Origin of the sequence: Marinomonas foliarum (assembly GCF_003337275.1) — a bacterium.
In the GTDB taxonomy this organism is placed as follows: domain Bacteria; phylum Pseudomonadota; class Gammaproteobacteria; order Pseudomonadales; family Marinomonadaceae; genus Marinomonas; species Marinomonas foliarum.
The window spans coordinates 1-57,671 of the sequence record NZ_QPJQ01000031.1 but is presented as its reverse complement, the minus strand read 5'-3'; the positions used below and the strand labels follow the sequence as shown (position 1 = coordinate 57,671).

At 44.1% G+C, this 57,671-nt stretch carries 60 protein-coding genes and 2 tRNA genes (1 of these 62 running past the window's edge); 19 read left to right on the top strand and 43 right to left on the bottom strand.

All coding sequences use genetic code 11. The features are described from left to right. Both DFP77_RS14980 and hxpB read left to right on the top strand, forming a co-directional pair. On the top strand, window positions 1–614 hold the 3' portion of the coding sequence (locus tag DFP77_RS14980; protein ID WP_114413040.1) for a GlxA family transcriptional regulator. It extends 448 nt beyond the left edge of the window; 614 of the gene's 1,062 nt are visible here — the last part of the coding sequence; its start codon lies off the left edge, out of view; it ends in the stop codon at window positions 612–614. A 37-nt stretch (window positions 615–651) separates the two neighbouring features. Continuing rightward, a complete protein-coding gene (gene hxpB / locus DFP77_RS14975) occupies window positions 652–1,314 on the top strand; it encodes a hexitol phosphatase HxpB (protein ID WP_114413039.1) in 663 nt (220 codons plus the stop codon). A 27-nt stretch (window positions 1,315–1,341) separates the two neighbouring features. Here the strand turns inward: hxpB and DFP77_RS14970 are convergent, their stop codons facing one another. Continuing rightward, entirely contained in the window at window positions 1,342–2,265 is a 924-nt protein-coding gene (locus DFP77_RS14970) for a histone deacetylase family protein (RefSeq protein ID WP_114413038.1), read from the bottom strand. Between the two features lie 163 nt (window positions 2,266–2,428). On the opposite strand from DFP77_RS14970, the gene DFP77_RS14965 reads away from it, so the two are divergent. Then, window positions 2,429–4,822, top strand: a complete 2,394-nt coding sequence (locus DFP77_RS14965) for a bifunctional acetate--CoA ligase family protein/GNAT family N-acetyltransferase (RefSeq protein WP_114413037.1) — start codon at window positions 2,429–2,431, stop codon at window positions 4,820–4,822. Here DFP77_RS14965 and DFP77_RS14960 read toward each other — a convergent pair. After that, entirely contained in the window at window positions 4,819–5,202 is a 384-nt protein-coding gene (locus DFP77_RS14960) for a septal ring lytic transglycosylase RlpA family protein (protein ID WP_114413036.1), read from the bottom strand. The two genes, DFP77_RS14965 and DFP77_RS14960, sit on opposite strands and share 4 nt — an antisense overlap. Window positions 5,203–5,464: 262 nt before the next feature. Between DFP77_RS14960 and DFP77_RS14955 the strand changes: the two genes are divergently transcribed. Next, window positions 5,465–6,544: an AbrB family transcriptional regulator gene (locus DFP77_RS14955; protein ID WP_114413035.1), complete on the top strand. Its 1,080-nt coding sequence runs from the start codon at window positions 5,465–5,467 to the stop codon at window positions 6,542–6,544. Window positions 6,545–6,590: 46 nt separating this feature from the next. On the opposite strand, the gene DFP77_RS14950 is transcribed toward DFP77_RS14955, so the two are convergent. The 9 genes from DFP77_RS14950 to radC form a co-directional block, all read right to left on the bottom strand. Continuing rightward, complete coding sequence (locus DFP77_RS14950) at window positions 6,591–7,007, bottom strand: cytidine deaminase (protein ID WP_114413034.1); 417 nt, start codon at window positions 7,005–7,007, stop codon at window positions 6,591–6,593. A 1-nt stretch (window position 7,008) separates the two neighbouring features. Beyond that, window positions 7,009–7,977, bottom strand: coding sequence for an ABC transporter permease (locus DFP77_RS14945; RefSeq protein WP_114413033.1), 969 nt, complete (start codon window positions 7,975–7,977; stop codon window positions 7,009–7,011). Between the two features lie 9 nt (window positions 7,978–7,986). Then, on the bottom strand, window positions 7,987–9,084 hold the full coding sequence (locus tag DFP77_RS14940) for an ABC transporter permease (RefSeq protein WP_114413032.1): 1,098 nt from the start codon (window positions 9,082–9,084) through the stop codon (window positions 7,987–7,989). After that, window positions 9,081–10,634, bottom strand: coding sequence for an ABC transporter ATP-binding protein (locus DFP77_RS14935; protein WP_114413031.1), 1,554 nt, complete (start codon window positions 10,632–10,634; stop codon window positions 9,081–9,083). The genes DFP77_RS14940 and DFP77_RS14935 overlap by 4 nt, the downstream gene beginning before the upstream one ends. 93 nt (window positions 10,635–10,727) lie before the next feature. Beyond that, complete coding sequence (locus DFP77_RS14930) at window positions 10,728–11,720, bottom strand: BMP family lipoprotein (protein WP_114413030.1); 993 nt, start codon at window positions 11,718–11,720, stop codon at window positions 10,728–10,730. Between the two features lie 237 nt (window positions 11,721–11,957). Next, entirely contained in the window at window positions 11,958–12,776 is an 819-nt protein-coding gene (mutM, locus tag DFP77_RS14925; RefSeq protein WP_114413029.1) for a bifunctional DNA-formamidopyrimidine glycosylase/DNA-(apurinic or apyrimidinic site) lyase, read from the bottom strand. Between the two features lie 164 nt (window positions 12,777–12,940). Continuing rightward, a complete protein-coding gene (gene rpmG, locus DFP77_RS14920; RefSeq protein WP_011978459.1) occupies window positions 12,941–13,111 on the bottom strand; it encodes a 50S ribosomal protein L33 in 171 nt (56 codons plus the stop codon). An 11-nt stretch (window positions 13,112–13,122) separates the two neighbouring features. After that, window positions 13,123–13,359, bottom strand: a complete 237-nt coding sequence (rpmB, locus tag DFP77_RS14915; protein WP_072838851.1) for a 50S ribosomal protein L28 — start codon at window positions 13,357–13,359, stop codon at window positions 13,123–13,125. 270 nt (window positions 13,360–13,629) lie between these two features. Further along, window positions 13,630–14,304: a RadC family protein gene (radC, locus tag DFP77_RS14910; RefSeq protein WP_114413028.1), complete on the bottom strand. Its 675-nt coding sequence runs from the start codon at window positions 14,302–14,304 to the stop codon at window positions 13,630–13,632. Window positions 14,305–14,440: 136 nt separating this feature from the next. On the opposite strand from radC, the gene coaBC reads away from it, so the two are divergent. The 4 genes from coaBC to slmA all read left to right on the top strand — a co-directional run bounded on the left by coaBC (window position 14,441) and on the right by slmA (window position 18,048). After that, complete coding sequence (coaBC, locus tag DFP77_RS14905) at window positions 14,441–15,664, top strand: bifunctional phosphopantothenoylcysteine decarboxylase/phosphopantothenate--cysteine ligase CoaBC (RefSeq protein ID WP_114413027.1); 1,224 nt, start codon at window positions 14,441–14,443, stop codon at window positions 15,662–15,664. A gap of 36 nt (window positions 15,665–15,700) precedes the next feature. Then, a complete protein-coding gene (dut, locus tag DFP77_RS14900) occupies window positions 15,701–16,159 on the top strand; it encodes a dUTP diphosphatase (protein WP_011978451.1) in 459 nt (152 codons plus the stop codon). Window positions 16,160–16,483: 324 nt separating this feature from the next. Continuing rightward, window positions 16,484–17,392, top strand: coding sequence for an acetylglutamate kinase (gene argB, locus DFP77_RS14895; protein WP_114413026.1), 909 nt, complete (start codon window positions 16,484–16,486; stop codon window positions 17,390–17,392). A gap of 62 nt (window positions 17,393–17,454) precedes the next feature. Then, a complete protein-coding gene (slmA, locus tag DFP77_RS14890) occupies window positions 17,455–18,048 on the top strand; it encodes a nucleoid occlusion factor SlmA (protein WP_114413024.1) in 594 nt (197 codons plus the stop codon). A 42-nt stretch (window positions 18,049–18,090) separates the two neighbouring features. On the opposite strand, the gene pyrE is transcribed toward slmA, so the two are convergent. Beyond that, the gene (gene pyrE, locus DFP77_RS14885; RefSeq protein ID WP_114413023.1) at window positions 18,091–18,738 is read right to left on the bottom strand and encodes an orotate phosphoribosyltransferase; all 648 of its coding nucleotides are present in this window, start codon (window positions 18,736–18,738) and stop codon (window positions 18,091–18,093) included. Window positions 18,739–18,856: 118 nt separating this feature from the next. On the opposite strand from pyrE, the gene DFP77_RS14880 reads away from it, so the two are divergent. Next, a complete protein-coding gene (locus tag DFP77_RS14880; RefSeq protein ID WP_114413022.1) occupies window positions 18,857–19,633 on the top strand; it encodes an exodeoxyribonuclease III in 777 nt (258 codons plus the stop codon). 111 nt (window positions 19,634–19,744) lie between these two features. Here the strand turns inward: DFP77_RS14880 and DFP77_RS14875 are convergent, their stop codons facing one another. Then, window positions 19,745–20,665, bottom strand: coding sequence for a D-hexose-6-phosphate mutarotase (locus DFP77_RS14875; protein ID WP_114413021.1), 921 nt, complete (start codon window positions 20,663–20,665; stop codon window positions 19,745–19,747). A gap of 225 nt (window positions 20,666–20,890) precedes the next feature. On the opposite strand from DFP77_RS14875, the gene DFP77_RS14870 reads away from it, so the two are divergent. Beyond that, complete coding sequence (locus DFP77_RS14870) at window positions 20,891–21,382, top strand: ATP-dependent zinc protease family protein (protein WP_114413019.1); 492 nt, start codon at window positions 20,891–20,893, stop codon at window positions 21,380–21,382. Between the two features lie 43 nt (window positions 21,383–21,425). Here the strand turns inward: DFP77_RS14870 and DFP77_RS14865 are convergent, their stop codons facing one another. From DFP77_RS14865 to DFP77_RS14855, 3 genes are all read right to left on the bottom strand, one after another. After that, complete coding sequence (locus tag DFP77_RS14865; RefSeq protein WP_114413017.1) at window positions 21,426–21,911, bottom strand: transcriptional regulator; 486 nt, start codon at window positions 21,909–21,911, stop codon at window positions 21,426–21,428. Continuing rightward, on the bottom strand, window positions 21,908–22,930 hold the full coding sequence (locus DFP77_RS14860; protein ID WP_181858569.1) for a response regulator: 1,023 nt from the start codon (window positions 22,928–22,930) through the stop codon (window positions 21,908–21,910). Before DFP77_RS14860 ends, DFP77_RS14865 begins: the two co-directional genes overlap by 4 nt. 164 nt (window positions 22,931–23,094) lie before the next feature. Continuing rightward, window positions 23,095–24,279 (bottom strand): GAK system CofD-like protein, encoded by a 1,185-nt coding sequence (locus tag DFP77_RS14855; RefSeq protein ID WP_114413016.1) that lies wholly within the window; start codon window positions 24,277–24,279, stop codon window positions 23,095–23,097. 256 nt (window positions 24,280–24,535) lie between these two features. Between DFP77_RS14855 and DFP77_RS14850 the strand changes: the two genes are divergently transcribed. Then, window positions 24,536–25,456 (top strand): DUF808 domain-containing protein, encoded by a 921-nt coding sequence (locus DFP77_RS14850; protein ID WP_114413014.1) that lies wholly within the window; start codon window positions 24,536–24,538, stop codon window positions 25,454–25,456. On the opposite strand, the gene DFP77_RS14845 is transcribed toward DFP77_RS14850, so the two are convergent. From DFP77_RS14845 to DFP77_RS14795, 11 genes are all read right to left on the bottom strand, one after another. Then, complete coding sequence (locus DFP77_RS14845) at window positions 25,443–26,261, bottom strand: HAD family hydrolase (RefSeq protein ID WP_114413012.1); 819 nt, start codon at window positions 26,259–26,261, stop codon at window positions 25,443–25,445. The two genes, DFP77_RS14850 and DFP77_RS14845, sit on opposite strands and share 14 nt — an antisense overlap. A gap of 7 nt (window positions 26,262–26,268) precedes the next feature. Continuing rightward, complete coding sequence (locus tag DFP77_RS14840; RefSeq protein ID WP_114413010.1) at window positions 26,269–27,027, bottom strand: DeoR/GlpR family DNA-binding transcription regulator; 759 nt, start codon at window positions 27,025–27,027, stop codon at window positions 26,269–26,271. A 14-nt stretch (window positions 27,028–27,041) separates the two neighbouring features. Beyond that, entirely contained in the window at window positions 27,042–27,818 is a 777-nt protein-coding gene (locus DFP77_RS14835; RefSeq protein ID WP_114413009.1) for a glycerophosphoryl diester phosphodiesterase, read from the bottom strand. Between the two features lie 7 nt (window positions 27,819–27,825). Continuing rightward, window positions 27,826–28,893, bottom strand: coding sequence for a sn-glycerol-3-phosphate import ATP-binding protein UgpC (locus DFP77_RS14830; RefSeq protein ID WP_114413007.1), 1,068 nt, complete (start codon window positions 28,891–28,893; stop codon window positions 27,826–27,828). Between the two features lie 2 nt (window positions 28,894–28,895). After that, entirely contained in the window at window positions 28,896–29,744 is an 849-nt protein-coding gene (gene ugpE, locus DFP77_RS14825; protein WP_114413005.1) for a sn-glycerol-3-phosphate ABC transporter permease UgpE, read from the bottom strand. Beyond that, window positions 29,741–30,619, bottom strand: coding sequence for a sn-glycerol-3-phosphate ABC transporter permease UgpA (gene ugpA / locus DFP77_RS14820; protein ID WP_110574922.1), 879 nt, complete (start codon window positions 30,617–30,619; stop codon window positions 29,741–29,743). Before ugpA ends, ugpE begins: the two co-directional genes overlap by 4 nt. A gap of 98 nt (window positions 30,620–30,717) precedes the next feature. After that, the gene (gene ugpB, locus DFP77_RS14815) at window positions 30,718–32,019 is read right to left on the bottom strand and encodes a sn-glycerol-3-phosphate ABC transporter substrate-binding protein UgpB (protein ID WP_114413003.1); all 1,302 of its coding nucleotides are present in this window, start codon (window positions 32,017–32,019) and stop codon (window positions 30,718–30,720) included. 220 nt (window positions 32,020–32,239) lie between these two features. After that, window positions 32,240–32,587, bottom strand: coding sequence for an Hpt domain-containing protein (locus tag DFP77_RS14810; RefSeq protein ID WP_114413002.1), 348 nt, complete (start codon window positions 32,585–32,587; stop codon window positions 32,240–32,242). Window positions 32,588–32,630: 43 nt separating this feature from the next. Continuing rightward, the gene (locus tag DFP77_RS14805) at window positions 32,631–35,831 is read right to left on the bottom strand and encodes an ATP-binding protein (protein ID WP_258861183.1); all 3,201 of its coding nucleotides are present in this window, start codon (window positions 35,829–35,831) and stop codon (window positions 32,631–32,633) included. Window positions 35,832–36,041: 210 nt separating this feature from the next. Next, a tRNA-Phe gene (locus DFP77_RS14800) sits at window positions 36,042–36,117 on the bottom strand. An 84-nt stretch (window positions 36,118–36,201) separates the two neighbouring features. Next, window positions 36,202–36,277: transfer RNA gene (locus tag DFP77_RS14795), tRNA-Phe, on the bottom strand. A 119-nt stretch (window positions 36,278–36,396) separates the two neighbouring features. Here DFP77_RS14795 and trmL point away from each other — a divergent pair. Genes trmL through DFP77_RS19875 form a run of 3 tightly spaced genes read left to right on the top strand, consistent with a single transcriptional unit; the run spans window position 36,397 to window position 37,978 of the window. Continuing rightward, window positions 36,397–36,870 (top strand): tRNA (uridine(34)/cytosine(34)/5-carboxymethylaminomethyluridine(34)-2'-O)-methyltransferase TrmL, encoded by a 474-nt coding sequence (gene trmL / locus DFP77_RS14790; RefSeq protein WP_114412998.1) that lies wholly within the window; start codon window positions 36,397–36,399, stop codon window positions 36,868–36,870. Window positions 36,871–36,884: 14 nt separating this feature from the next. Beyond that, the gene (locus tag DFP77_RS19880; protein WP_258861182.1) at window positions 36,885–37,367 is read left to right on the top strand and encodes a potassium channel family protein; all 483 of its coding nucleotides are present in this window, start codon (window positions 36,885–36,887) and stop codon (window positions 37,365–37,367) included. Between the two features lie 26 nt (window positions 37,368–37,393). Next, window positions 37,394–37,978 (top strand): NAD-binding protein, encoded by a 585-nt coding sequence (locus DFP77_RS19875; RefSeq protein ID WP_258861181.1) that lies wholly within the window; start codon window positions 37,394–37,396, stop codon window positions 37,976–37,978. Window positions 37,979–37,990: 12 nt separating this feature from the next. Here the strand turns inward: DFP77_RS19875 and DFP77_RS14780 are convergent, their stop codons facing one another. The 12 genes from DFP77_RS14780 to DFP77_RS14725 all read right to left on the bottom strand — a co-directional run bounded on the left by DFP77_RS14780 (window position 37,991) and on the right by DFP77_RS14725 (window position 48,380). Then, on the bottom strand, window positions 37,991–39,709 hold the full coding sequence (locus tag DFP77_RS14780) for a potassium/proton antiporter (RefSeq protein ID WP_258861184.1): 1,719 nt from the start codon (window positions 39,707–39,709) through the stop codon (window positions 37,991–37,993). 38 nt (window positions 39,710–39,747) lie between these two features. Further along, window positions 39,748–39,999 carry a YfhL family 4Fe-4S dicluster ferredoxin gene (locus tag DFP77_RS14775; RefSeq protein WP_113917485.1) on the bottom strand — a complete coding sequence of 84 codons (252 nt, stop codon included), beginning with the start codon at window positions 39,997–39,999 and terminating at the stop codon, window positions 39,748–39,750. A 66-nt stretch (window positions 40,000–40,065) separates the two neighbouring features. Next, on the bottom strand, window positions 40,066–40,560 hold the full coding sequence (gene coaD, locus DFP77_RS14770; RefSeq protein WP_374058258.1) for a pantetheine-phosphate adenylyltransferase: 495 nt from the start codon (window positions 40,558–40,560) through the stop codon (window positions 40,066–40,068). 159 nt (window positions 40,561–40,719) lie between these two features. Continuing rightward, a complete protein-coding gene (locus tag DFP77_RS14765) occupies window positions 40,720–41,262 on the bottom strand; it encodes a YggT family protein (protein ID WP_114412993.1) in 543 nt (180 codons plus the stop codon). Between the two features lie 18 nt (window positions 41,263–41,280). After that, the gene (gene proC / locus DFP77_RS14760) at window positions 41,281–42,108 is read right to left on the bottom strand and encodes a pyrroline-5-carboxylate reductase (protein WP_114412991.1); all 828 of its coding nucleotides are present in this window, start codon (window positions 42,106–42,108) and stop codon (window positions 41,281–41,283) included. A 77-nt stretch (window positions 42,109–42,185) separates the two neighbouring features. After that, the gene (locus DFP77_RS14755; RefSeq protein ID WP_114412990.1) at window positions 42,186–42,914 is read right to left on the bottom strand and encodes a YggS family pyridoxal phosphate-dependent enzyme; all 729 of its coding nucleotides are present in this window, start codon (window positions 42,912–42,914) and stop codon (window positions 42,186–42,188) included. A gap of 122 nt (window positions 42,915–43,036) precedes the next feature. Continuing rightward, on the bottom strand, window positions 43,037–44,143 hold the full coding sequence (locus DFP77_RS14750) for a GGDEF domain-containing protein (RefSeq protein WP_258861180.1): 1,107 nt from the start codon (window positions 44,141–44,143) through the stop codon (window positions 43,037–43,039). A 120-nt stretch (window positions 44,144–44,263) separates the two neighbouring features. Continuing rightward, the gene (locus DFP77_RS14745) at window positions 44,264–45,541 is read right to left on the bottom strand and encodes a dihydroorotase (RefSeq protein WP_114412988.1); all 1,278 of its coding nucleotides are present in this window, start codon (window positions 45,539–45,541) and stop codon (window positions 44,264–44,266) included. Between the two features lies 1 nt (window position 45,542). Next, window positions 45,543–46,547: an aspartate carbamoyltransferase catalytic subunit gene (locus tag DFP77_RS14740; RefSeq protein WP_114412987.1), complete on the bottom strand. Its 1,005-nt coding sequence runs from the start codon at window positions 46,545–46,547 to the stop codon at window positions 45,543–45,545. A gap of 237 nt (window positions 46,548–46,784) precedes the next feature. Beyond that, window positions 46,785–47,282: a bifunctional pyr operon transcriptional regulator/uracil phosphoribosyltransferase PyrR gene (pyrR, locus tag DFP77_RS14735; RefSeq protein WP_114412985.1), complete on the bottom strand. Its 498-nt coding sequence runs from the start codon at window positions 47,280–47,282 to the stop codon at window positions 46,785–46,787. A gap of 55 nt (window positions 47,283–47,337) precedes the next feature. Continuing rightward, complete coding sequence (gene ruvX / locus DFP77_RS14730) at window positions 47,338–47,808, bottom strand: Holliday junction resolvase RuvX (protein ID WP_114412983.1); 471 nt, start codon at window positions 47,806–47,808, stop codon at window positions 47,338–47,340. Continuing rightward, window positions 47,808–48,380 carry a YqgE/AlgH family protein gene (locus DFP77_RS14725; RefSeq protein ID WP_258861179.1) on the bottom strand — a complete coding sequence of 191 codons (573 nt, stop codon included), beginning with the start codon at window positions 48,378–48,380 and terminating at the stop codon, window positions 47,808–47,810. The genes ruvX and DFP77_RS14725 overlap by 1 nt, the downstream gene beginning before the upstream one ends. Window positions 48,381–48,678: 298 nt before the next feature. Between DFP77_RS14725 and DFP77_RS19565 the strand changes: the two genes are divergently transcribed. Beyond that, complete coding sequence (locus tag DFP77_RS19565) at window positions 48,679–48,834, top strand: hypothetical protein (protein WP_181858568.1); 156 nt, start codon at window positions 48,679–48,681, stop codon at window positions 48,832–48,834. 97 nt (window positions 48,835–48,931) lie between these two features. Further along, on the top strand, window positions 48,932–49,777 hold the full coding sequence (locus DFP77_RS14720; protein WP_114412982.1) for an isopenicillin N synthase family dioxygenase: 846 nt from the start codon (window positions 48,932–48,934) through the stop codon (window positions 49,775–49,777). Between the two features lie 79 nt (window positions 49,778–49,856). On the opposite strand, the gene DFP77_RS14715 is transcribed toward DFP77_RS14720, so the two are convergent. From DFP77_RS14715 to DFP77_RS14700, 4 genes are all read right to left on the bottom strand, one after another. Then, on the bottom strand, window positions 49,857–50,798 hold the full coding sequence (locus DFP77_RS14715; protein WP_114412980.1) for an AEC family transporter: 942 nt from the start codon (window positions 50,796–50,798) through the stop codon (window positions 49,857–49,859). Between the two features lie 112 nt (window positions 50,799–50,910). Continuing rightward, on the bottom strand, window positions 50,911–52,497 hold the full coding sequence (locus tag DFP77_RS14710) for an aldehyde dehydrogenase (NADP(+)) (RefSeq protein WP_114412979.1): 1,587 nt from the start codon (window positions 52,495–52,497) through the stop codon (window positions 50,911–50,913). A 160-nt stretch (window positions 52,498–52,657) separates the two neighbouring features. Further along, window positions 52,658–53,404 carry a FadR/GntR family transcriptional regulator gene (locus DFP77_RS14705; protein WP_258861178.1) on the bottom strand — a complete coding sequence of 249 codons (747 nt, stop codon included), beginning with the start codon at window positions 53,402–53,404 and terminating at the stop codon, window positions 52,658–52,660. A 165-nt stretch (window positions 53,405–53,569) separates the two neighbouring features. Continuing rightward, entirely contained in the window at window positions 53,570–54,481 is a 912-nt protein-coding gene (locus DFP77_RS14700; RefSeq protein WP_114412976.1) for a 5-dehydro-4-deoxyglucarate dehydratase, read from the bottom strand. A 583-nt stretch (window positions 54,482–55,064) separates the two neighbouring features. Here DFP77_RS14700 and DFP77_RS14695 point away from each other — a divergent pair. From DFP77_RS14695 to DFP77_RS14685, 3 genes are read left to right on the top strand one after another with little or no spacing between them, the layout of a single operon-like run. Then, complete coding sequence (locus DFP77_RS14695; RefSeq protein WP_114412974.1) at window positions 55,065–56,036, top strand: Bug family tripartite tricarboxylate transporter substrate binding protein; 972 nt, start codon at window positions 55,065–55,067, stop codon at window positions 56,034–56,036. 48 nt (window positions 56,037–56,084) lie between these two features. Further along, on the top strand, window positions 56,085–56,543 hold the full coding sequence (locus DFP77_RS14690; protein WP_114412973.1) for a tripartite tricarboxylate transporter TctB family protein: 459 nt from the start codon (window positions 56,085–56,087) through the stop codon (window positions 56,541–56,543). A 2-nt stretch (window positions 56,544–56,545) separates the two neighbouring features. Beyond that, window positions 56,546–57,619, top strand: coding sequence for a tripartite tricarboxylate transporter permease (locus tag DFP77_RS14685; protein WP_114412971.1), 1,074 nt, complete (start codon window positions 56,546–56,548; stop codon window positions 57,617–57,619). The last annotated feature ends 52 nt before the right edge of the window (window positions 57,620–57,671 follow it).

Sequence of the window (57,671 nt, the reverse complement as noted above, 5' to 3'; positions counted from 1 at the left end):
CCGACAGTAAAATCAAACTAGGTGAATCCATCTCTATCCACCAAGACAATAAAGCCATTATGAGAGAGCGTTTCCCATCGCTGAACTTGTCTACCTCTTCTTTTACCGAAGACAGCGGACTATTCACGTGTTGCGGCCCGAACACAGCACTGGATATGATGCTTCATTTTATAAAAGGCTCTTATGGGCCAGATTGCTCCCAAGCCGTAGCAGAAGTGATTGGTTCGGATCGAACAAGCAACGCTGACACCAAAACAATTAACCGTTTTTTGCGATCCGAAACGCATACACCAGATTGTATTAAAGAAGCCATCCAATTAATGGAAAATAACATTGAAGACCCATTAAGTATTGATGAACTTACTAAGCTAGTTGGCATTTCTCGTCGACAAATAGAAAGATTGTTTAAAATTAACGTCGGCGTCACACCAGCTCGATATTATATGGAGTACCGCTTAACCCGCGCACGTCAGCTAATACAACAGTCGAACTTAAGTATTTTTGAAATCTCTGTTGCTTGCGGCTTTGTCAGCTCAGCTCATTTCAGCCGTACATATCATCGATTCTTTGGCCACCCACCAACAGACACCCGACGCACTTTTCAAGACACGTAAACTTAAGATTCACCACCTAACGAAGCAGCAGAAAATTATGCAAGCAGTGATTTTTGACATGGATGGATTACTCATTGACTCGGAGCCGTTCTGGCAACAAGCAGAGTTCGATGTATTCTCATCTGTTGGTGTTGAAGTTACCGCGGATTTAACAAAGCTAACTGCAGCAATGACAACAAGAGAAGTCACCGAGTTTTGGTACGCTAAGCAGCCATGGCAAAGTACTTCTCTTGAAGAAGTCGAAAATCGTGTCATTGAGCGAGTCAAATATTTGATTGAAACCCAAGGACAGGCCCTGCAAGGTGTCCATGAACTACTCGGCTCACTACACCATGCGAAAGTAAAAATTGGGCTTGCGACTAACTCGCCACAAGATATTATACCCAGTGTGTTACGGCGCCTTAATATTGCTGAGTACTTTACCGCTTACACTTCCGCTGATGAAGTACAGCAAGGCAAACCCGCTCCCGATGTTTACCAACTAACATTACGAAAGCTGAACACTGAAGCTCATCAATGCATTGCTTTCGAAGATTCTCTCGGTGGTATAACAGCCGCCTTAGCAGCAGGTATTAAAGCCATTGCCGTGCCTCATGCAGACGAATTCGACGATGAAAAATTTGACCTCGCACCATACAAAATCAGAAGTTTAACCGAGTTTAATCATAAGATAGGCAAAGCTATTTTGACCTGCTCTTAAAGCTATAAGCTGACTCCAGAAATAACTTTAGATCTTCATCAAACTACGAATATGGCAAAACGCAGCGCGACCTAGAGCGTCTATGTTGTAGCCGCCCTCTAGGACAGACACAATTTTCCCACCGCAATGGCGATCTGCCACATCCACCAAAAGATCGGTAATCCACGTAAAGTCTGACTCGCTCAGTCTAAGTTGCCCCATTGGGTCTTCTTTATGAGCATCAAACCCTGCTGAAATCATAATCAATTGAGGTTTAAAGGCCTCCAGAGCTGGCAGTAATTGTTCAGAAATAATCGCTTGAAAGGCCTCACTACCAGAACCCGCTTCCAGAGGCATATGTAAAATATTATCGTGTGAAGCGCCTGGGTCACTGTAGGGATAAAATGGATGTTGATAGCTGGAGCCATAAAGCACTTTGGGGTCAGATTTGAAAATATCTTCTGTGCCGTTGCCGTGATGAACGTCAAAATCCACAATCGCCACACGATCTAAACCATATTGTTCAATGGCGTAGCGAGTTCCAACGGCGATATTATTAAACAAGCAGAAGCCCATGGCTTTGTCATATTCCGCATGATGACCCGGCGGACGAATGGCGCAAAACGCATTGTTCATCTCACCCGTCATGACTAGGTCTACCGCTTTAATCACTGAACCAGCAGCATACAGAGCCGCATCCAAAGTATGCGGCATCATCAAGGTTTCAGGCTCTAATTCCACATGGCCTTCTTCTGGCGAGCGCGCAAAAATAGAGTCCACATAGGCTTGGTCATGAGCTAGGACAACTTGTTCTCGGGTCGCCGGGCCAGATTCCATTCGACGTAGAAAATCCATCAACTGCCCCATGATCAGGCGATTTTGAATCGCCCCAAGCCGCAACGGAGACTCAGGGTGATCAGCGCCCATATTATGCTTATCGCAATAAGTGTGTGTGATGTAAGCCGTTGTCATTAGGTGTCTCTACATTATTATTTTTTCTGTCTTTGGCATTTTCGTGTCTTGTATCAAACCACAAAAGCACCAAAACAATCTATCCTACCATGGTCTATCATTGCGACAGATGAAGACTGTGCTACTGTCATAAGATGTACATTGAGTTTATGGAGAAGATCAAGTGAGCCAACACGCATTACAATCTCTACTCGCCCCTAAGTCTATGGTGGTACTCACTGGCGACGATGCGAACGATCCGCTTATGCTAGCTCTATTAAACTCATTATCTACTGCTCAAAAATCTTGTCCTGTGTATTTAGCGGGTGTTCAACCTGCTCAGACTGTCCTCTTTCCGTTGGTAGCAAGTTTAACGGAATTAACCACCAGCCCAGACATCGCCGTATTAGTTGGCAGCCATAGCACTCAATCAATGGAAGATATTATTGCTGACTGTGGCGCAGCGGGCATTGGTTCTTTGCTGATGTTATCGTGGACGGGGGACAGCCAAGAATCACTGGTTGAAGCACTGCGCAAGAACAATGTGCGTTTACTTGGCCCTAACAGCTTTGGTATTTGTCGCCCAAAACAAGGCGTTTTTGCTTGGCTTGGTTTAACGCAACCGCTAGCGGGCCGCTTAGCCTTGATGTCTCAATCTGGTACAGTCGCCAGCGCCCTTGTGGACTGGGCAACTTGGCAAGGTATTGGATTTTCTCAAGTCGTATCCATGGGGACGCCCGTTGATGTGATGCCGTCACAAGTCTTGGATTATTTATCCAATGATTTCGACAGTCAGGCGATTTTAATGTATTTGCAAAAAATTGGTCGCCCAACTCGCTTCCTCAGCAGCCTGCGTGCTACAGGGCGCAGCAAACCTGTTGCCGTTGTGACAGAACATTCTATTGGCGCAGATGAACGTGTGTTAGACGCCGCGCTGAGCCGAACCGGTGCGGTACGTGGTCGACGTTTGAATGATTTAATCGCGGCCGCTTCGGTAATGACCAATGCTCGTCGAGTCAAAGATGGATCTTTATTGGTCATAGGAAATGGGGCAGGACCAGGTGAGCTAGCAGCACAACGTGCCACAGAACTTGGCATAGACTTACTTACACCAGAAGGCGAACTGCGCATTAAACTGGAATCCACCATGGCAGGCCGTGGCGGCATTGGCCCGGTGACAACCGTTTGGGCAAGCTGTGCGACGGATCTATTTATCGATCTCGCTGCCGATGCACTAAGCAGTTCAGATTGCGGTGCTGTATTGTTAACGTTGAGCCCTACAGCTCTTATCGATATCGACTCCTTATACGATCTCATCATCAAGTTACATCGCACTCAGAAAAAGCTCGTCATGGTCTGTTTGCTCGGCGGTGGCAATATGACCAATATGCGCACACGCATTAACGAAGCAGGCATTCCAACCTTCCGCACACCAGAAACCGCCATAGAAGGCTTTCAATTTTTGGTGCAATTCCAGCGCAACCAATTACTCGCCAAGCAATCGCCAGACAGCCATGCATTCCGCTTTAAAATCGATGTCTCAGAAGCCACAAACAAACTCAATCTACTTTACAAACAAGGTGATAAAACGCCAACAGCGGATGCTTTACGAGATATTTTTGAGCTGTTTCACATTCGATTAATTACTCGTCGTCAGTCTTCAAATCAGTTATCCGCTCCCATCCATTTACGCGTCTTTCAAGATGTGGTGTTTGGCCCAGCCATCGGACTGTCATTAGAAGGCGCTCAACAACATAAGCAAGCGGAGGCCGTTGCCTTACCGCCGCTAAATACCATTTTGGCGAAAGATTTAATTCAGCGCGCCTTTCCCGGCGAAGAATCTTTTGAATTGGAAAGCTTACTGCACAATTTATCCACCATGGTGTGTGAATTACCCGAAATTGAAAACTTAGAACTGTCCGATGTGAGACTTCACGACAGTGGCAGTGTTTACGCAGATGTCACAGCGAATCTTAGACTATGTAAAAACTGGCGGCGCTATGAGCATCTTGCCATTCACCCTTACCCGAGACAATGGGTATCGGAGCGAGCATTGAAAAATGACGAGATCGCCACCGTTAGACCTGTTTTACCAAGAGATTCTGGCATCTTAGCGGACTTTGTTCGCAGCATGTCCCACGAGACTCGCTACTTTCGCTTTATATCCAATATCGAAGAATTAACACCACGCATGCTCGCCAGTCTTTCCCACATCGACTATGACCGCGAGATGGCGCTGCTTGCCGTGATTCAACGAGATGGTCAAGATGTATTAATAGGCACTGCTAGATATATAGATAACTTCGATGATCAAAGCTGCGAATTTGCTGTCGTATTAGGAGACGAATTCCAAGGCTTGGGCTTAGCGTCTTATCTGATGCGAAGACTGATGCAAGTCGCGGCCGACAAAGGCATTCGAGTGATGAAAGGCATCGTTTTAACTGAAAACAAACACATGATCGACTTCTGCCGCCATTTAGGGTTCACCATCCAACGTGATCCAGACGATTTTGGCCAAATGGTAGCGAGTATAAAACTCACACCAAGCATGCTGGAAAAATGTCGAGATGCTTGCTAGTTCAAGACCTTAATATCAACCTCAACCACTCCATCGCGTGTATTAGCAATGCGTTGAAAAGCCGACTTACTAAGATCAATAATCCGACCACGAACGAATGGCCCACGGTCATTGACTCGCACCACCACACTTTTACCATTGGCGACATTGGTCACTTTCACTTTAGAGCCAAAAGGTAGACGTTTATGGGCGGCCGTCATGGCCTTTTGATCAAATAATTCCCCACTGGCGGTTTTTCGGCCTTGGTATTTCATGGCGTAATAACTGGCTCCGCCGCTTTCTTCGAACCCTACTGAACCTGAACGACTGATTGGACCACTGGCGCAAGCGGTTAAAACGAGAGAAGAGATGACCCAACATAAGATGTTAATTGTTCGCATGGTTTTTCTTTTCCTTTAAGCCACTTTGATTTTCAGCGCTATAGTAGCAGATAGATAAACATAACAAGTTCAGCACTTCGAAACTTCCGTCAGCGTCTTGTCAGTTTTCAGGTATATCTTTTCATGATTACTCTACACACGCCTAATAATAATGAATATAAATTCGAGACATGATTAACATCACTTACGACACCAATAATATTGGCTTAATTAAGGTATGCTTCACGCCATCGAACACCACTGCTTTTTTCGAAAGATAGACATGACTTCTCGTTTTTTATTGCTTTGTAAAACCCCTACTCGTTGGCCTACAATTTGGCGATTATCCGTCTTATTAGCCGTGTCTTTTGTTTTAGTGGTGTGCTTTGAATACGCCAACTTGCCCGCAGCTCTCTTACTTGGCCCTATGATTACAGCCATTATCTTAGCGGTCAGCGAGGCAGGCATGACAATGCCCAAACCACTGTTTTTAATGGCTCAAGGCATTTTGGGCATGATGATAGCAAACAGCCTTCCGCTGACCGTCTTTGCAAAGATTTCTATGGAATGGCCGTTGTTTCTAATTGGCACTGTCTCAACGATTGTCGCGTCTAGCTTTTTAGGTTGGCTGCTTAGTCGTAGCGGTTTACTACCTGGCACCACAGCCATTTGGGGATCGTCTCCCGGTGCCGCCTCGGCAATGACCATTATGTCCGAATCCTATGGAGCGGATATGCGATTGGTTGCCTTCATGCAATATTTGCGTGTGGCGTGTTGCGCTATCGCGGCAACCGTTGTTGCGGCGGTATTTCACGTTGATGGTGTTACTACTGAGTCGATTGATTGGCTCGGCGTGCCTTCATGGTCAGGTTTCGCCATCACATTATCGGTCATCTTGGTGGTGAGCATTATTGGCGTAAAGCTTCGCCTTCCAAGCGGGCCTTTGCTGCTTTCTCTCGCGATAGGGCTGGTGATTAAGTTCACCGGTGTTTTACCTATCGTTCTACCCCATTGGTGCTTAGCGATCAGCTTTGCCATATTAGGTTGGGGTATTGGTTTTCGCTTCACTCGGCAAGTATTACAACACGCATGGCATGTCTTCCCGCACGTGTTAGGCGCGATTCTAGCGCTCATTGCCATTAACGCTTGCTTAGCCATGCTTTTGATCACTTTTGCCGATATCGACCCACTCACAGCCTTTCTCGCCACAAGTCCTGGCGGTGCTGACTCTGTTGCCATTATTGCCGCATCAACCAGCGCCGATGTGTCTTTTGTCATGGCTATGCAGGTGGCAAGGTTTTTATTGGTACTGATTGCTGGGCCAATGCTGGCGCGCTGGCTTTCAAGGAACCAAGACGACTAAACGAAAAAACCACCCGAAGGTGGTTTTGTAAACTAACAATTAAATACTAGCTAGCTTGTTCGAGATTCTCTGGGCCAAACGAGAAAGGCAATAGCTCGTTCATCGTGAGGGATTTTCTCACGCCTTCTGCGCCACAAATATGAATCATGGTATCCACAGAAGAGAACTCACGAATTTTTTGACGGCAGCCGCCACAAGGTGTTACTAATTCACTGCCTTTGCCAATCACATAGATGTCTTTGATCTGCGTATCTCCGCCAAGCACCATAGAAGCAATTGCACCCGCTTCGGCGCATGTGCCTTCGGGATAAGCCGCATTTTCTACATTACAGCCAGAATATAGTTTGCCGCCAGTGGTTAAAATCGCTGCACCAACAGGAAACTTAGAATAAGGCACATAGGCTTTATTCATCGCGTCTTTAGCAAGTTCAAACAGCTCTGCATTCTGTTTCATATCAGACATGCTAGGCTCGCTCTTTCACGTAAGGGCGACCAATGGCTTTAGGACCGATCGCTTTGCCAATGAAACCTGCAAGCAACAAGACAGTTAATACGTATGGTAAAACTTCAATTGCCTGAACTGGCACTTGGCCAATACCTGGAATCTCAACACCCTGCATGCGAACCGCCACAGCATCCAAGAAACCAAACAACAAACAAGCCAGCAATACTGGAACAGGACGCCACTTCCCAAAGATAAGCGCAGCCAATGCCATGTAACCTTTACCCGCACTCATGTCTTTCAAGAAACCAGCGTTATGAGCTGTAGACAAATACGCGCCAGCAAGACCACATAAAATGCCACAAATGATCAAGGCGCGATAACGAATGAAAGAGACCGAAATACCCGCCGTATCTACCGCATGAGGGTTCTCACCCACTGCACGCAGACGCAAACCGAAACGAGTTTTATAAATCGCCCAATAAGTAATAGGCACCATTAAAAATGCCAAATAAACCAAAATATTATGGCCACTTAGCAAATTCGAATAAATAGATCCGATCACAGGCACACTTTCCAACGCATCTGCAAATGGGAAGGTAATGTCTAAGAAGCGCGCATCACCAGTTAGTGCAGGTGTTTGACCTCCCATACCAAACCAATGCATTGATAAAGTAACGGTTAAACCAGCTACTATCGTGTTAATCGCTACACCAGAAACAATGTGATCACCGCGGTGTGTGATACAAGCAAAGCCGTGAATCATGGCTAAGCCAACCGAGGCCATTATACCAAAGCACAAGCCAATCCAAGCTGAGCCAAAAACAGATGCTGCCGCTGCTGCCGCAAAGGCACTGCCCAGAATTTTACCTTCTAAACCGATATCAACAATGCCCGCGCGCTCAGAATATAAGCCCGCTAGTGCAGCGAAAATAAGCGGAGTAGAAACGCGCATTGTCGCGTCTAACATGAGTATCAATGTTTCAAACATAATCTTCCCCTACGCGACCGCTCTGCGAATAAAAAAGCCTTCGATACGATCCTTGAACATATGCTCAAGCGCACCAGAGAACAAAATCACCAAACCCTGAATTACCACAACGATTTCAGGCGTAATGGTTGGAATTTCAAATGCCAACTCAGCACCACCTTGGTACAAGGCACCAAACAAAATCGCCGCCAAGATAATACCAATCGGGTTGTTACGTCCCATCAAGGCCACCGCGATACCCGCAAAACCATAACCCGCCGTGAAGTTGAGCAATAAGTTATGGTTCACACCCATGATTTCATTCAGACCAACAAAGCCAGCCAAGCCACCAGAAATCAGCATCGCCCAGATGGTTACTTTAGCGGTATCAATACCGGCATAACGCGCCGCTGTTGGGTTTGTACCCAGCGTTCGCAGCTGGTAACCCCAACGGGTATGCCAAACCAATCCCCAAACAAACACACAGCACAACAAAGCCCAAATGAAAGACAAGTTCAGTGGAGAGTCACCGATTTCGATGCCAAGTGGTGAAAAAACTTCATGCAAATAAGGTAACCAAGCATTTTCTTCAAATGTTCGGCTATTTGGTGCCATACGGCCATCTTGTTTTAACCAGTTCACGATTAAGTAAACCATCAACGAAGAGGCAATAAAGTTAAACATGATGGTAGTGATAACAATGTGACTACCACGGCGGGCTTGCAAGTACGCAGGAATATAGCCCCATGCTGCGCCAAATACCGCTGCACCAATTACCGCCAAAGGCGCAATTACATAAAACGGCATAGTGTGATCAAGAGACAAACAGATCAACCCCACACCCAAACCACCAATATAGGCTTGCCCTTCACCGCCTATGTTGAACAAGCCACCTTTAAAGGCAACCGATACCGCTAAGCCTGTAAAGATCAAGTTTGTCGCGTAATACAGCGTATAACCCATACCTTCATCGTAACCAAAAGCGCCATAGATCAAATAACCAGCGGCCTCAATCGGGTTTTCACCAATAGCAAGAATTACCAAGCCAGATACCAGAAATGCCAACAAAATATTCAGCACTGGAATAAGGGCAACATTTACCCAAGCAGGAACTTTCGCCTGACTCATGCCGATACCCCTTCTTCTTCGTTAAAAGCGTTAGCCATCATCAAGCCAAGGGTTCGTTCGTTCGCATCTTTTGCATCAAGCTCGCCAACAACCGCACCATCAAACATCACAATAATGCGATCACTTAGCGCCATAATTTCATCCAATTCAACGGACACAAGTAAAATGGCTTTACCTGAGTCTCTTAGTTTTACGATTTGTTCGTGAATGTTTTCGATCGCACCAATATCAACACCGCGAGTTGGCTGACCAATCAATAACACTTCAGGGTTTTGTTCAACTTCACGGGCAATAACGATTTTTTGCTGATTACCACCAGAGAAATTTGCTGTTTTCAAGTGAGGGTTTGGTGGGCGCACATCCCAAGCCGCCATGCGATCATTACATTCATCGAGCATCGCCTTGCGGTTCATTAGGATTTTACCGTTATAAACTGGCGAGTTATGGTAACCCAACACAGCCGCTTCATAAGCTTCAAAACCCGTTACTAAGCCCATTTTATGGCGATCTTCCGGCACATGAGCCATCTTTAAATCGCGCATTTGTGCGGCATTTTTCGGTGCTTTTGCGTTAATCACTTGGCCTGCAAAGTGGATTTCACCTTCATCCATCGGCGTAATGCCTGAAAGAACACTTAATAACTCGCTTTGACCATTACCAGACACGCCAGCAATACCTAGGATTTCACCAGCACGCAGCTCTAAACTTACGTCCTTTAAGCGCTTCACGCCTTGACTATCAAACTGAGATAAGTTTTTCGCAGACAGCAAAACATCACTCGGTTGAGCTTCATCTTTATCAACAGTAAGGCGGACTTTTTTGCCAACCATCAACTCAGCAAGATCTTCCTTGCTCGTATTGACTGTTTCTCGGTGCGCTACCATTTCACCTTGGCGCATCACCGATACATTGTCGGTGGAAGCCATGATTTCACGGAGCTTATGGGTAATGAGCAAAACAGTAACGCCTTGTTCTTTTAAGGCTTTTAGAATACGAAACAGGTGGTCAGCTTCCTGTGGCGTCAGTACACCAGTCGGCTCATCCAATATAAGAATACGTGCGCCACGATATAAGGCCTTTAAGATCTCAACGCGTTGCTGTAAACCAACCGGAAGTTCCTCTACGATTGCGTCTACATCAATGTCTAAACTGTATTCATGAGCCAAGCGTTGCAATTCTACGCGCGCTGCACCGATACCATTTTTAAGTACCGCGCCGCCTTCTGCGCCTAAAATAACATTCTCAAGAACACTAAAATTTTCCACTAACATGAAGTGTTGATGCACCATGCCGATGCCGGCATTGATCGCATCTTGAGAACTACGAATATCAACACGCTTGCCATCTACTTCAATATGGCCCGTGTCGGCTTCATAAAAGCCATAAATGATACTCATCAGGGTAGATTTACCCGCACCGTTTTCACCGATGATGCCGTGAATCGTACCTGCTGGAACTTGTAAGCAAATGTCTTTATTGGCCTGAACGGCACCAAAACGTTTACTGATGTCTCGCAACTCAATTGCGTATGGCATTGTTTTATTCGTCATATCTAAAAGTAATTCATCTGCTTAAGAATCAAACACACTAGAACAAAAAAAACAGTTACTCACATGACGCAAGTAACTGTTTTCTTTGGCAAGTTAGTAGTTACACGTGTTGTCAGACATGTAATCGTGAACTGCAATGTCACCACTAATAATTTTTGCACGAATATCATTGATCTTCGCTTTCATATCAGCAGTGATTAGCTTGGCATTATTATCATCCAACGCCCAATCAACACCGTCTTCAGCAAGACCCAATACAACTAGGCCTGGTTTCCAAGTACCTGCAGCAGAATCTGTATAGGTTTTGAAAGCGGCTTCATCAACACGCTTAACCATAGACGTCAACATTGTGCCTGGTTGGATATGGTTTTGGTTTGAGTCAACACCGATCGCCAACTTACCTTCGTCTTTTGCTGCTTGGTAAACACCGATACCCGTACCGCCGGCTGCAGCAAACACAACATCTGCGCCTTTAGAGAATTGACTTTTAGCTAATTCAGATCCTTTCGTTGGGTCATTGAACGCTGCACCAGTAGAACCCGTCATGTTTTGCAAGACAGTGGCGTTAGGAGATTCATATTTAACACCCTGTTCATAACCACAGCCAAACTTACGAACAAGAGGAATGTCCATACCGCCAACAAAACCTACTGTATCGGTTTTAGACGCCATAGCTGCCAAAGCACCCACTAAGAAAGAACCTTCTTGCTCTTTAAAAACAACAGACTGAACGTTTGGAAGGTCGATCACACCATCAATGATAGTGAAGTTAATTTCAGGAAAATCTTTCGCGACTTTCTCAACCGCAGACGTCATGTTAAAGCCAACCGTAACGATTGGAGAATAACCGCGTTTTGCTAAACGACGTAGGCCTTGCTCTACTTGCGCTTCGTTTTTAGGTTCAAATTCACGAACCTGAATGCCCGTTTCAGCCGTGTATTTTTTAACGCCGTTATAAACACCTTCGTTAAAAGATTTATCGAATTTACCCGCTTGATCATAAACAACTGCAGGTTCTGATGCAGCTTGGGCTAAACTTGATGAGATAGCCAATGCTGTTACTGACGCAAGAAAGACAGCTTTCATTCCAATTCCTCTTATTTATGTAATATGTTCTAGGCAACTATAGAATCTTGCCTAACTGGTCAAAAATAAACCGATTAACTCCATACCGCAACGATATATGCACATTTTAAGCAATATTCTTACTTATATGGCAAAAAGCCAATCCAGAAAACACTTTTTTCTAGGTAACAACAATTACCCATTATAGCTGAACAGCAATTCTTATGCCGCCAATCTCATGCAGACATAAACAAATGGTCAAGATTGGCAATTAACGCAAAAAACCGTGCTACGTTGAGCCTGACGAATTTCTTTTAAGGGAGCATTGCATGAGATACATGGTTTGTCTGCTCGACCATAAACCGCTAATTCTTGTTTAAAGTAGCCCGGTTTGCCATCACCACCAACAAAGTCTTTTAGCGTGGTTCCGCCCTGTTTAATGGCAGCGGCCAGCACCACTTTAATGCATTCTACCAAACGCGCCAGACGCACTTTACTAATTTTACCCGCCAAACGATCTGGACGGATTCCCGCTTTAAATAGCGCTTCATTCGCATAAATATTACCAACTCCCACCACGATCTTGCTGTCCATGATAAAAGTCTTAATAGGAACTTTGCGCCCCTTCGCTCTAGCGTACAGCATGTCAGCATTAAAAAGCTCTGAGAGCGGCTCTGGGCCTAAATGTGCGATTAGTTCATGCTCTTTCCAATCTTTCGTTGTCCACAGAATTGCCCCGAAACGTCTCGGATCCGTATATCTCAACCATACATCGTCATCGGCAAAGCAAAAATCCACATGATCATGAAACAACGGCGGCGTCTCGGCAGGCACAAAATACAAACTACCAGTCATACCAAGATGAACAATCAAGGTGCCTTTTGACGTATGAATACCAATGTATTTACCACGACGGGAAAGATGAGTAATTTCCTCACCTACCATTTCTGAGCTTAGCTCAGGCGTGATTAACCAGCGCAGCTTTGGCTGACGAATATCCACTCTAGCAAGAGTGCGTCCAACTAATTTGGGCTCGATGCCACGTAAGGTGGTTTCTACTTCTGGTAACTCAGGCATAGTTAACCTCAATGATGACTAGACACACAGACAATACTGAGTAAACAAATAAAGTGCAGCTACTAATTGCCACAGGAAAAATATTGACCAAATGAACAAGGTGTTTCTATTAGATACAAAAAAACCGACTCACTGAGTCGGTTCCTTTTGACAAAGACCGAAAATTATTTAATTTTCGCTTCTTTGTACATAACGTGCTTACGTACAACAGGATCAAACTTTTTCATTTCAAGTTTGTCCGGAGTATTTCGCTTGTTCTTGTCAGTTGTGTAAAAGTGACCAGTACCAGCAGAAGATACCATGCGAATTAGATCGCGAGCGCCTTTAGAAGCCATGATTCAGATCCTTATACTTTTTCGCCGTTAGCGCGCATTTCAACAAGAACTGTTTCAATGCCCTTTTTATCGATAATACGCATACCTTTAGAAGATACACGTAAACGGATGTAACGGTTTTCACCTTCGACCCAAAAACGGTGCCAATGAAGGTTAGGAAGAAAACGACGTTTAGTACGGCGTTTTGAGTGAGAAACGTTGTTACCTGTAACAGGACGCTTCCCAGTAACTTGACATACGCGAGACATAATTAAATACCTTTTGCTATCCAGAAAGATTATTGGAAGTGTTTCACTTCCTCAGGCGGAGCATGATTCCTTATGAATCAAAAAAATCCCATACCGAGGATATAGCGGCGCGCATTTTCCCATAAGCCAACCCATTGAGCAATTCTTTTGTTAAAAAAATGATCAATTGGCGCGTTCGAACAAAAAGCACCAACGAAACATATAGTCGCACTTCTTATTGAAACTAGCGTTTACCTCTACAGAGCATCACTATCTTCATTGTAAAACCGCCTATACCAGTCCCCTCTCAGCCAAGGACACTGGCGAGCCATCGCCGACCACAAAGTGATCCAACAGCCGCACATCGACGAGATCAAGAGCCCGTTTGATTTTCTCGGTAATACTGATATCCGCTTGGCTCGGTTCGGCTACGCCACTTGGATGATTATGGGCGAGGATTACCGCGGCGGCATTGTATTGCAGTGCTGCTTTAACGACCTCACGAGGGTAAACCGCGGCAGCATCGATGGTGCCCATAAAAAGCTCTTGGTAACGAATTAATCGGTGCTGAGTATCTAAGAAGAGCACCGCGAAGACTTCTCGCTGCGAATGGCGTAACTGGGAAGAAAGATAAGTTCGGACGTGTTCTGCACTGGTGAACACAGTTTCGCGCATTAGCTGCTCTTGCAGATGGCGCTTGGACATTTCCAGTACAGCTTGCAGCTGAGTGTATTTTGCATCCCCTAAGCCAAAGCCTTGACAAAACTCCTCTCGGCTCGCCGACATTAATGCTCGCAAACCACCAAACTGAGACAATACTTGCCGAGCAAGCTCGACCGCGCTGATGCCTTGCGTTCCAGTACGAAGGAAAATAGCTAAAAGTTCAGAGTCACTTAAGGCGCCTGCACCTTGGTGAATTAGTTTCTCACGCGGCCTTTCCTGCTCAGGCCAATGTTTAATACTCATGATCTACTCCTTGATACATGATAATCTTGCTTTAACTTAGACAAGCAAAGTTAGCGGTAACGTAAAAATACTCGCAAAAGGCATCCTGCCTTATTTGCTAACCTTATCTATCACAGATCGAATTGAGAAGTTTTTTATGTCAAGTCTCGCTCAAAAACGCATTCTATTAGGTATTACTGGTGGCATCGCTGCTTATAAAAGCATCGAGTTAATTCGTTTGTTAACTAAGGCTGACGCTGAGGTTCAAGTCGTTTTAACAGAAGGTGCAAAAGCTTTTGTCACTGAGATGACCCTACAAGCTATCTCTGGCAACCCTGTTCGCAGTACCTTATTAGACCCAAATGCCGAAGCGGGAATGGGACATATAGAGCTAGCAAAATGGGCTGACTTAATCGTCATTGCACCCGCTTCTGCTGACTTCATGGCGCGCTATGCTCAAGGCATGGCAAACGACTTATTAAGCACCCTATGTTTAGCCACCGAATCCCCTGTTTTGATTGCTCCTGCTATGAACCAAGCCATGTGGCGCCATCCTGCAACACAAGCCAATGCAAAACTACTAGCCGAACGAGGCGTATTAAACATCGGACCTGCTGATGGCGCGCAAGCTTGCGGTGATATTGGGCCTGGGCGCATGAGTGAGCCGAATGATATTTTTAATGCTGTTATCGCGCATTTCCAAGGCTCTCTAATCGAGCAAGATCTAACTGGCCAACACTGGGTTATTACCGCAGGTCCAACCATGGAATCTATCGACCCAGTTCGTTACATCAGTAATCACAGCTCAGGTAAAATGGGTTACGCCCTCGCCAGTGCAGCCATTGCCCGTGGCGCGAGAGTCACCTTGGTTAGTGGCCCAGTACAATTAACACCGCCCACTGGAGCGAATATTATTGCAGTAAAAAGCGCTGATGAAATGCTAGCTGCGTGCGAGCAGAGCATGAGCACTCAAGCTGATGTATTCATTGGTGCCGCAGCCGTTGCCGACTTCAAAATGAAAGCCGCCAGCGATCAAAAGATGAAGAAACAATCCGACACGGATGAAATGACTCTGACGCTGGTTAAAAACCCAGACATAATAGCGACACTTGTCCTACAAAAACGCGCCAAAACCATAGTGGGCTTCGCGGCTGAAACACAAAATGTGATCGAATACGCGAAAAGCAAGCTAGAACGCAAAGGTCTGGACATCATTATCGCCAATGACGTATCTCGTGCGGATATTGGTTTTAACCAAGATGAAAACCAAGTCACAGTGATTACCAAAGACAAAATTTGGTCACCTGACAAAGCCGCAAAAAGCAACCTAGCAAACCAACTCGTTGAGTTTATTCAGCAACACATTAAGTCTGCGCCTTAAACCTCATCATGCATTAAGAGAAAAGAGAAGATAACCATGAAACAAGCGATTCAATTAAAAATCCTGAGCGACAAAATCGGCAAAGAAATCCCATTACCAACTTATGCGACAGAAGGTTCTGCTGGTTTGGATTTGCGCGCTTGCCTTGATCAGGCAATCGACCTTGCACCAGGTGAAACAACGCTACTACCAACAGGCTTGTCTATTTACATCCAAGACCCAAATTTAGCAGCAACTATTTTGCCACGCTCTGGATTAGGCCATAAACATGGCATTGTATTGGGCAACCTAGTAGGTTTAATCGATTCAGATTACCAAGGTGAGCTAATGGTGTCTTGTTGGAACCGTGGCAATACAACATTCACCATTGAACCTGGCGAACGTGTCGCTCAATTAGTTTTGCTTCCTGTTGTTCAAGCAGAATTTAATATTGTCACGGAATTCGAAAGCACCGAACGTGGTGAAGGCGGCTTTGGTCACACAGGCACCAAGTAAGCACAGAATACTTAGAAAGGGTGAGAATAATTCACCTTTTCTAAGTGCCTTAATACATTCACTCACCCTTCCCACGCCAGTCTGATAATATTAAGTTTCATAAGTCAAAACTTCGTCAATTTCGTATAAATTTCTATAGTTAATCCTTCAATATCACGCTATTATTTCAAACCTAAGTGGTTGCTTACACTCTTTACTGGCCTTGTCTGTCATCGTTTTATCAAACTGACTCGGTAAAATTGTTATTTTTTTAAATAAGTAACACCAGCATATTGTATCTATTTTTCATGCAACCCATTCTTTGTTTACAGGAGTACATAAATCGTGGCTTTTTCTCGTGAGTCTGCTTTAGATGTGGCTAAGGTTTTAAGCGAATCGCTTCCTTACATCCAACGCTTTGCTGGTAAGACGCTGGTTATCAAATACGGCGGCAACGCAATGACAGATGAAAATTTACAAGCAGGCTTTGCACGAGATATCGTTTTGATGAAAGCCATTGGCATTAACCCTATCGTTGTTCACGGTGGCGGGCCTCAAATCGGCGACATGCTAACGAAGCTGAACATCGAATCAAAATTCATCAATGGTATGCGCGTAACCGATACTGCCACCATGGATGTTGTTGAGATGGTACTAGGTGGTCAAGTAAACAAAGAGATCGTTAATTTGATTTGTGAAGCAGGTGGTAAAGCCATTGGTATCACAGGCAAAGATAGCCGCTTTATTAAAGCGAAAAAATTGTTCGTTAAGCACCAAGCCGAAGGCATGTCTACTCCAGAACAAGTGGATATTGGCCATGTAGGTGAAGTAGCAAGCATAGATACTAGCTTTCTAAAATTGTTTGAAAACAGTGACCTTATTCCTGTCATCGCGCCAATTGGCGTGGACGATCAAGGTAACTCTTACAACATCAATGCTGACCTTGTTGCTGGCAAAGTGGCGGAAGCTGTTGGTGCAGAAAAACTCATGTTGCTCACCAATATTTCTGGCGTACAAGACAAGCAAGGTAATGTCTTAACAGGATTAAGCACAGCTCAAGTAGACGCGCTGATCGCTGACGGTACGATTTACGGCGGCATGCTACCAAAAATCAGCTGCGCATTGTCTGCAGTAAACGCCGGCGTCACAAGCGCACATATTATTGATGGTCGTGTACCGCACGCGACTTTATTAGAAATATTTACCGACACAGGTGTTGGTACGCTAATTTCCAATACCAAAGTAGGCGAATAAGCCTAGGTAAAAGCAATCAGTACAAGCAATAAATAACACTGGCAGAAAACTGGACTCGACACATGAGCAATAAAAAAAACGATCGCCGCACTCAAATACTGCAATCTCTAGCACAAATGCTAGAAAGCAGCCCAGGAGCACGTATAACTACGTCTGCTCTGGCAAAACAAGTTGGTGTATCGGAAGCTGCTCTGTATCGTCATTTCCCCAGTAAAGCGAAAATGTTTGAAGGCTTAATCGAGTTTATTGAGGAAAGCCTTTTTACTCGCATCAATTTGATCATCCAAGAAGAGTCGAATGTGGTTTCTCGTATAGAAGTCATCATGAAGCTGATTCTTGGTTTTGCCGAACAAAATCCAGGCATGTGCCGTTTATTAACTGCAGATGCGCTAGCTGGTGAGACGGAACGACTTAGAGTTCGTATTGCACAAGTATTTGACCGTATCGAAACCCAGTTAAAGCAGATCATTCGTGAAGCAGACTTAAAGCAAGGCCTACGACCAACGATGGGGGTTGCGCCATGTGCGAATTTTCTGATTGCAATTATCGAAGGTAAGATCCGCCATTACGTTCGCAGCGAATTTAAAGTTAAGCCAATGGACATTTGGCAAGAGCAATGGACAGTATTGGCACAGAACTTGATGCTAAATCGTTAAGGTTTTAGATTATTATCTAAAACCTTAACGAAATGTTTTGCATCAAATACCGTATTGATGACGGTATTCTTTAACCGCATTAAGATGTTGCGCAAACTCAGGAGAATCCTGTTCTGCTAAATACATCATGATGTCGTTTAAAGAGACAATGCTAATAACTGGCATTCCGAAGTCACGTTCGACTTCTTGAATGGCAGACAATTCACCCTGGCCTCGTTCTTGACGATCTAGGGCGATAAGAACACCAGCGGGAGTGGCATTAGCATCTTTAATAATAGCCATAACCTCTCGAATGGCTGTTCCTGCGGTAATAACGTCATCAATAATCATGACATTACCTGCTAAAGGAGCACCAACTAGAGAGCCGCCTTCACCGTGAGTTTTTGCTTCTTTACGGTTGAAAACGTATGGTGTGTCTACATTATGATGGTCATACAGGGCAACTGCTGTTGTTGTTGCTAATGGAATACCTTTATAGGCTGGACCAAACAGAACATCAAATGGAACATTTGCTTCCATTAATGAGGTTGCGTAAAAGCGCCCTAACTTCGCAAGTGCTTGGCCTGAACTAAATAAGCCGGCATTAAAAAAGTAAGGACTTACGCGTCCTGATTTAAGCGTGAATTCGCCAAAACGTAGCACATTTTGCTCAATAGCGAATTCGATAAAGTCTCTTTGGTAAGGTTTCATGCCAACTCCAGAAAGATAAAAATAATACACAACACAGCACCGCCAAGAACGAGCGAAGCCATGCCAACATTGGATAGGTGCTAATATAACACACGGCTAGGAATTGTAGGGACCAGAAATGAAGGTCATCAGCCTTAATGTAAACGGTATAAGACAAGCAGCAGAACGCGGCTTTTTTGAATGGATGGTTCGTCAGGACCCAGATGTTGTATGTCTACAAGACATACAGGCAGACGAACGTACGTTAAATGACAGTGTGTTTTTCCCGCCTGGGTACAACACATACTTCTTTGACTCCATGGAAAACCCTGAGCAAGCTGGGGTTGCGATCTATTGCAAAACCATGCCTAAAGCCATTATGACAGGAATGGGATTCCCTGAATGCGACTTTGAAGGGCGCTTTATTCAAGCAGACTTCGATAAAGTAAGCATAGGTGCTTTCTTAACGCCTCATGGCTCCAATCATGAAGAAGCATTGCAAGAACATAAATATCGCTTCATGGAAGGCTTTAAAAACCACTTAATTAAAACTCGTCGCAAGCGTCGTGAATTTATTTTTTGTGGTACGGCCAACGTGGCGCGTTCACCGATTGATGTGAGCAGCTGGTTCGTTAACCAACGCAACTCTGGCTTCTTACCAGAAGAGCGCAAATGGATTAACGAAATCTTCAATGAGTTGGAATACATAGATGCGTTCCGCCAAGTGAATAAGCAAGACAAACAATACACTTGGTGGCCAGACTATGAGCGTGCTTGGAAGCTGGATGAAGGCGGTCGTTTAGATTATCAAATCGCCACGCCTGGTATCAAAAACCTAATTCAAGGTGGCACGATTTATAAAGGTCAGCGTTTTTCTGACCACGCGCCATTAATCGTAGAATACAATATTGACTAAGAGTTCTTAAACACAAAAATTCTTGAGCGCCCTCATAGTCAAAGAAAAGCCCGCTAGGATCACTCCTAGCGGGCTTTTTACTTTATGGCACTCAATGAGCCAATAATAACACTATTCATTCACCAGCGGCTTGTGCCTCACTTTTAGTTTCAGCTGATGGATGCCACCGGGAGGAATATCGTATTCGTCAGTAAGAGCATTAGCGGCTTCCACACAAACAAAACGTCGGTAATCTTCGTCTTCCATATCAACGCGCTGTCTCGCCAATTCAGCACCTGGGTTCCACAACACAGTGCTATTGCTACCTTCGGTACTGATTACTAATTTTCTTTGCAAGCCTGGATCATGGATTTCGCACACATCTGGTGCAGATACATAGACGCGATCCATATGATCACACGGCGTCACAGCACCTTGTTGAAGGTGACGACTACCGTTATCAAATTTGTCAACGTAAGTGACTTGCTCTAGACCATGCACTTCTGCGGTTTGGTTGTCCGATATATTGAAGTAAGTATGCAGCGCTTCACTTACTGGCATAGCTTTATCAGATAGATTAGCTGCCGAGAAATTAATCCGGAAGCCTTTGTTTGAGAAACGAAACACTTGGCGCAATTCAAAAGCGTACGGCCACATTTCTTCAACCAAAGGATGATTTTCAGACGCCAAACGAATCACAATTTTCACGTCGCCATTTTTAAAACGTCCCGCTTCGATAAATTCCCAGCGAAAATAACGCGCTACTCCATGTGCAGGATAGTCATCATGGACATAATTGGCTCCAAACCACGGCCAACATACAGGAACACCAAAATGGCGGCGACCGAAGCGCCCTTCTCCACCTTGGTTTACGGATTGAAAAAGAAGGTCCTCTTGACCAGCAGGAATAAAGCTTTCTAAATGACCGCCCCACAACGCGATGGATGCGCTGAAGCCCGGTTGCTCGATAATGATTTGATCACATTTTCTAAAGCTTGACGGGCGAATTTCACCACCCAGCTCTTCCAACTCTTGAATCAGTCGGCCATTCATCTATAACTCCATAAAAGTGTTTTAATACGCCCATATTAACTGCAGCCAATATGATTACAATAGTTTGAAGTTATACTAACAATTCAGCAGAGTAGATAAGCAATCAGAACAGCAATTAAAACTTAACCTCACCACGCTTTTAAGCTATAAAACACAACAACCTAGCAGGTATTTCCCTGATATATAGAGTGTTCTATTTTTCTTTCCAGAGGCGCTGAATTTTTTATGAATCAACAAAGTGATCCTAAAATAGTAATTGGTTGCGAGGAGTGGTGTGCGTTTCCCTCTCTAAACATCCCAGCTATTAAAGCAAGAGTAGATTCAGGGGCAAAAACCTCTTCGATGCATGCGATTAACATCAAGCGCTTTACCCACAATGATGAACACTGGGTACGTTTTGAGGTTCATCCCCTACAAAAGAATCGTAAGGCAACCGTTCATTGTGAAGCTCAGCTTGTTGATCAAAGAGTTATTAAAAGCTCGAGCGGAGACAAAGAAAGCCGCCCTGTCATTCGTGTACCTCTGACACTTGGTAATAAAACTTGGGAAGCAGAAGTCACGCTAACCAATAGAGATACCATGGGCTACAGAATGTTACTTGGTCGTGAAGCAATGAATGGGCGCGTTCTCATCGACCCTGAGGGGCTATGCTTACAGGGTGACAAGCAAGAAGAAACATTGGTGGAACTTTATAAAATCCCAGCCAAGAAAAAATAGCAGAAAACACCTTCCTTTTCCAAAAACACACAAAAGGAAGGCACTATTTAGAAAGAGCTTGGCTCAGGCGTCGTAATTTATGGTTAGCAGCAGATAATGCCATTTTATTGGTTGCGATATCTGTAACATCATAGACAACCAAACATATATTCTTGATTGACCCATCAGGACTGGAGATTGGACGTATTGCTACATTCTGATACATCTTATTTGCCATACCTGTAATGGGACGATAACTTTTAAATGGAAAGAAATGCGGTCGCTGCTCCCAAGATATAAAAATCGGCGTTTTCAAAGCAAAGACATTATCCAACTTCTGGTGCAACCACCCTGTATCTAATTCTGGATAAAGCGTCAGCAAAGATTGCTCCTTCGCTATCGATGAACTCACACCACTATGATTTTCCATGAAGTTGTTCCATAGCTTTACTCGATACTTCGAATCCAACACCACAAGCCCAACATCAATATGATGAAGCATATCAAACATCCAATGAAGATCTGCCATTCCATCCGCTTCATTACTCATTCGTCTTCCTCAACCAAAAAGGACAATAAATTTTCTAGCGTTGGCACAGAATCTTCAGTGAAAAGCATAATTAAATCGCAACTAATCTGATAGTTTTCCACTTCATAGACAATTTCAACCGCTAACGTTCTTTTCCACGTCGCTTTCTTTTCATTAATCAAGTCGGCAATTTTAACATGTTGCCCCAGTAACAGCGGATGGCTATGACTAAAATCGATATTAAGTTGCTTCCCAATGGCAGCCATAAAAGGGCCAACCAAAACAGAAGAGACATCCATCAAAAGCTCTGTTTCTAACTCTCTCGTAATGGTATCCGTCACGCCTAAAAGTTTCGCCATATTTGGAAAGCTGGAATCACTAAAGATGAGCAGAGTTTCAAACGCAATACCAGAGCCGACATAACCTTGCGACACTGCTGAGCAACTGTCTTTTTTAACGCTATAGTCCAACGCCATTTGCAGTTCACTGACTTCCAAAATATTCACAGTCGGCACAGGTAACTTAATAAATACATTCAGCATTTCTGCTAATACGCTAGCGGCACGACCCATAGCAATGTTCGAAATTTCTTGTAAGCATTCATTGAGAGTAAATTGCTCTGCAGCCGTCTGCTGCTCAGCAACAACCTTACTCTGCAGATCATCACTATCGACAGAAAAAAGTTTTAGCGAAATCAATAAACTACGCAGCTCTTCAGCGGATGCGGGTTTTTTATGAAAGGCTATTGCTCCCATATCCCTTACCCGCTGGATAGCCTTCGGCTGAACATCACCAGAGACCACTATTACTGCTGGCGCCTGCTCAAAGGACTGTAACGCTTCGAGCGTTTCATAGCCGTCTTTCACCGGCATATTTAAGTCTAAAAACAGAATATCAAAATCTGAAGATGACAAGATATCCATTGCCTCTTGACCGTCTTCAGCAAACTCGACTTCGACATCCCAGTCTGTCGGCAATATTCTAGCCAATTGCTTGCGGGCAATCTTTGAATCATCACAAATCAGTACTCGTGTACTCATTATTACTCTCTTTTTGATACGTGCCATATTTAATGCGTTAGACATTAAAGACGATGCTCTAAAAATACAAATAGGTCGTTTGCATCTAATCAGTATATATCTAGACTAAAAACCTGCTTTGCATAAGAGCAGCATATACTTTTTTTGTAGCTCGAATAGACCCTTTATACAAAAGATAACAAAGCTCTAGCAACCAAATGCTCATCGTATTTGTATTGTTTATCGGTGATCAAAGGCGTTTTGATAACAGTCACCTTCAGATCATTCAAGAACACACTGTCTATTTCGCCATAATCATAGACATCGTCTAATAACAAATAATCCAATGAAGAGTATGGCCCTACATTCTTCGTATCGGCCGATATGGTGGATATCAAACGTGTCACACGCTCCATCAGAGATAAACCTTGCTGCTCGGGATCCACGCCCAAATTAGGCAGGTAGACTTTGGGGTTAGGATTTGCACAAATAGAGCGCCCAACCCCTTCAGGCATAAGGTTTGCTAACAGACTGCTATAAAAGCTGCCTGGGGGATAGCAAATCAAATCAGCCGTTTTAATTGCATCAACACGATCATTAGCAATATGGAGATTAGTCGGCATAACATGGCGCAAACCTTTATTCAGCCACATGCGCTTTATTGGACTGGGCAATATGTCGGTTTCTTTTCCCGTTATCCGATGTTGGCCTAGAACATACTCCCCATTTTCAAGCTCCACACCTAAATGAAGGCTAGCATTTAATGTCGTCTTTACCTCACCTAAAGCTTTAACTAAACGAGAGAATAAAAAAACAATGGGATCTAACTGGTGCTGATTACTTAAATAGCCTCCAGCCATAATCAAATTACCAATACTCGCCCCACGCAAATCAAAACTATCATTAATGTGTGATTGGGTGACAGCAAGTTGATTCTGGATTAACGCTTTCATCGGATTGGGAATGGTTTCGATAAGCGGATGCTCGCCCATCACCAGCTGCTGCAGTTGATACTTTAATGCTAGAGGATCGGCGTTTTGCTCAAGCCGGTGAGTAAATAGTGCATACACTTCCGGCTGCCCCATGACGGTTTCATCCGCCAAAGCCATTAAACGACTGCGCAAATCTCCCACGGCAGGAATATCAAACTCGGCACGCAAACGCGCGGAACTACCACCAGAATCAAACGGTGTCACTAAATGTACAGAGTGGTGTGTGTATTTTTTAAAAACTCGGCTAATTTTATTGAGTGCCGAGCCACCACTAAAAAAGAGCACTTTAGGACCCTGTTCAGGCAAACTCTGATAACGATGCACACGAATAAGATCTGGTACCTCCATACGACGCCAAATGCGTAAAGAGTTCGTCATAAAAAACCTCTTATTAAGACCATAAGGAGAGCGATAGCCAAGAGTGCCGACTCACCAAACAATACTCCATCATAAATTACAGAACAAAAACTCGAACATACAAACGACTCAAACAATAGCACGTATGTAGACGATAAATGTCATGAAAATCAACTAACATCTATCTATAATATTCAAAAAGCGACACTCTATACCAAGTACATTAATTCCTTGTGTTTACCCGTAAATTTTTTATTTACCATTAGAGCAAACCATCATGGCAATGACAGGCTTATTGGCACTTCTTGATGACATCACCACCTTATTAGATGATGTTGCCGTTTTTTCTAAAGTCGCGGCGAAAAAAACCGCAGGAGTGTTAGGCGATGACCTTGCCTTAAACGCAGAGCAAGTATCCGGCATCAAAGCCGATCGAGAATTACCAGTCGTTTGGGCTGTTGCCAAAGGCTCGTTTTTAAACAAACTTATTTTAGTGCCATTGGCATTGACCATCAGTGCTTTTATTCCGTGGCTCATTCAACCATTACTCATGGCTGGCGGATTATATCTGTGTTTTGAAGGCACAGAAAAACTCCTTCATACCTTTAAAGACAACCATGAAGAAAAAGAAACACTTAGACAAAATATCAAACAAGCAAAATCCGCCGCAGAGCTAGTCACTTTAGAAAAGAGCAAAGTAAAAGGCGCCATTCGAACTGATTTCGTTTTGTCAGCAGAAATCATTGTTATCGCTTTAGGGACCGTCGCAGAGCAAAGCTTATTAACACAAGCTCTAGTGGTGAGCCTGATTGCTTTTGCTGTCACCGTGGGCGTGTACTTATTGGTAGGATTAATCGTTCGCCTTGACGATATTGGCCTACACCTTAATCAATCAAAAAACGCCTTCGTTCAACCTCTGGGACTAGTCATATTGAAAGGCGCGCCCATGCTGATCCGGCTTCTAACCATTGTCGGAACTATTGCCATGTTCCTTGTTGGCGGCGGCATTTTTGTTCATGGTTTACCAGCTTTGCATCATCTTGCTGAACTAGCCATTTCTGGTGATATTGCTCACCTGCCGTTGATGACCAGCTTAATAAACACAGGCATTAGCTTCTCGGTCGGCTTGATTTTCGGTGGCGTTGCCGTCGGCATTGCCACACTCATATCGAAACGAAGACAGCTTAAGAAAGCCTAGCGGACAATACAAAATCTGCCAGCTCAGCAAAACCCAAACCACCCGGTTGCGTCGTCTGATAACGAGGTCGGTGGCGCATCATAGGCAAATGCTGGGCAATATTGGCAACACCAACACTCAGTGGAAAGCGCGCAAACATACTTTCATCGTTGGGCGCATCGCCAACATAAAGCACCTGTTCTTGCTGCTGCGCATCACTCAGTCCATACACATTACTCAATACTCTCTGCGCCATTGAAAACTTGTCATAGCCTTGCGAGCAAACGTTTATATGTATCGAACTGGCTTTCGCGTTTAATCCCATTTCAATGAGAGCCGCCAAACAAGCATCTTTATCGGCCACCGCTGCGGGTTTGACATCTTGCGCATAATCAATAGCCACATCAGTCAAACGATAAGCCTGATCTCTTGCCAAATGTAAACGCGGAAACTGAGTGAGCACTTCATTCACTTGAGCAAGAATAGCCGCTTGCTCGGCACGCATTTCTGACTCATCGCGCCAGAAAGAATACGTCAGATGGCGGTCAGCCGTTCGGCCAATAAAACACGCACCACCTTCAGTAATCACACCATCAACAGGCAGTGCTCTAGCAATCATATCGGACCAGCCAGCACAACCTCCTGTCACTGGAATCACCTTGATGCCTTTTGCTTCAAGTTGCGCCAACGCCTGTAAAGTTTCCACAGGCAACTGGCCTTCCCATGTTAGCGTGTCATCAAAATCCGTTAGAATAAATCGTAAGTTTTGGCAAATCTGGCTTTCTAAAGAAGAAAGCGACAACGCAGAAGGCACAGATATCGACATAATTGTCCTAAGCACAAAGTTTAATTTGAACACCATGAGCGGTGAGTAAATGAGTTTGCGACTCTGTCAGTACATCACTAAAAAGCCAATCTACTGCAGAAAAAGGCTGTACTCGCGCCATGGCCTTGCGCGCCCATTTGTGTTGATCAGCAACCAACAAACTATGACGACTTTGCTCGACCAAAACACGGCTCACCGCCGCTTCTTCAGGATCAAAATCCAATATTCCTTGATCTTCATCCAGACCACCACAGCCTAATACGCCGTAATCAAAATAATATTGTCGCAATCCAGACAAGGTTTCTTCACCCACTAAATCATGATGCTGATGACGTAACTTTCCAGCCAAAACGCGCACTCGTATCTCAGGGTAATTACCCAAGATGCTCGCCACTGTTAAATTATTGGTAAATACTTGTAGGTCACGATGAGACACCAAGGCTTTCGCCACATATTCCACTGTGGTGCCAATCCCTAGAAACACGGAGGCGCCGTCGGGTATCACCTGAGCAACATCAGCGGCAATCGCCTCTTTCGCGTCACTGTTCAAAAACTGGCGATGGTCGAACGGTAAATTTTCCGCACTAGACACTGGCGCAATACCACCATGAGTTCGACGCACAAGATGACGTTCTGCTAGTTGATTAATGTCTTTACGTATGGTCTGTGATGACACATTAAAGCGTGCCACCATCTCTTCAACCAATAGGGCGTCTTCTTGCTGCACCCAGTTTAATATCTGGTTTTGCCTTTCATTTAATCCCACACAACGCCCTTAATTTATTCTGCCAACAGTGATGAGAACTGAGTCGGATCATCGGTAATTACCGCATCCATTCCCCACTCCCAATGTGCTTCCACTTTTTTAGGGTCATTGGCGGTATAACACAGCAACTTATAACCTGCCGCTTTGATAGCTCGCGCTTGTGTTTCGGTTAATCGCGAATAATCACAATTCAAGCTGTACGCTTTAATAGCCTTAAGCTGCTCCAGCCAATTTTCAGGAATGTCTTCATACAAGGGCGCAAGATGGCGCTGAGCATCAATCTCATAACATAGCTCTAACGCCGCAAGATTGAAGCTGGAAATCATCAGTTTGTCATTGTCTTGCCAATGATCACGTAACATAGCTAATACAGAAGGCACAATATTTTCTACATCGGTGCTATCGTGTTTAATCTCTAGATTCAGGCCCAGATTTAACGACTGAACGCATTCCAATGCCTCCAATAAAGTGGGCACTTTCTCACCAGTGAACTTGTCCGAGAACCAAGACCCGGCGTCCAATTCTGCCATATCCATTGGTCTTGCATCACGCGTTAAACCCGAACCATCAGTGCAACGATCAAGTGTGTCATCATGAAAAATAACCAAGCCACCTTCAGCAATTAAATACACGTCGATTTCCACCCACGTTGCACCCACATCAGCAGCCGCTCGGATAGACGCCAAGGTATTTTCTGGTGCCAATAGTGCAGCACCACGGTGCCCCATTACTTTTGTATCCAACACCTTGTCTTTCAAAATATAACCTTTTGAAACATCATTATTTTGCATTTTGTTCTCACAGTCTCTGTTGAGTTTTCTCGTCAAACAAATGCCAGTGTTGTGCTGGCGCCATTAACCACATAAGACTATTCACATCCGGCAAATGCGGTCCAGACAAACGCACCACCAAGGGTTCTCCATCACCTGATGCTGTCTCTATTTTGCCGTGAATTAAGGTCTCCGCTCCCAGTGATTCTACCGCTTGGATACGCAAAGCGAAATCGGCATTGCGCTCATCACTCACTTCTAGATGCTCTGGGCGAATCCCCCAAACAATGCTTCCACGATGTTGATGGGACAAAGGCAGTGTTAAGGCGTCAGAAATTTTAATACCTTGCTCAGTCAAATTCGCATTGATCAAATTCATCGATGGCGAGCCAATAAACGCCGCCACAAAAGGCGTTGCCGGTTTATTGTATAAATCCATCGGCGTACCAATTTGCTCCGCCTTGCCTTTGTTTAAAACCACCAAGCGATCTGCCAAGGTCATCGCCTCAACTTGATCATGGGTCACATACAAGGTCGTGGTGCCTAATTTACGCTGCAACTGACGAATTTCGACACGCATCTGCACACGTAATTTTGCATCCAAGTTAGACAAGGGTTCATCAAACAAGAACACTTTCGGGTCACGAACCATGGCTCGCCCCATAGCAACACGTTGGCGCTGACCTCCAGACAATTGACGCGGCTTACGTTGCAGCAATTCCGTTAAGCCCAGCATCTGTGCTACATCACTGACTTTTTCTGCAATTTGATCCTTTGGCATGCCGCGGTTTTTCAGGCCGTAAGCCATGTTGTCGTACACCGACATATGCGGGTACAAGGCGTAATTCTGAAACACCATGGCGATGTCACGCTCTGCGGGTTCCTTCTCATTCATGCGCTCGCCACGGATACGCAGTTCACCAGTAGAAATACTTTCCAGACCTGCCACCATGCGCAACAAGGTGGATTTACCACAACCAGAAGGGCCGACCAGAACAATAAATTCGCCTTCTTCAATCGTTAAATCGACGCTTGGAATGGCATGATAACCATTAGGGTAAGTCTTACCCACTTTTTCTAAAATAACGTCCGTCATTACTACTTCTCCGAATCCACTAAGCCTTTAACAAACAGCTTCTGCATGCCTATCACCACCGCAACCGGTGGCAACATCGCTAATAAGGTGGTTGCCATAATTTGGTTCCATGCGATATCACCATCGGTCACCGACAGCATGCGCTTAATACTCATCACCAAGGTGTAATAAGCGTCGTCCGTGGTGATCAACAAAGGCCATAAATATTGATTCCAACCATAAATAAACAAGATCACAAACAAGGCCGCGATATTAGTTCGAGACAGAGGCAACAAGATGTCAAAGAAGAAACGCCATGGCCCAGCACCGTCTATTCGCGCGGCTTCCACCAGCTCCCCCGGAATACTCAAGAAGCATTGGCGAAACAAAAAAGTCGCTGTTGCGCTGGCGATCAAAGGCAGAGTTAACCCCGTATAGCTATTGAGAAGATCCAGATTCGCTACCACTTCATAGGTGGGAACAATCCGCACCTCAACTGGCAGCATCAAGGTCATAAAAATGATCCAAAAACACAAGTTACGAAACGGGAATCGAAAAAACACAATGGCGTAAGCCGATAACAAAGAAATGACGATTTTGCCGAAGGTAATGCCCAGTGCCATGATCAGAGAATTCAGCATCATAAACCAGACAGGCGTGTCCACACCGTTGCCCGCCTCTTCAAACAACACGGTTCCCCATGTTTCTACACCAGCATCACCAAACCACAGAGGGATATGCCCGACACCAAATGCCGAAGCAGGATGCGTCGACGCTACCAGAGCCATCCAAACAGGTAATGCCACCAAGCCGATCCCCACCAATAACGTGGCGTGGCTAGCAAAGGTTAACCAAGGTCGATTTTCGATCATGAGTACTGCACCTTCCGCTCAATAAAACGAAACTGAATAACGGTCATCAAACCAACAATCGCCATGAGCACAACCGATTGCGCAGCCGATCCACCCAGATCCAAACCAACAAAACCGTCATCAAACACCTTATAAACTAAGGTCGTGGTACTTTGTCCTGGGCCGCCTTTGGTGGTCGCATCGATTACACCGAAGGTTTCAAAGAAGGCGTATACAAGGTTAACAACTAACAAGAAAAACGTCGTCGGAGACAAAAGCGGAAAGACAATGGTCCAAAAGCGCTTAAACGGACTTGCACCATCAATCGCCGCCGCTTCAATAAGCGAGCGTGGCACGGCTTGCAAACCCGCAAGGAAAAATAAAAAGTTATAACTGATTTGCTTCCAAGTCGAAGCAATTACCACCAAGATCATCGCTTGGTTGCCATCAAGATAATGATTCCAGTCAACACCGGCCGACTTCAACCACAAGGCAATCGGCCCCATGCTCGGATCAAATAAAATCCACCACAACACACCCGCCAACACTGGCGCGACGGCATATGGCCAAATCAATAAGGTTTGATACGCTAGCTTGCCACGGATCACACGGTCCGCCATCACAGCTAAGAAAAGCGCCAACGACATGCCCACAATGGCAACAGAAAAACTGAACACCAAAGTGGTTAACATAGATTGGTAGTACAGAGGGTCGGTGAACAAATCGATAAAATTTTCCAAACCAATAAATTCACGACTCAAGCCAAAGGCGTCTTCTTGATAAAACGCTTGCTCTAAGGCTTGTTCAGCAGGCCAAAGGAAGAAAATCGCTGTGACCAACAACTGCGGCAACAACAATAGCCAAGGTAGGCCTTTTTGGGGAAAGGTAACTGTCATCGGACAATCCAAACAAAAGAGAACAACAAATAAAAAAACAAACTATCGTAGAAATATAAAGCGCCCTTACGTATAAAACATAAGGGCGCAGATTTTATTTACTTGTTCGCTTTTTCAAATCGACGAAGTTGCGCGTTACCACGTTCAACAGCCGTATTTAGTGCTGTTTGTGCATCAACCTTACCGCTCCAGACAGACTCTAAAGACTCATCGATGATGCCACGAATCTGTACAAAGTTACCAAAACGCAAACCTTTGGTATTGGCAGTTGGCGTGCCAGTCGTCATTTGGTTAACGCCTGTCTCTGTTCCAGGGTTTGCCTTGTAGAAGCCTTGCTCTTTGGTTAAATCGTAAGCCGCTTTAGTGATTGGCAGGTAACCAGAGAATTGATGCCAATCTGCTTGCACTGACGCTTTAGACAAGTAGCTTAGGAAAGAAGCAACACCTTTATATTCTTCTTTAGAGTGGCCTTGCAGCACCCATAAAGACGCACCACCAATAATGGTGTTAGAAGGCTGCTTAACTTTGCCTTCCCAGTATGGAAGTTCACTCACACCAAAGTCGAATGTTGCGTTACGTTTGATACCAGCGTAACCCGCAGAAGACTCAGTAAACATAGCGCATTCTTGGCTATAGAATTTAGCTGCGCCGTCATTGGTACGACCCGCATAACTAAAAATACCACTCTTTTGCCATTCACCCATTTTCTCTATATGAGCAACTTGCAAAGGACCATTGAATTTAAACTCTGTTCCCAACCCTGCAAAGCCGTTTTCCAGCGTTGCAAAAGGTACGTTATGACGAGCACTTAGGTTTTCCAACTGCACCCAAGATTGCCAAGCGGTCGTAAAGCCACAACTAACGCCAGACGCGAGCAGCTTCTTAGACACACTTTCTACTTCTTGCCATGTTTTAGGCGCTTGGCTGATGCCCGCTTTTTTGAATAAATCTTTGTTGTAATACAGAACAGGTGTGGAACTATTGAAAGGCATAGAAAGCATTTCGCCATCAGTGTTCGAGTAATAGCCTGTCACCGCACTCAAGTAAGCACTTTCATCAAATGCCTGACCAGAGTCTTTCATCAATTTATACACAGGATAAATCGCACCTTCGGCCGCCATCATGCTCGCGGTGCCCACCTCAAATACTTGAACAATGGCTGGCTGCTGTTTCGCCCGAAACGCCGCAATCGCTGACGTCATAGTCTCGGTATAGTTGCCTTTGTAGACAGGTTTTACCTCATAATCACTTTGTGAGTCATTAAAGGCTTTGGCGATTTCATTGACCTTTTCACCATTTGCACCACCCATTGCATGCCACCATTCTACTTGCGTGGCAGCAAAGGCCGAACTTGCCATAGATAAACCAACAACAACTGACGCTAATTTCAAATTATGCATTTCCGTGTTCCTCACAATGAGTTTTTATTAGAAAAGAAAGAACCACTATAGAAAGAAAATATTTCATTTTGATGATAGATAGGTTTCATTTGAAATACAACAAGCATTCAAATGAAACCAAAACGGAGGAAATACTCAAGACATAGCCAACAAAGACATTCAGTACAACCATATAAAAACGGCCATACCCATGAATATCGACAAAAAAATGAAGGGATAATTACTGTAAAACGTATTGGTTGAGCGCATAAACAAGCGCGTCGAATTCTTCTTTTAACATGCTATAACGAGATGAAAGAGTGTCGACGTTGCCCTGCTTCGACTGCATTTCCATTTCCACAATGAGCTTACAAAAACGGTTACCGGACACTTCTAGTGCCGCACCTTTCAAACGGTGCGACACCAATGAAAATTCGTCCCACTCTTGGTTAACAATATGCGCATGTAACATGTCCAATAAGCCTTTGGCTTCCTTAATGAACTCCGCTGCCACCAGAGCCATCAACTCCTGATTGCATGCTAAACGGTTACTGTAGTCAGTATTATCAAACACCTTTAGCTCAATCATTAGGAAGAACCTCAATATCTATGACCGTATTCATAATATCGCCTTAAGAAAGCCACTTTGTAAGAATCGCAGTTAACTTATCTTGTGAGATAGGTTTTGCAATATGGTCATTCATGCCTGCAGCAAAGCATTCGTCTTCATCGCCTTTCATAACATTGGCACTAAGAGCGACAATCGCAACATCTGACGGCGTTGCGCCGCCTGAAGACTGACGAATTACACGAGTTGCTTCATAGCCATCCATCACTGGCATCTGACAATCCATAAAGATCATATCAAACTTAGTAGTTTGGGCTTCTTCTACAGCTTTTTGTCCATCGCTGGCCACCACAACGTCAACGCCATACATATTTAATAGACCTCGAGCCACAATCTGATTGGTTAAATTATCTTCAGCTAACAAAACCTTGGCATTAAAGACAGGACGCCCTTCTGACGTGTTTTCCGTTTCTTTAACTGTCATAACCACCTCTCCTTCCAATACAGGTTTTATATTTTCTAATACTTTTAGCAAAGGCCGGATAAAGATAGGCTTGGTTAACCTATCAATATATTTCTCTTTCTCAGGCTCTGCATCAGAACGTCCATGCAATAAAATTTGCGACACTGTTTTAGCTATACAAAAGGTATCCCATGCTGTCACATCAACTTGGTTTCCTGCAGCCAGAGCATCGGTATCCAATAACACGCATTGACCAATTAACTCTCTTTCAGACAAGGCCTGCTCAAGGTTGCTATATGCATTGTGTGTAATACCAAGAGAGTCAAGTATCGCACTAACATACTCTCGCCCAGTGTCATTAATATACACTAACGTCATCTTAAATTGAGGCATTACCACCATTTCTTTGATAGGCGCAGAACGCGTTTCAAATGGCACACGGAACCAGAAGGTCGATCCCTTGCCTTCTGCCGATACCAAGCCAATTTCACCTGCCATCGCCTCGACAATTTCTTTGCTGATCGCCAAACCTAGTCCAGTACCACCAAACTTACGAGTCGTCGAACTGTCCGCTTGATTAAAGCGCTGGAACAATCGACGCTGACTCTCCTCAGACACACCGACACCAGTGTCTTCAACGCTAATACGTAACACCACATCCGCGTCGGATAGCGGCTCCACCTCAATCCGTAAAGACACTTCACCAGCACTAGTGAATTTAATCGCATTGCCTAACAAATTCACCAACACCTGCTTGAGTCGTAACCGATCTCCAAACAAGGTTAATTCAGGAACCAACACCGCAGGCGAGTTTAGTACTATGCCTTTTTCCTCCGCCCTGAGAACAAAGATGTTGGTCACTTCTTCAATCAAATCAGGCAGTTCAAACTCGTGTTTCTCTAACACTAACCCGCCCATTTCGATCTTGGACAAATCTAAAATGTCATTAAGAATATCCAACAAAGACTCAGCACTTTGCTGAGATATACTCACTAATTTAGATTGTTCAGACTGCAGTTTAGTATTCATCAACAAAGACAAACAGCCAATAACACCATTCAATGGCGTACGTATTTCATGGCTCATGTTCGCCAAAAACTCACTCTTCGCACGACTCGCTTCTTGCGCCTCTTCCTTAGCTTTACTTTGCTCCAGCTCAGACGCTTTTAAATGCTCGTTCACCAGCTGCAAGTCACGTGTTCTCAATCTAACGCGATTCTCGATTTCTGACGTATGACTACTGACGATCAATAAAAACCAACCAAATAAACCCGTGAACAAAAAGCCACACGCTAAAACAAATTTAACAATCCAAGGCGGTTTAAAGAAATAGCTGTCGCTAACCTGATAAAGCTGCCAAGATTTTGCGCCCACCTGAATATCAAACCTAACAGCGTGCTCAAATTTTCCTCCGTTATAGCGCGTGACAAGTTCTTTTCCTGATAAATTCGCAGCCGTACTTTTTGCTACAATAATAGGGTCAGGAGCGCCATTATCAGCATCCACTAAATACAGATCGGTATTAGGTAACCCCCCTTGATTAACTATAGTGTCGGTTAAAGAACTCAACTCAATAACCGCTGCAGCAACACCACGCACAGTGTCTGTTTGACGATCAAAGAACGGCAGAAACAAAAGCACACCGGTGGAATTTTGAACTAATTTAAGCGGAGATGTCGGATAAGCCTGTCGAAGAAAAATGGCATTATCTAAGGCAAAACGTCGATCTGACTGTGAATAGACATCGTAACCCAATGCCGCCTCATTCTTCTTAAAAGGACTCATAAAGGTTACGACAATATGTTTAGGTCTTGGCGTCGCCAACTTTAATACTCCTGTACTGTCTTTCTCCTTAACTCGAAACACATGCTTCGGGTAATTTCTTTGGATCTTTTCTTCAAAGCTTGGAATATCTTCTCCAGTCACCAAAAAATTCAGCGACACGGCTAAAATAGAATTATCACGTTGCATCACACTGTTCGCAAAAATATCAAACTCATTAGCTTGAATTTTTTCACTACCGTTTACCAACCCAACAAAACTGTGCAACATATCCACACTGTTTTTAATTCGATTTGCCAGTAACGTCTCTAACAATTCAGCATTTGCATCAAACTCTTTTGACTGCTTATTCCATTCGGAATAACTACTACCCCAAGACAACATGATCGTAATAGCCAAAACAAACAAAAAACCACTCAGCAGACGCAAAGAGTTATCGAATCGATTGCCAAAATACCGAGGGAAACAAACAGCAAGTAAAGGCACCATAACCAGCACCCCCATCATGTCGCCGCCCCACCAAACAAGCCAGTTGGTTAAAAAGGCTTCTTTGCCAATTACACCAAAAGCAAGTAACGAAGAGGTCCCCACACTTGCGCCAATAAGAGAAGAAAGAACACCTGCTAAAAGGATAAACCGCACAACCAACGCCGCACGATGAAACTGAAAAGGCACACCCACAAAGCGACGCACAAGATAACCAGCAACAGTTGACTGTAACGTCGATCCGAACGCGATGAGCGCCGGTAGAACAAAAGCAAAAATATGATGGTTATACCAAGTCGCACCAATATTGAGTAACAAGGACCCGATAAAAATACCAAGAGGCGCAAGTTTAGGATAAAAAATAGATGCAGCTACCGCTAACCCAGAAGCCGGCCAAATGATTGTTGAATAACCAGGAGAAATTGCCACAGCAAGTCCAAGCACACCAAGGACAAAATACCCCAGCGCTGTTACAGCAATGACAGACATCACCTTCATCATATTTACTTGCTCCACCAAAGACCTACTAAGCATAGCGAAATCGACACACATTTAAGATTTAATCTTAGTTACTTTATGTAAGAAAAAGCAATTCACCTTAAGCGATTGGCAACGAAAAGATGACATTGTGTGAACAGCGAAGTTTCAGGGACTTATTAAAAATGAGCATAATAAAAACGAAATGAGGTCGCTCGAATAAAAGAGAGCCATTCAGTATTTAAAAGGAGGTTTAAGAAATTACAATGGTGCCCAGAGACGGAATCGAACCGCCGACACGAGGATTTTCAATCCTCTGCTCTACCGACTGAGCTATCTGGGCAAATAGAAAAAAATGACTATGGAGATGAGCAAGCCATTTTGACCAAAAAAAAGCCTGCTAAAATAGCAGGCTTTCTCTTAATCATGGTGCCCAGAGACGGAATCGAACCGCCGACACGAGGATTTTCAATCCTCTGCTCTACCGACTGAGCTATCTGGGCAAGTGGGGCGTATTATAGAGAAACCTTTTTTAGGGTCAATAGTTTTTTTGAAAAAAAATTAAAATCTTAGTTTCTTCTGCTGCTCTGGTATTATCTTCCTATATCAAGGAGATAAAACCATGCTGCATATTGTACTTTACCAACCAGAAATACCGCCTAACACAGGCAATGTCATTCGATTGTGTGCGAACACGGGCTATCACCTTCATCTTATCGAGCCATTAGGTTTTGAGTTAGAAGATAAAAAACTACGTCGAGCTGGGTTGGATTATCACGAGTTCACTCGCCTAAAGCGCTATCCTGATTTTCAGGCGTTTGTTGATCAAAATGAGATAGGCACTGTTTATGCGCTAACGACTAAAGGCAGCCGTACACACAGTGAAGCAAACTTTGCCGAAAATGATGTCTTGGTGTTTGGTCCAGAAACTCGTGGATTGCCAGCAGAGTTTATTGATGCTTTACCTCCAGCTCAGCGTTTACGCTTGCCAATGCAAGCGAACTCTCGCAGTCTGAATCTATCTAATACAGTCGCGGTGATGGTATACGAATCTTGGCGTCAGCTGGGTTATGCTATGCATGCAGACAGCGAATAACCAGCAGAGGTACGATGAATTCTCTTTCACTGCTTTTAAAGAAAAAAAACAGTCGCCGCCAATTTCGTAAAAAAGTACATCTTCACGATACCAGCGATCTAAAAAAACGCCTCGTCTTCTTGGCGGGCGTTATTGGCTTCCATAGTTTAGCGATGGTTTTCTTTGAAGACCTAAATTGGTGGCAAGCCTTTTGGTTAACTATGACGTCGGCCAGTACCACAGGTTATGGCGATATTTCTGCCGCCACTTTTTGGGGGCAGTTTTCTACCGTTGTCTTAATTTATGGCATGGGAATAACGCTACTTGCTCAAATTGCCAGTGACTATGTTGAAATCAGGCTATCGCGCAAAGAAATGCGTATTAAAGGCCGTATGAGATGGGATAATATGCAAAACCATATTCTTATTATTAATACTCCTCAGTACGACTCTGAACGTTACCTAGAGCTCTTAGTTGGGCAGATCTGCCAAACGTCGATGTTCCTATCCAAATACTAACAGAGGCCTTCCCAGACGGTTTATCGTTGAATCTGAGATCTCAGGGCGTGGTTCATCATACTGGAGATGCGTTAGAAGATGGCATGCTGGAATCGGCAGGCGCGCACACAGCAAAATACATTATTGTGCTGTGCCGAGATAACCAAGACGGTCATTCTGATAGTTTAACCTTTGATATACTACATCGTATTAAAGCGCTTAACTCATCCGCGTTTATTATGGCCGAGGCCATCAACGACAAAAATCGACCAAGATTTAAAGACGCTGGCGCAAACGCCGTTATTCGACCAGTACGCGCTTACCCCGAAATGCTGGTACGCTCCTTGATCGCTCCGGGCACTGAGCAAGTATTAGAGGATCTGTTTCGACATCAAGGCGACCATACTATTCGACTGAATGTGGGCTTACATAATATTGCATGGGCGGAAGTCGTCACCACACTGATCCAGAAAGACATAGGAACAGCGCTGGGCTATGTTCATAAAAATGGCAGCATAGTGACTCACCCTCAGTCTACAGCGATGATCGATGCCGAGGGGCTTATCGTGCTGATAAACGACGACCAAGTTCTTCCATCAAACGAAGAAATAGGCCGATTGCTTAACGCCTAACAAAGATTGGGCCTAGGCTTGCTTATCTTGCAGCTTAAGCCCAATTACTTCTATTTTCCCACCATCCATCTGTCTGATAGTTAGGCGAATATTACCAAAACGTACTCGGTCACCAACAACCAAGTGCTTACCAAGCTGACGCTGCAACAAGGCTGCTGCGGTGTCGGCTTCATCAATGCCATCAAGCGGCACACCGTACACTTTCGCTAGATCAATCAAAGACGCATCGCCACGAATGGCAAACTCACCAAAGAAGTCCTGCAACAAGAAAGACGACGAGGCTTTCTGCGAGAAGATTTGCGCCACATCGTTCACGTCACCAGGATGAAGTAGCATCCAAATACGGTCACCAGATTTCAGCTCTGTTTGTGCGTCAACCACCATAGGTTGCTGATTACGTACCAGCGATACTAGCTGAGGCGTAGAAACCGTTTCGCTCGGCACATTCTGGAGAATAGTGCTTGGAATACGCACACCGTCGGCTTGCACTAAGAATTCATACAATTCTAGCGAGTGATTCGCATCCGTATCACTGATCAAAGAGAAGCTTGTGGTGGGTGCTGGTGCTGGTGGCACTTCGATTTTCAACCAACGCGCCACTTGCGGCACGGTTGAGCCTTGCAACAACAAAGAGATCAGTACGACCGTAAAGGTAATTTCGAATAGCAATCCCGAATTAGACAGTCCTGCAATGACAGGATATAGCGCCAAGACAATCGGCACCGCGCCACGCAATCCGACCCAGCTGATATAAAAACGTTCAGGCCATCGAAAATCAAATGGCAACAAACACAGAATAACGGCAACAGGGCGAGCAACAAAAATCAAGAAAGCAGCTATCGCAACCGCCTGCCAGCCATGGGTCAACAGACTAGAAGGCGTGACTAACAAACCTAGCAATAAGAACATGCCTGCTTGGGCTAACCACGCCAAGCCATCCATAACTTGTGAAATAGCTTCTTGCTGTTTGATACGGCCATTACCAGCGGTCAGGCCAACAAGATAAACCGCCAGAAAACCACTGCCGCCTATCATATTCACGCCAGAAAACATCGCCAAGCCAAATGCGATAATAAGCAGTGCGTACAAACCTTCGATTAAAGGAACGCGACGTAAAACCATTAATAGCAGCTTGCCGCCAAGCACACCTAACGCACCGCCTATCGCAAACTGTTGCAACATTTGCCCTAGGAACGCCAGCACGCTTAGCGGCTCAGAACTTTGCAGCAAGCCTGTCAGCATCACCACCAACAAGATGGCCATCGGATCATTGGCACCCGATTCGATTTCTAACGTACCTCCCACTCGCTCGTTAAGCTTAACGCCGCTATTGCGCAGTAAGCTAAACACCGCGGCCGCATCAGTGGAGCCAACAATGGCACCCAGTAATAAACCATAAATGAGTTTAACGTCTAAAAGCCAAGCGGCGAATGTACCAACGGAAGCCGTGGTTAACACAACGCCAAGGGTGGCAAGAGACAAAGATGGCCATAAGGCCACTCGGAAAGTACTGGTTTTGGTTTGCATACCCCCATCCAGAAGAATGACAGCCAATGCAAGATTACCAACGAAGAAGGCAAGATTTGGATTGTCGAAATCCAGTCGGCCTACCCCATCTTCTCCTGCCAACATCCCGATGCCGAGAAAGACAAGTAATAAAGGTAAGCCAACACGAACAGTAAACGAGCTTGCGAGAATACTAACTAATAGCAATATTCCCGCTAAAAAGATAAAACCATTAGCGTCGATAGCGGCAACAACCTATTAAACTACAGCTGACCTGTAAGTGTTAAATATTTTTCCATCAACTGCTCTTCTGTTTCCTTGCGATTTGGATCCAGAGGTATGCAATCAACGGGACAAACTTGCTGACATTGAGGCTCATCAAAATGACCAACACATTCCGTGCATTTTGATGGCTCAATTACATATATTTCTTCACCCTGAGAAATGGCCTCGTTCGGACATTCAGGTTCGCACACATCACAATTGATGCATTCATCAGTAATAATAAGAGACATACTTCTCTCCTAAAGTCGCCATCATATTGTCGGCGGTATAAAAAACGGCAATGAACAAAACCACGATTAAATGGTTTTATAGTGTTCCTGCAAAACTCGTTTTACATCAGGGCTAACGAACTGCCCGAAATCACCATTCAACGACGCAATTTCTCGAACCAAAGTTGAAGAAATATAAGAGTGCTTCTCTGAAGGTGTCAGAAAAATACTTTCTACATCCGGTGCAATCGCTCGATTCATATTGGCTAATTGAAATTCATACTCGAAATCAGACACCGCTCGAAGACCGCGAATGACCACTTGACCATTCACTGAACGAGTAAACTCGGTTAACAAATTATCAAACCCCACTACTTCTACATTGGGCAAATGGCCCAATACCGTTTTTGCCAATGAAATACGCAGTTCATGAGACAGGGCTGGACGTTTTTTCGGGCTCGCGGCCACAGCTACAATAACCTTGTTAAATAGCTTTGATGCGCGTTCAACCAAATCCGTATGGCCGTTTGTAATAGGGTCAAATGTCCCAGGATAAACCGCAATCGTACTCATAGCTTTCATCCAAAAAATTAATAAAGGAGAACATGTCGGGCTGCTGGCGCTTGTAATGCGCTCTAATTCCCGTTTAGGGGTCGCATCATATAGGAATACGACCCTGTTCTCAATTCGTCGAAACACAGTCCCCTGTGTATCGACGCCGTTGCGCCTAATTCTATGCGATTAAATACTGTAAGGAGCCAGCATTTGCTTCAAAAATGAAATCGCCAAGAAGATAAAGATCGGCGACAGATCAAGGCCACCTAGCGTTGGAATGAAGCGTTGGCAAGCACGGTACAAAGGGGCCGTAATTTGCCCAACCAGCATAGCGCCTGGATGATTCGCGCCCGGTGCAACCCAGCTCAGAATGACAGAGATAAGCATGGCCCAGAAATACAGATCCAGCAGGTGGTAAATGGTTCCTGCAACCGTATAAATAGCATAGCTGGCCGAAGAAATAACGGCACCACTAATCATCACTACTAATGCAACCGTGATAAATTGCACTAAAAAAGCCAACACAAGCGACGCGGTGTCCAAGCGACCAATCGCTGGAATCACTTTTCGCAAAGGCAATACAATAGGGCTGGTTGCTTTCACAATGCCTTGGCTAATCGGGTTATAAAAATCTGCTCTCGTCAGTTGCAATACCAAACGCAACAACACAATAAATAAGTACAGGTTACAAATAACCTTTACTAGCATTACAAATGGATCTGAGTACATGTTATCTATGTCCTTAAATTAATCTTTCTTAGCAGAAAAAGTTTTTGCCATCTCTTTCGAGCGCTCAGCACACGCATACATAGCATTCGCGACTATTTTATCAATATCAGCCGCCTCAAAAGACAACAAAGCTTGCTCTGTCGTTCCCTTTGGCGAAGTAATATTCTTTCTTAATTGATCAATCGGGTCTTCTAATTCAACAATCATTCGTGCCGCACCTAACATAGCGTGGCTGGCTAGCTGACGACTTGTCTCTTCATCTAGCCCTTGTTCTTTGGCATTTTTTACCATCGCTTCTACAAAACGGAAGAAGTACGCTGGCGCACTTCCTGATAATGCCGTCACTGTGTGCATGTGTATTTCGTCTTCTATCCACACTGAACTACCAATGCTTGCAAAAAGCTCGCTTACCCATTCTTTATGAGATTCATTTGTGTATTGGTTGGCAATCAAGCCCGTCATACCAGCACCCAGCTGAGAAGGCGTGTTTGGCATACTACGCACTACAGCAGCCGGTTTACCTAACCAGGTCGCCAGTGCATTCAGTTCCACACCAGCCGCTACTGAAATAAACAACTGGTCTTCACGGACAAAGGAGGCAAACTCTTCAACAACCATTTGCATTTGTGCTGGCTTCACACACAACACAACAACATCCGCTTCGTTCACAGCTTGCTCATTCTCTGAAAGCATGGAAATGCCGTATTGCTGTTGGTAATATTCGCGTTTTTCCGGTGTTCTAGAGGTTCCCATGATTTTATCAGCGGGATAACCACTCGCCAGCAAACCACTAAAAATGGCTCTCGCCATATTCCCAACGCCGATAAAAGCAATGCTTGGTGTCATTTCAAATCCTATTATTTCATTCTTGTAGCAGAGGCTTTATCGCCGTCTGTTTTAAAGTTTTATTACGATACAGCCCATCATGCCTTAGCAGAATAGTCTCGCGCACCGAAAATTGCCGTGCCCACACGAACCATGGTACTGCAAGACGCAATGGCCGCGGGTAAATCACCAGACATACCGATAGACAAGGTATCCATCATGCTATCGGATTTGGATAATTCAATGAACGCCTGATGTAAAGGCGCATACACAAGACATTGCGCGGCAAAATTGTCCTGTGGCGCAGGAATCGCCATTAAGCCCCTGAGCTGCAAATTTGGCAAACTGGAAACTAAAGCCACCATGTCCTTCAATTCAGACAAGGATACGCCCGCTTTGCTTTCTTCACCGCTGATATTTATTTGAATACAGACATTTAATGGCGGCATGTTATCTGGGCGCTGCTCACTAAGACGACGAGCAATTTTCTCCCGGTCAACGGAATGAACCCAATCCATTGACTCGGCAATTAAACGAGACTTGTTAGATTGGATAGGGCCAATGAAATGCCATTCAAGGTCGTCTAAGTGCGCTAAAGCATGATGTTTTTCTACGGCTTCTTGCACATAGTTCTCACCAAATGCTCGTTGCCCTACATCGTAGGCGGCTTTTATTGCTTCAATGGGTTTGGTTTTACTCACTGCCAATAAACGAACACTGCCTGCTGTCCGATCATATTGCAGCTCAAGCTCTTCAATCTGTTGAGAGACGACCGCTAAATTCGCTCTAATTTCTTTGGTGTCGTTGAGCTCTACTTCAGTCGCCATGTCTGCCACGCCTCTTTGTTATCGTTATTAAATCTAACGGTTATTCCAATACATCTAACCGATAATAAAGGAAGCGCCACAAAAGGCGAAGCATAGCATTCTTTTAAAAGGCCGAAAAAAGCTTAAAGAGAATAAAAGTCCGCACTGGATTGAAAACAATTGCCATGAAATTCTATTCGATAGCCAGGGACATTTCCCAAAGAATTAGCTGCCAACGACGCTGCTGCATAAAGAGACTCAAGGGATGAATGCTCTGGGTAAAAAGCAATACCGATAGACAAGCCTCCTTGTAACAAAGCATAGTCAGTGAACTTTGGTGAATTGAGTGATTTCTGTAACTTTTGCGCCACCACTTCAGCATCTGCTAAATGCTGGATACGAATTCCCATCACCAGTTCTCGCCCACCAAAATAGGCAATTAGGTCATTATCACGCACAGTATCTTGCATCACTTCAGCCAACGCTTTTAATTCTGTTTCTTTTATTGCGGACGAAGAAAGAACCCTAATTGAAAATAACGCTGCGCGTAAAAAATGGCGACGGGAGTCTTTCAGAATGATGCCAAAACTATTCTCAAAACTGTATCGTCTAAGCAAACCAGTTGTTGGATCTCGATGACTGTCTTCCAGCAATAATAAATCTGCCTGCTCTCTTTCAAATACCGCGCTCAGCCAAGACGCGTAATTATCCAACGCCAACATCATCAGATCACTTTCTAATCGATGCGCGTCTCGCTGGAATACTAACATCAGATAAATAGAACCTTGTCCGTCCGACACACTGACCATAGAGACCTCAGAAAAACCCCGTTCATTAATAAACGACTGCCAAATTTTCCATCCTGATGCGCTTTGAATTTCTTCATCATGGCGCTGTGGGCAAGAAGGACTTGCAGCAAAGGCCACTAAAGCTTGGGGGATTTTGCTAAGAAAATTATTCGAATTGAGCAATGCAGTATTAACAGAGTCTGTGTATTGTAGGTGCCACTGTAGGCAATCTTTATCAGTGGTAAGAAACAAACAATATGCATTCGGCAGCTGTGCTTGCATCTTAGTTTTAAAGCTATCCAGCAAGGAACTAAGCAAAGCACCTTTTGAAATTGTCTGCAGCATTTGAGGCATGCCACTGTACAACTTTTTTATGAAGTCTCGCTCTTTTTCAAGGTATGCAATACGAGAGAGCAAGGTTTGCTGCTGCTCTAGCAGTATATTTGAGGGGGCATTAGACATAAAAGATTAAAACCACATCCGTTTGTAATTCAAACTAGAGTAACGGCCGAATAGTAAAAGTAAAGAAATAGTAAGGTCTAGCCGAATAAAAACTTAGCTAGACCTTACACTACAGAGCGTTTATGCCACTTGATAAACGCGTTGGCCAGAAATGTATGTCGTCAGCACTCGACCTACAAACTCCTCACCAAAGTAAGGCGAATTATGGCCATTTGTCCTGCGCCCTTCGTAATCCCAAGTCCAGCGCACAGTGCTATCAAATAGGGTAAAGTCAGCAAAGCTACCCACGGATAAAGAACCCGCCTCTAAACCAAAACACGCCGCTGGACCAGAGGTTAAGCACTTCAAAACCGTAGTAAAATCCAAATCCCCTTCGTCCATTAGCAACATAGCCAATGGCAATAATACCTCGACGTTTGCCATGCCTGGTTCAGTTGCAGCAAAAGGCGCAGTTTTTGCCATTTTTTCATGAGGCTGATGATCAGAACAGATTGCTGTAATCACACCCGCCTTGATGCCCTCGATAAGCGTCAAGCGATCTTCATCGCTCCGCAAAGGCGGCAACACATGAAAATGGCCATCAAAACCACCTAGCACTTGATCGTTTAGCAGCAAGTTATGCACTGCAACATCCGCAGTCACATCCAAACCGGACGCTTTTGCGTCAGCGATCATTTCGACAGACTTGGCACAAGACAGGCGAGCAAAGTGCGCACGTACGCCTGTTTTCTCGACCAGTAATAAATCGCGCATTAAGGCGATGGTTTCCGCTTCTTCAGGAATACCCGCCAAACCATGCATAGTCGACATCAAGCCTTCATGGGCACAGCCACCTTCTGAAAGGCTGGACTCATCAGGATGGAAGACCACCAACAAATCGTGTGTCGCTGCGTATTCAAGCGCTCGAGACAACACCTTAGTACTGACCATTGGGTGACGATGATTCGACAGTGCAATACAGCCAGCTTCAGTTAAAGCAACCATGTTACTCAGTTGTGCGCCTTCTAGACCTTGAGTCAATGCGCCAATCGGAAACACATTCGCCATTCCAGCTTCATCGGCTTTGTCTTGAATCAATGCCGCCACTGCAGGCGTATCGACAATAGGTCGCGTGTCTGGTGGGCAGACCAAGGTAGTAATACCGCCGGCGACAGCTGCACGACCTTCTGTCGCAATGCTGCCTTTTTGAGTTTGACCAGGCTCACGCAGTGCCACTGCAAGGTCCACTAGCCCAGGTAAAATCCACTGACCAGAGGCATCAACCACCTCGGCGTTTTCAAAACCTTCTGGCGCCTCACCGATCGCAACGATTTTTTGATTATCGATGAATAATTCTGTTACTGCGTCGATGTCTTGACTTGGGTCGATCAAACGACCGTTTTGAATACGTAATTTCATACTATTCTTCATCCTTCACAGCTGACGATTCATCACTTTGCAGTTGCCCACTCATGGCCATAGACAATACCGCCATGCGCACTGCAATACCGTTGGTTACTTGATCCAAAATAACTGAATGTTTACCGTCAGCAACCTCTGATGAAATCTCTACGCCACGATTAATTGGGCCTGGGTGCATCACAATGGCATCCGGTTTTGCCCAAGCAAGCGTCTCTTCAGTCAAACCATACAAACGATAAAATTCGCTTTCACTTGGCAACAAAGCGCCTTTCATGCGTTCTTTTTGCAAACGCAGCATAACCACCACGTCGACACCTTTTAGACCGGCTTCTAGATCATGGCAAATCGTCGCACCCATTTCAGCAAAGAAACTAGGCACTAACGTTTTAGGACCAACCAAACGCACTTCACTCACGCCCAATGTTGTTAGCGCTTGAAGTTGTGAACGTGCTACCCGAGAATGAAGAATGTCGCCAACAATCGCGACTTTGAGCCCTTCAAAGCCTCCCTTGTGACGACGAATCGTCAGCATATCTAACATAGCTTGTGTTGGGTGCGCATGACGGCCATCGCCTGCATTGATAATGGCAACATTTGGCGTGCAGTGCTCAGCAATAAAATGCGCTGCACCACTGTCTGAATGGCGAACAATAAACATGTCGCTTTGCATAGCTTCCAAGTTTTTTAGGGTATCCAGCAAGGACTCCCCCTTTGATGTAGCTGATGTTTCAATATTTAAATTGATAACATCGGCAGACAAGCGTTTGGCGGCCAATTCAAAAGTTGTGCGCGTACGAGTAGAGTTTTCAAAAAATAAATTGACTACGGTTTTACCACGTAGCAGAGGAACTTTCTTTACAGACTGTTCGCCCATCGAAAGAAAGGAGTCGGCTCGATCCAGAATCTCCGTCAAAATGGTCTTATCTAATCCATCCAACGTTAGGAAATGCTTAAGCTGGCCGTGTTCATTTAACTGTAATGCCCGAGGTTCGGATCGCATCATGGTTTGCTTTCCTCAAACTGCAAAGACGACATGGTCGTCATTCTCTATTTTAAATAGGAAGTCTAGATAGGAAAATGCCCGGTACAGGCAATCTGCAACCGGGCATTAATGACACGTAACGGTTATTCCATCCTGTTTTCTGATGAAATGTCATTCTTGCAACCGCCGCACCGTCAATCTTATCCATACGTTAATTGTCGTACGTGTTTGACAAAAAATAAAGCTTTGTCGCGCATATTAATGAGCATCAATGACCGAGACACTTAAGTTTTCTGGCCCTACCAACTTAACCCTTTGTTCAGGATTAAGTGTCAATCGCTCACCCACAATATCCGCCGCAATCGGCAACTCATGTTGGCCAAGATCATAAAGGATGGCTAAAGTCACACTGGCTGGTCGGCCAAAATCAAAGATTTCATTCATCGCTGCGCGAATAGTACGACCAGACATAAGTACATCATCAACCAATATAACGTGACGGTCTTCGATTGCAGGCAACAAGGTTTGATTCACCTTAGGATTCAAACCGGCTTTGGTAAAATCATCACGGTAAAAGGTAATATCAAGCGTTGCCAAAGGCTCACTCGTTGGCACAGCTGCCATCAAGCGTTCTGCCACCCAAACACCACCAGAATGAATACCAACTACAATCGCGTCTTCAATGCTTTTCTGCTCACAATAGGCTGCTAATTGCACTTTCATTGACGCTAGAGATTTCTCTAAATCTAACTTCATTATTTCTCAAACCTTGCTAATAAATTCGTAAAAACTGCTATTCAAACCCGTTCGCTTAACTCGATTCTGCAAACCATGTTTCGACAATCATTTGAGCAGCCAAACCATCCACCGAGTTATCTTTAAAATTACGATTTCCCCCGCGGGCAATAACCTGCCCTTTGGCTTCATAAGAAGACAAGCGTTCGTCCATCATATGGTAAGGAAGGTTAAAACGTCCATGCAAGCGTTTGGCAAACTTGCGTGCACGTTGACACATCTCATTTTCTGTACCATCCATATCTAAGGGTAAACCAACAACAAACGCATCCGGCTTCCACTCTTCAACGATACGGGTAATCTCATCCCAATTAGGAATGCCATCTTTTGCCTTTAATGGATTCAGTGGGCGGGCAGTACCTGTAATACTTTGACCAATTGCCACTCCCATTCGTGTTGTGCCAAAATCAAAGCCCAATACTGAACGAGCAGTATTGGGCTTCTGGTTATCGTCTAAAGACATTTCTGTCGAGATTGACGCTGTCATTAACCATGTCCTATATCCGGTGAAAGTCTTGTAATATCAATTCCCAACACGCGTGTCGCGGCAGTAAATTGCATATCACTTGGTGTGTGGAATAATACGTCTAAATCCGCCTCACATACCAGCCAATCATTATTGGCGATCTCACCTTCCAGCTGACCTGCATCCCAACCGGCACAACCTAACGTAATACGAAAGGCTTCAGGGCCAGCGCCTTGCGCGATTTCTTCTAACGCCTCTAAGGACGCGGACAGGGAAACGTCGTCGGTAACACGTAGCGTGTTACTCCAAACTTTATCTGCAGTATGCAATATGAAACCACGCTCCGATTCCACTGGACCACCTGTGTAAATTGGTTCAGAGGTTAAACGTGGGCTGTGAATTTGAATTCCAAGATGGTCTGCCAATTCGGTAAAATCAACATTTGAGGGACGATTGATAATAATCCCCATGGCACCAGCTTTGGTGTGTTCACAAAGATAAATAACAGTATGTTCAAAATGTGGGTCATCTAGGTGTGGCATTGAAATTAAAAAGTGATTTTTAAAAGAATCGAAAAATGCATTCATAGTCATGTGCCCTCTTTAAATTGATGACAGCGCAACGAAAGCGCCTGTTATTAAAACCTAAGAAGTACTTGAACCTGAGACCAAACTTGCCAACAAAAACGAAAAAATAGACAGTAGAGAAGTGCTAAAGAAGACGGCAAATGTGGATAGCCGACCCCTGCAGTATAGGACAAACTGAGAATTAACCCACCCCTCTGTGACAATTTATTACTGAATCCCTTCAAAACTTACTTTTCAAACAGTAAACTAACACTTCTGATCCTTTATATAGGATTAAAAAAACCATGCGTTTAGGAGGCAGGTAGTGCCCTTAACATCATCACAACACGTACAAATTGAATCAGCTAACGCTGCGATATTTGATCGTCTGCACGCGATGAGTTTGACGCAATGGATTCAGCATTATCAAGCCGAAACCGTCGATTTGCGTTATTTTTTCCACAGTGGCTGGTCGTCTTAGATTCCCTATATTGTTCTCGAAAATTCTCCGTATCCATCTATTATCAAACGGTACTTATTCAGACAAAAAGCCAATATTTGGCCTATAGGAAACAATCATGCAATTACAAGCTATTGACTACAAAAGCCCAACCGCCGCAGAAGACTTTGTAAAATCCCTTCGTGAAACAGGCTTTGGTGTCCTTAAAAACCATCCAATCAAAAAAGAACTCGTTAGTGCTATCTACAAAGATTGGCAAGAATTCTTTGCGGATGAGAGCAAGTACGATTATCGCTACAATGTTGGTCCACAAGATGGTTACTTCTCGCCAAAAGTAGCCGAAACAGCAAAAGGCCACACCAAGCGAGATATAAAAGAATACTTCCATTACTACCCTTGGGGACAATGCCCAGCAAAGCAGAAGCCATCTTTAGAGCAATATTATGGCGAAGCCACCAACTTGGCAGAAGAACTACTGGCTTGGGTAGAAGAACACTCTCCAGCTGACGTGGCGAAGCATTACTCACAACCACTTTCCAGCATGGTAGAAGGTAGCCAGCAAACCTTACTGCGTATCTTGCATTACCCACCACTAAAAGGTGATGAAGAGCTCGGCGCGATTCGAGCGGGCGCCCATGAAGACATTAACTTATTGACGATACTGCCTTCTGCCAACGAACCAGGCTTACAGGTGAAAGCCAAAGACGGCACTTGGATGGACGTACCTTGCGACTTTGGTACATTAATCGTCAACATTGGCGACATGCTGCAAGAAGCCTCTGGTGGGTATTTCCCATCAACGTCGCACCGTGTAATAAACCCAGAAGGCGCAGACAAAACCAAATCGCGTATTTCTCTGCCTCTGTTCTTACATCCGAAGCCGGAAGTCGTGCTTTCCGAACGCCATACGGCAAAAAGCTATTTACATGAACGCTTAGTGGAATTAGGTGTTTTACCCGCCTAGTAGTTACTAATAAAGTAAAATGCAAAAAAGCCGCTGCTCATATTGATATGAACAGCGGCTTTTTATTTGTATGTAACCTTTAACCGCCCGTTGCCCAAATGATCATTGGAATACCAACCACAATCACAGCAGAAGAAACTAACGTCGTTGTGGCAATAGCGTTTGCCGTAGATTTGCCATCATCACCCTTAGCTACAGCCGTAACATAAGCAGATGCTGCAGTTGGAGCGGCTAAAAAGATAAATAGGAACAACAATTCTTTTTGACTAAACCCGAACACATAACCTAACGCTGTAAATAAAATTGGACTCAATGCCACTTTACATAGAAGAGCCATCGAAAAATGTTTTGGTAAAGTAAAGCCACTGGTCGCCAAAGAGCCACCGATACAAATCAAAGCTAATGGTAGAGATAACCCACCAATCAAAGAGCCAGTTTTTACAATGAAAACCGGAAGCTTTAGGCTAATCAAATTTGCTATGACACCCAACACAATACTCAATATCAATGGATTCTTCAGCAAACTTTTTAACACTGGCGCCAGCTGCAACTTACCATGGCTATACCGTGTTAAAATCACTTCCGCTAAAATATTAAACAGCAACACACTCAAACCCGACATCACGCCACCCAGAGCAACCCCATCTTGCCCGAACATGTTAACCACTAACGCGACACTAAAAATCCCACAATTGCCACGAAAGGCAACCTGAACAAAAACACCTCTCTGTCGTTCAGGAACGTCTAATTTAACGGCTATAAACCAAGCAAACAAAAACGTTAACGTAATCGCGGCAAGAAAATACGCTGCTAAGTTAGCACTAATAAGTCCACTTAAATTATTCCCCAACATGCCGAAGAAAAATAAAGCGGGCATGGATACCTGAAAGACAAATCGCGAACTAATAAGAATAAAGCCATCATTTATTAGCTGGATACGGCGTAAAAAAGCGCCCATCGCGATCATTAATAGTACTGGCGCGGCCACATCTAAAATCACACTTTGCGTTTCTAACCACATAGACAACCTCAAAAAACGCTCTAAAAACCCTCATGACAAATTAGAGTTTCCGATCAATAAGTGATCCTTGCGTGAATTAGCACAAGGATCACAATAAATAGAAAAGTCTATTTTATATCAACTTTCCATCCACCAATTGCGGCACATTCAAAGGATTCTTGTCTTGAATGGCTTCGGGGATCAATGAGCTAGGAAAGTCTTGGTAACACACAGGACGTAGGAAACGCTCAATCGCTGCGCTACCAACAGACGTAGAACGGCTATCAGAGGTTGCAGGGAAAGGACCACCATGAACCATGGAATGACACACTTCTACACCCGTTGGGTAGCCATTACATAGGATTCGACCCACTTTACGCTCTAGCGTAGGTAACAAAGCTCGAACGGCTTCAACATCCGCATCTGACATTTGAACCGTCGCAGTCAACTGGCCTTCTAAATGCTCAGCCACCACCTTGTATTCGTCCAAGGTATCGCATTCGATGATCAAAGACGTTGAACCAAATACTTCATCTTCCATTGACGCATCAGCCAAGAAAGCTTTCGCACTGGTAGCGAATACATGTGGGCAACACTGGTTTGGTTGATCGCTATCATTACCTTTCGCCAAAAGTGTCGCTGCTGAGTTGCTGCCCAGCTTATCAACACCTTCACAATACGCTTGATAAATACCTGGCGTTAGCATGGTTTGTGTACCCAATGCTTGTACTTCGCTGACAACCGTCGCTTTAAAGCTATCCGCTGCTTCGCCTTTCAACAGAACAACCATGCCTGGGTTTGTACAGAATTGACCTGCGCCCATGGCAAGTGAGCCAACAAAACCTTTCGCCACACTTTGCGCTTCAGCAGACAGTTTTTCAGGCATGACAAAGACTGGGTTGATGCTGCTCATTTCTGCATAAACAGGAATTGGCTCAGGACGATTTGCAGCAATATTCATTAGCGCAACGCCACCGCTACGAGATCCAGTAAAACCAACGGCTTTAATAGAAGGATGCGCTACCAGAGCACTACCGATTTCACGGCCAGAGCCATAAAGTAGAGAGAAAACGCCAGCAGGCAAACCGCATTTTTTAACCGCAGCCGTAATCGCTCGGCCAACAAGTTCAGACGTTCCAGGATGAGCAGAATGTGCTTTTACAACAACAGGACAACCTGCAGCCAATGCAGACGCAGTATCACCACCAGCAACAGAGAAAGCCAATGGGAAGTTACTTGCACCAAAGACCGCAACTGGGCCTAAGGCAATTTTTTGGAAACGCAAATCAGAGCGAGGTAATGGCGCACGATCTGGCATAGCTGGATCAATGCGAGCATCCGTTGCTTTACCCAAACGAACAACGCCAGCGAACAAACGTAATTGACCCATAGTACGGCCACGCTCACCTTCGATACGCGCTTTTGGCAAACCAGACTCCGCCATAGCACGCTCTACCAAGGCATCACCTAGCGCTAGAATTTCATCAGCGACACATTCTAGGAAAGCGGCACGTTTTTCTATACTAATGGCGCGGTATTGATCAAACGCTTGCCAAGCGGCACTCACCGCTTGCTCAACTTCGTCTTTGGTTGCGCCATTATAAGCAGGTTCAAGTGTTTCATTTGTCGCAGGATTGATTGCATAAATGGCTTTTTGCGTGCCAGTAATATCGCTACCTGCAACCAATGAAGTGCCTTTAAGAAGCCCTTTCGTATCCATGTTTCCCCCTAATTACTTATGAAAAATAAGCTATGAAATATAAGCTATGAAAAGCAAACGAATGCTGTAAAGAGACAGAAGTGAGCAAGGCTCACTTCTAGCAAACTCTTTTCTAAGGGCTTTGCAGGATATTGCGATAAACGAAATCGCTACAAAGCTCTCATTCTAAATCAAACTTGTTATCCGTCTGATAACGTTCGTACAGGTGGTAAGCACGGTATAAATGATTGTGCATCGCCTGTCTCGCACCTTCTCCATCTTTATTCTTAATACAATTCAGTATTTCAAGATGTTCAGTGCGAATACGATGCAAATATTCATCGGTAGCCACCTGTTTCAAGTTTGAATTAATCAATTTTGCTCTGGGGATAACGTTTTTATTAAACTGTTCATAGAACTGTTTAAGGAAAGGATTACGAGTGGCAGTACAAATAGCCAAATGAAAAGCATAGTCTTCTTTTCTGGCTAATTCGCCTCGGCTTAGTGCCTCGTCAAAATCATTAAAATGCTTCTCAAGTATTGCCACATCGTCTTCTGAGCGACGCAAAGCAGCCAGCTCACAAGCAGTAGTTTCAACACTCAAACGCATTTCTAAGATATGTAGAATATCGGCAATGGCAGTGGGGTCAATCTGATAAGCAAACAACGTCTCACTAGACTGAGCACGAATAACGCTGGTACCAACCCCACGTTTCGTTTCAACCAGACCCAGTGATTTCAGTTGTGTAATTGCTTCTCGGATAACGGTACGGCTCACACCAAATAGATCGCATAATGCATTTTCTGTTGGTAATTTATCTCCGACAGAAATATGGCCAGCCGAGATTTGCTTTTCAAGTTGTTTTGCAACATTGCTTGCTAAGCTATCGCCCTTACCCACTCGCTCTATTTGTAGTGATTTAGCCACCGTTTTAACCCCATCCATTCTAAATACGCCGTATATTCTAAAACCCAGAACATTACCCCAGTGCTAACTATCTAACAAGCGCTGGTTTTTTTAGGGTCAAATGCTAGCCTGATATTAGTAACTACATTAACAAGCTATTCGCAAAGTTGACCAAATGTTAACTCCTTAAGAATTTTTCTTAATAATTGCTTCCAACTCCGCCACTTCACCTGAAGTTGGCATAGTTAGTGGAGCGCGAACATCACCTGCGCTGTGACCCATCAATGTTGTGCCAGCTTTAATTAAGCTTACTGCGTAGCCTTTTTTACGGTCGCGTAAACGGCAGAATGGGATAAAGAAATCTTTAATAATTGCCGTAACAACAGCCTGATCTCCAGCGCGCAATGCTTTGTAAAACTTGTTTGCCATTTCCGGCATAAAGTTAAATACAGCAGAAGAATAGGTGTTCACGCCAATAGACAAGTACGCTTCAGCGAAAATTTCGGCGGTAGGCACGCCACCGATGTAAACCAAACGATCACCGACTGTTTTAATAGTATCGTTTAATGCTGCAATGTTGCCGACGCCGTCTTTCAACGCCACCATATTTGGATTCGCTGCAGCTAACGCTTTCACGCTTTCAGCCGTCAAAATACCATTACCGCGGTTGTAATAAATAAAATGCGTTTTGCTAGATGCCATGATTTGGCTAGCGTATTCCACAATGCCATCTTCAGGACATTCTGTTAGGAAAGGAGGCATCAACAAGATACCATCACAGCCAGCTTCATCCGCAATCGCAACAAATTTCTTCGCATCTGACACACTGCGGCCCGCAGAAGCAATCACAGGAACACGACCTTTTACTGTCGCAACAGATAGTTCAACGATTTGACGATAGTCGTCTTCATCTAGAGAGAAGAACTCCCCTGTGCCACCGGCAACAAAAATGGAAGAGACACCGTGCTCAATAAAAGATTCGATGCGCTGGCGGAACGTCTCTGCGTTGAATTTGCCATTCACATCAAAATCTGTAACAGGAAAGGACAATAGTCCGTCACTCAATTCTGATCTCATTTGTTCAACCGAAAAAGCCATGTTTTTTTTCCTCTTTTATATTAATAGAACATCTCAGATAGGAAGGATATCTGAGATTAGATGTAATACATCATACAACTAAGATTGCTAATTACAAGTCGAGTTTCAATATATTTTTCTCAAACGATTCAAACAGACGAGAGATTTATTCTTGCCCTAAACGATCTGCATCAGCTTATTTTTGTGGCTACTAAACAAACGTAGAACTCCCTGCCCGATTTTCCTAAAATAATTTTTATTGTTCACTAAGTACCAAAATCTATGCAGATCAAACCACTAGCAGGTTATCTAAGTTAGCCAGCAAGGTTCAGGTAAGGACCGATTTTTTGAATGTAATCCATGCTTAGACAACCTGCATAAATTTTCAAAATACATCTAATACTAAGAACCAATAATCCTACGGACGAACCACTCCCGAAGAAAGTAGAAAAAATATAAAAATCAATATCTTATAAAAAAATAAAAATGATAAAAGAATGATTGAAAAAAATTCATCAAATAAAGAACTTGACAAGGTTGTATGATGTATTACTTTATATGTCGTTCAAATAAGTAAACCTCTCACGCCAACGAAGGATACAAAATGAAAATAAAAAAAATATTACTTACCACCTTAATCTCTTCCACTTTGACCACTGCATTCGCCGCTGATTTTCCCAGCCGAGATGTGAGAATGGTAATTCCATGGGGTGCCGGTGGCGGAACTGATGGTATTGTGCGAAAGCTTAGTGTCATCGCAGAAAAAGAACTCGGTGGAACAATTTACGCAGAGAACATTGAAGGCGGAATTAGCGCTATTGGTGTAATGGATTTAATGTCAGCCAAAGCTGATGGTTATACGATTGGCTCTCTCACTTACGATAGCGTTGTGACAATTCCATGGCAAAATAAGCTCAAACGTTATGATTTGAGTAAGCTAAACTTCATTGCTCGAGTAACAAGTGAACCTGACGCTCTAATCGTTGACTCATCCTCTAAATATAAAACCTATGAAGATATTATTACTGATGCAAAAGCACACCCTGGTAAAGTAAAAATAGGCATTCAAAATATAGGGTCTCGATTACATTTAGCGGTTCTTCAATTAGAAAAGAAAGCCGATGTAGACTTTAAAATAATCGCTTACCCTGGCGGCGCAGCGGCTCAAAAAGAAGCCATATTAGCGAATGAAGTGGATATTGTTGCAACCAGCTTGGGAGATTTCTCAGGTCTTTTGGACGATGGCAAAGCCCACGGTGTTATCGAATTCTCAACTCAACGAAACCTAACCTACACCGACGTACCTACTGCATATGAAAAAGGCATCGACCTTGTCATGGGAAGCTTCATCGTACTTGCCGTGCCTAAAGGTACTCCCAAAGACATTCAAGAAAAACTTGAAGGAGCCTATAAAACAGCACTAGAAAGTGATGAATTTCAAAGCTGGGTTAAAAAAATTGGCGTAACTCCAGATTGGCTTGGCTCTGATAAAACAGGAGCTTGGGTAAACGAGACAAAAGATAACTTGCACATAATGATGCAAGACTTAGTGGATCAAGGCATTTTAAGAAAATAATAAATAAAGAGGCGCCCTAAAAAGGCGCCTTCTCTATTGGAGTTAGCAATGAAAGTCTCAACAATTAGAAATCTGTCTATTCCCATCATATTCAGTATTATTTCAATCATTTACTTGTACGGTATAGATTTAATTGATAGTGGTTATGATGAGGGTCTTTTTGGTGCAAAGTTTTTACCGATAATATCGGTATCATTCATTTTCATCCTAATTATCATTGATGCCATTAATTCAATTAAAGAAGACAAAGCCTTCGAAATAAAAAAAATCAACTTTAAGCCCATTTTAATATTTTCAATTTCAACCGTTATATACCTAATACTTTTTAATTATTTTGGTTATTTAGTATCAACGCCTTTATATGTTATAGCCGTCTACGCGTGTTTTTCTGATGAAAAAATATCTATACCTAAAGTTGTTTTAACTTCAATAATTTTGACTGCTATTTTTTACTTTTTGTTCTCGGTTATTTTTAATGTCAGATTGCCAGTTTTCTTAGGGAGTTAAGAATGGACATGTTTTCAGCTTTCATATCAAGCTTTGCAACCATATTGCAACCAGAGGTTTTGGCTTACATGATTTCTGGCTTTTTAATTGGCACGTTTTTTGGTGCCATGCCTGGTCTCACTTCCGTTTTAGCCATTGCATTATTACTTCCCATTACTTATAGCCTAGATGTCGTTAGCGCGCTGGTAATGTGTTCATCTATATTTATGGCGGGAATGTACTCAGGGAGTATTACCGCGATTACTATCAATATCCCTGGAGCACCCTCTTCTGTTATGACGGCAGTAGAAGGCAATGCTTTAATGAAAAAAGGTTATGGCGCAAATGCATTAGGTCACGCAGCACTAGGCTCTATGGTGGGTGGCGTTATTGGTGTTTTACTGCTTGTTTGCTTAGCGCCAGTTACCGCTAAACTGTCCCTGTATATTCAAACGCCTGGTAAATTTTCACTCATCTTATTTTCTTTAATCGTTATTGTTATATCACATAAGAAATTTATCATTAGAGCCGCTATAGCATCCTTAATGGGCATAATGATCGCAAGTGTTGGCATTGATGTAATGCAACCGATATCAAGATTCGATTTCGGTACAGAAGCACTTATGGAAGGCATTGATATGATGCCACTCATTATTGGTGTCTTTGCTATCAGTGAAATAATCTATCAAACACAGGTAGGGAAAATGCGTTTAGATGTAGGCGATGCCGCAAAACAAATTAAAAGAAGGGATTTCTTTCCAAAACTTAGCGAGATAAAAACCATTGGCCTTTGGACTTACCTAAAAAGCTCTGTGATTGGCTACATGGTTGGCGTCTTGCCGGGTGCTGGTGGATCAGTGGCAGCTTTCATTTCCTATGCAGACGCAAAAAGAAGATCGAAAAATAAAGAAGAATATGGCTCAGGCAGTAGAGAAGGCATCGTGGCAGCAGAATCTGCCAATAACTCAATGTGCGGGGGCGCTTTTGTACCTATGTTAGTCTTTGGGATTCCCGGTGACCCGACAACAGCAATAGTATTGGGGGTATTGATGATCCTAAATTCAGATAATAAGTGCGACACTGCAAATCAGGTGTAGAAGAAGCCAACTGCTGAAGTTGATACACTTCTTCTTACCACAGATAAAGCAG

Coding starts and splice junctions, on each gene's coding strand:
- DFP77_RS14970 (WP_114413038.1), bottom strand. CDS start 2,265: ATGACAACGGCTTACATCACACACACTTATTGCGATAAGCATAATATG.
- hxpB (WP_114413039.1), top strand. CDS start 652: ATGCAAGCAGTGATTTTTGACATGGATGGATTACTCATTGACTCGGAG.
- DFP77_RS14855 (WP_114413016.1), bottom strand. CDS start 24,279: ATGACGAACTCTTTACGCATTTGGCGTCGTATGGAGGTACCAGATCTT.
- DFP77_RS14700 (WP_114412976.1), bottom strand. CDS start 54,481: ATGGCTTTTTCGGTTGAACAAATGAGATCAGAATTGAGTGACGGACTA.
- DFP77_RS14715 (WP_114412980.1), bottom strand. CDS start 50,798: ATGTGGTTAGAAACGCAAAGTGTGATTTTAGATGTGGCCGCGCCAGTA.
- proC (WP_114412991.1), bottom strand. CDS start 42,108: ATGACACCAAGCATTGCTTTTATCGGCGTTGGGAATATGGCGAGAGCC.
- DFP77_RS14685 (WP_114412971.1), top strand. CDS start 56,546: ATGGACATGTTTTCAGCTTTCATATCAAGCTTTGCAACCATATTGCAA.
- DFP77_RS14725 (WP_258861179.1), bottom strand. CDS start 48,380: ATGACTATGAATGCATTTTTCGATTCTTTTAAAAATCACTTTTTAATT.
- DFP77_RS14935 (WP_114413031.1), bottom strand. CDS start 10,634: ATGACGAATAAAACAATGCCATACGCAATTGAGTTGCGAGACATCAGT.
- DFP77_RS14865 (WP_114413017.1), bottom strand. CDS start 21,911: ATGAGTAATGAAGCGGATGGAATGGCAGATCTTCATTGGATGTTTGAT.
- DFP77_RS14775 (WP_113917485.1), bottom strand. CDS start 39,999: ATGTCTCTTATTATTACTGATGAATGCATCAATTGTGATGTGTGCGAA.
- ugpE (WP_114413005.1), bottom strand. CDS start 29,744: ATGATCGAAAATCGACCTTGGTTAACCTTTGCTAGCCACGCCACGTTA.
- DFP77_RS14930 (WP_114413030.1), bottom strand. CDS start 11,720: ATGAAAGCTGTCTTTCTTGCGTCAGTAACAGCATTGGCTATCTCATCA.
- ruvX (WP_114412983.1), bottom strand. CDS start 47,808: ATGACAGCGTCAATCTCGACAGAAATGTCTTTAGACGATAACCAGAAG.
- DFP77_RS14960 (WP_114413036.1), bottom strand. CDS start 5,202: ATGCGAACAATTAACATCTTATGTTGGGTCATCTCTTCTCTCGTTTTA.
- DFP77_RS14875 (WP_114413021.1), bottom strand. CDS start 20,665: ATGAATGGCCGACTGATTCAAGAGTTGGAAGAGCTGGGTGGTGAAATT.
- ugpA (WP_110574922.1), bottom strand. CDS start 30,619: ATGACAGTTACCTTTCCCCAAAAAGGCCTACCTTGGCTATTGTTGTTG.
- DFP77_RS14955 (WP_114413035.1), top strand. CDS start 5,465: ATGACTTCTCGTTTTTTATTGCTTTGTAAAACCCCTACTCGTTGGCCT.
- dut (WP_011978451.1), top strand. CDS start 15,701: ATGAAACAAGCGATTCAATTAAAAATCCTGAGCGACAAAATCGGCAAA.
- DFP77_RS14870 (WP_114413019.1), top strand. CDS start 20,891: ATGAATCAACAAAGTGATCCTAAAATAGTAATTGGTTGCGAGGAGTGG.
- DFP77_RS14880 (WP_114413022.1), top strand. CDS start 18,857: ATGAAGGTCATCAGCCTTAATGTAAACGGTATAAGACAAGCAGCAGAA.
- DFP77_RS14940 (WP_114413032.1), bottom strand. CDS start 9,084: ATGAGTCAGGCGAAAGTTCCTGCTTGGGTAAATGTTGCCCTTATTCCA.
- DFP77_RS14945 (WP_114413033.1), bottom strand. CDS start 7,977: ATGTTTGAAACATTGATACTCATGTTAGACGCGACAATGCGCGTTTCT.
- DFP77_RS14750 (WP_258861180.1), bottom strand. CDS start 44,143: ATGTCTAATGCCCCCTCAAATATACTGCTAGAGCAGCAGCAAACCTTG.
- DFP77_RS14805 (WP_258861183.1), bottom strand. CDS start 35,831: ATGCTTAGTAGGTCTTTGGTGGAGCAAGTAAATATGATGAAGGTGATG.
- DFP77_RS14830 (WP_114413007.1), bottom strand. CDS start 28,893: ATGACGGACGTTATTTTAGAAAAAGTGGGTAAGACTTACCCTAATGGT.
- rpmG (WP_011978459.1), bottom strand. CDS start 13,111: ATGGCTTCTAAAGGCGCTCGCGATCTAATTCGCATGGTATCTTCTGCT.
- DFP77_RS14810 (WP_114413002.1), bottom strand. CDS start 32,587: ATGATTGAGCTAAAGGTGTTTGATAATACTGACTACAGTAACCGTTTA.
- DFP77_RS14860 (WP_181858569.1), bottom strand. CDS start 22,930: ATGAGTACACGAGTACTGATTTGTGATGATTCAAAGATTGCCCGCAAG.
- DFP77_RS19880 (WP_258861182.1), top strand. CDS start 36,885: ATGAATTCTCTTTCACTGCTTTTAAAGAAAAAAAACAGTCGCCGCCAA.
- DFP77_RS14755 (WP_114412990.1), bottom strand. CDS start 42,914: ATGGCGACTGAAGTAGAGCTCAACGACACCAAAGAAATTAGAGCGAAT.
- DFP77_RS14740 (WP_114412987.1), bottom strand. CDS start 46,547: ATGATGCGATCCGAACCTCGGGCATTACAGTTAAATGAACACGGCCAG.
- radC (WP_114413028.1), bottom strand. CDS start 14,304: ATGAGTATTAAACATTGGCCTGAGCAGGAAAGGCCGCGTGAGAAACTA.
- DFP77_RS14835 (WP_114413009.1), bottom strand. CDS start 27,818: ATGCAAAATAATGATGTTTCAAAAGGTTATATTTTGAAAGACAAGGTG.
- DFP77_RS14950 (WP_114413034.1), bottom strand. CDS start 7,007: ATGTCTGATATGAAACAGAATGCAGAGCTGTTTGAACTTGCTAAAGAC.
- pyrR (WP_114412985.1), bottom strand. CDS start 47,282: ATGAAGTTAGATTTAGAGAAATCTCTAGCGTCAATGAAAGTGCAATTA.
- slmA (WP_114413024.1), top strand. CDS start 17,455: ATGAGCAATAAAAAAAACGATCGCCGCACTCAAATACTGCAATCTCTA.
- DFP77_RS14745 (WP_114412988.1), bottom strand. CDS start 45,541: ATGAAATTACGTATTCAAAACGGTCGTTTGATCGACCCAAGTCAAGAC.
- ugpB (WP_114413003.1), bottom strand. CDS start 32,019: ATGCATAATTTGAAATTAGCGTCAGTTGTTGTTGGTTTATCTATGGCA.
- DFP77_RS14710 (WP_114412979.1), bottom strand. CDS start 52,497: ATGGATACGAAAGGGCTTCTTAAAGGCACTTCATTGGTTGCAGGTAGC.
- DFP77_RS14845 (WP_114413012.1), bottom strand. CDS start 26,261: ATGTCGATATCTGTGCCTTCTGCGTTGTCGCTTTCTTCTTTAGAAAGC.
- DFP77_RS14765 (WP_114412993.1), bottom strand. CDS start 41,262: ATGTACTCAGATCCATTTGTAATGCTAGTAAAGGTTATTTGTAACCTG.
- mutM (WP_114413029.1), bottom strand. CDS start 12,776: ATGCCTGAGTTACCAGAAGTAGAAACCACCTTACGTGGCATCGAGCCC.
- pyrE (WP_114413023.1), bottom strand. CDS start 18,738: ATGAAACCTTACCAAAGAGACTTTATCGAATTCGCTATTGAGCAAAAT.
- DFP77_RS14850 (WP_114413014.1), top strand. CDS start 24,536: ATGGCAATGACAGGCTTATTGGCACTTCTTGATGACATCACCACCTTA.
- DFP77_RS14695 (WP_114412974.1), top strand. CDS start 55,065: ATGAAAATAAAAAAAATATTACTTACCACCTTAATCTCTTCCACTTTG.
- rpmB (WP_072838851.1), bottom strand. CDS start 13,359: ATGTCTCGCGTATGTCAAGTTACTGGGAAGCGTCCTGTTACAGGTAAC.
- DFP77_RS14690 (WP_114412973.1), top strand. CDS start 56,085: ATGAAAGTCTCAACAATTAGAAATCTGTCTATTCCCATCATATTCAGT.
- trmL (WP_114412998.1), top strand. CDS start 36,397: ATGCTGCATATTGTACTTTACCAACCAGAAATACCGCCTAACACAGGC.
- coaD (WP_374058258.1), bottom strand. CDS start 40,560: ATGAAAGCTATGAGTACGATTGCGGTTTATCCTGGGACATTTGACCCT.
- DFP77_RS14720 (WP_114412982.1), top strand. CDS start 48,932: ATGCAATTACAAGCTATTGACTACAAAAGCCCAACCGCCGCAGAAGAC.
- coaBC (WP_114413027.1), top strand. CDS start 14,441: ATGTCAAGTCTCGCTCAAAAACGCATTCTATTAGGTATTACTGGTGGC.